Below are 57671 nucleotides of genomic sequence, written 5' to 3' on the forward strand. Positions count from 1 at the left end.
CTGACGAATACTAATCGATCGAGGACTTAACCCAATTAAGTATCGAAATAAGTGAACGATATGAATTTCTTGATATGAACACATTATCTAGTTTTGAAGGAACAAGAAAGTTGAAAAACTTCTTGATTTTTCCTACAAGTTATATTATAATAGTAATTGTCTGGTAATGATGGCGAAGAGGTCACACCCGTTCCCATACCGAACACGGAAGTTAAGCTCTTCAGCGCCGATGGTAGTTGGGGGATCTCCCCCTGTGAGAGTAGGACGTTGCCAGGCAAATTTATGGGAAACCAGTGCTTATTTATATAAGTGCTGGTTTTTTTGTGTTTTCTTTTAGGGAAGTTGGGGCGGAACGAGGATAGAATCCTTGTGAAAGAGGAGGTTTTGTCATTGGAGTGGCGGAACGATGCCAAAACAATGGAACAAGAGGAGCTTTTGTCGTCGTAAAGGCGGAACGATGCCAAAACAATGGAACAAGAGGAGATTTTGTCATCGTAGAGGTGGAACCGTGCCAAAACAATGAGGAAGAAGATAGTTTTGTCATCGTTTACCACCAATATATGTAAGATGAAGACACTTTCAAGCGGCTTCGTTAGTTGAAAGTGTCTTCATCATGGTTATGAAGACAGTTTCAAGACGGAAATTTTACTAAAAGTGTCTTCATTAAGGTTATGAAGACACTTTGGCGGGGAAAATTCCAATGAAAAGGTCTTGATAGACGCTATAAAGACTTTTCTGAAGTGAAGTATTCATCGTAGACGTCTTTAAGGCCGTTATTAAGACCTTCTAGAAGACAAATGCTCACAGATAAAGTCTTTAAAACCTTTCCTCCCCCTAGATTTTCCCACTAATTTCCTCTATACTAAATATCCTAAACATAGAACGTTAATGCAAAAAGGGAGGGAAACCAAACATGCAGCGGATTATGGTCATTGGGGTATCAGCCGGAGCAGGGAAATCCACTTTCGCCACGAGACTTGGGAAAGCTTTAGACGTAAAGGTGTTTCACTTGGATGCTTTCTTTTGGAAACCGGGCTGGGTGCAGACAAGCATGGAGGAGTTTACACAATCGCAGCAGGCAATATTAAAAAACCACAACTCTTGGATTGTGGAAGGAAACTATACGGCTACTTTTGATATAAGAGCTGAAAAGGCGGATACCATCATCTATCTGGAGCTTCCGTTACGGGTTTGCTTGTATCGTGTAATAAAGAGGTGGCTGACTAACCTTGGGAATAGGCGTCCTGATCTTGGCGGGGAGTGTACGGAGAGAATGGAATGGAGTTTCCTAAAATTTATCATTACCACTTACCGTGCAAGGAAGAAGGCGATGAAACAGAGGCTGGATTTTTACCAAGAGGACAAGTTGGTAGTGAGGCTCAAGGGGCAAAGGGCCATTGAATATTTTTTACAAGAGATAGAAAAAGCAAAGAGTAGCTCGGCTTCTTAAAGAAGACCAGTAGCTACTCTTTTTTTTATAGAAGTTAAAACTGTTCAAATCTCTTAAAGTTAAAGGTTGCCAAAAGTATAAGAAGGAGAGAAAGGCTGAGTGTAGCTACAATAACGAGCAGGCCGTTCTCTAGAAGCTCTCCTTGCATGAGAATGGCAGTTGCGTGTTCTCTTAGCTTTGCCGGGCTCCATTCCATAAATTTTGTGAAGAGTCCGGTGGATACAGTCAAGAGTGCAAGGAAGGATACGCTCACTCCGGCAATGCCTCCTGAGGTGCGGAGCAGAGTTCCTGCAAAGATGGTGACAGAGATAATCAGCACGATCCATAAGCTGTAGACACCAAGGCTTGCCAGCATGATGTGCCAATCTACTTTGTTGAATAGTAGATTGGTATAGTACCAGGTGAGCACGTAGCTTAGTAGCAGGGATGTTAGGGCAATGACGAGTTGTGCTGTCCATTTGCTTAGGATGTACTGAAAGGGCTGGACAGGACGGGCCATGACGAGTGTTAGGGTGCCGTTTTGACGTTCGATGGAAATGGCACTCATTGAAGCTAGCACAAATAGTAGCGTGGCAAGGGTGCCGTATTGGCCTAGTGTGCCGGCAAGTACTTCTTCTCCGGAGGGAGTCGGGATTTCGATGACGGCTCCTTCTGGCAGGTTACCGGCGGATTCAATGATTTGTGGCATATAGTAGCTGGTGAGTGGCTGGGATATGCCGATAATCATGATGACGATCGGTAGCCAGATCCATTTACCATTGCGCATGCTTTCTAGCATTTCTTTTATAAAGAGGGTTGTGAAGTTTTTCATGTGTTCATCACCTTCATATATGCGTCTTCAAGGGAATCTTGCACCTTTTCATAGTGTGATAGAGTGAGTTTGTTTTCTAGCAAATTGGTTAATAAGGTTGTGCTGCGGAAGTTTGTTGCGTTTACATGGATGGTGGCAGTTTGAGTGTCATGATAGTCGATGGACTCTATACTTGGAATGCCGTCTAATTGGCCAGTGAGAGATTCTTCTGTTTTTATTTTTACAGCAGAGGTTGTATGCTCGGATCGTAACGAATCCAGGCTGCCGTCCCACTTGATTTGGCCGTCTTTTAGCATGATCACGGTGTCGCAAACTTGTTCTGCATCATGTAGGACATGGGTGGAAAACAGGATGGTCATTCGGCTTTTTAGTACAGTGAGTATTTTTAAGACGTCGCGTCTGCCGTCTGGGTCCAGTGCAGATACGGGTTCGTCGAGAATCAGTAGCTCTGGGTCGTGCAATAAGGCTTGCGCAAGGCCCAGGCGCTGTTTCATTCCACCGGAGAAGCCGCCTATGCGTTTATTTTTCACGTCTGTTAAGCTGACAAACTCCAGTGTTTCCTCAATCTTGGTTTTGAGCTGAGCCTTTGGAAGGTGGGAGAGTTTGCCTGCGAATTGTAAATATTCCTTTGGTGTCATCCAGGAAAAAAAGGAAGGATGCTGCGGTAGGAAGCCAATTTGGTGACGATAGTCCTTTTCGTTGTTTTCGGAAAAGCTTATGTTTCCGGAAGTTGGTGTCAGAAGTCCCGCAAGCATCTGCAGGGTGGTTGTTTTCCCGGCGCCGTTTGGACCGAGGAGTGCGACACAACTTCCTTTTTCTATATGAAAAGAAATGCCTTTGACGGCTTGGTGCTGTTTAAATGTTTTGGTTAAGTTATTGATTTCAAGTAACATTCCGGTCGCTCCCTAGTTATTTTTTCGGCCGATTACGAAATAAAGAATCGGGCCGATGGTGGTGATGAAAAGAATGATGAGTGCCCAAGCCCATTTAGGTCCGTTTGTTTGTTCTTGGCGGATAAGGCTGATTAGGGCCGTGATGACTAAGATAAGTTGCAAAACGATTAGTGGTGTGGCAAGTGACCAGTTGATGTTTTCCATTACAATCCTCTCCTCTTTTGTCTCTTATGATGTGGGTAGAATACGAATATCAGGTAGAACAGGGTCGGCAGTGGGAATTGAATCAGACCCCAAATCCCCCAGAACCAGGCATAACTGCCTTTTTTCTTAGCGTCAATGAACAGGATGATACTTTGCGTCAACAGAACAGGAATGAGCCATGGCAGAATCGTGTACAGTTGGTCTAGTTTTTCTGGCGTCATGACAGGATTCGCCCTTCCTGTTTGGCTTTGCTTTTTTGCAAGATGTAAAAAATAATCGGTGCTAGGACGAGTGCGGACACTTGGATGACGAGATATAGTATTGGTGCTTGAAACATCGTTGCTGTAAAGGCTGTTAAAAGGATAAGCGCCGTCATGATGAAAATACTGAGTTCCTTTTGAAAAGCTTTGCGCTTTGCCGATTTTGCCAGATGAAGCTGTTCCTGCATTTGCTGGGCGGTTGGGATAGGAGGTGACCCGAGTTCGTCTAGTTGCTGCCAGTCTTTGTGAAGTTGTGTTAGAAGTTCCTGTTCTTGGTTATCTTGTTTACTCTTCATCATGGTCCCACTCCTTTCTTAGCGTTTTGATCCCGTTGTGGACTCTTGATTTTACTGTTCCTGTTCTGATGCCTAGCATGGCGCCAATTTCCTCATAGGTGTAGCCGTAATAATGCCTTAGTAAAATAGGTGTTCTTGTGTCTGGTGGCAGCTGGTTGAAGTCTGAGAACGTGTCGCTCCATTCCATGCCGTTTGATTTTGAGCGGAAGTTGAGCTGTCTTGATAGGACATGCAGGAGCCGGTTGGCTTTTTTCTTCTCGCGCTCTTTTTTTCGGATGGAATCGATGTAGAGCCTAGAGGCAATCGAGATCATCCAAGTGGAGAATTTCCCGTCTCCTTTAAACGAGGCAAGGTTTGTGTAGCATCTCATCATGGTTTCCTGTGCGAGGTCGCTGCTCGTTTCTTCGTTCAATGTAAGTTTGAGTAAGTATTTGTATAGAAAAGAATAGTGCTTCTGAAATAGCTGGGTGAAGGCATCGTCGTCGCCTGTGATTGCCTCTTGTATCAGATAAATGTCTTCTTCCTGCTCCAAATCGATGCCTCCTTTCTTTTCTGTTTTCATGTGTTTTCGTTCGTTCAACCATAAGACGCTGCGAATTTACAAACCGTTCATTTTAATTTTAAATTTTTTTTGTTTTTTTTGTCGGCGTAATTCACTTATTAAACTCACCTAAAAACCATATAAAAAACCCCTTCGTAGGTGAAGGGGCAGAGAATGAAAGTGGTTAACTTATATAGTATTCGACGTCGAAGTGGAAATTCCTAGAGGGGTCTGACCCCTTTTCGGTTTTTTATTTTCCCTTACCCCTTCTCCTTGTTCGCGCCGCCTCTGACGTAGATTTGGCGTTTGGTGTCGCTTATGATGTGGCGGTGGAGTTGGATGAGGAGGAGGCCGTTTTCGTAGGTGGCGTCTACTTTGTCGTCGCGGACAGGGAATGGAAGTTCGAAGGTGCGTTGGAATTCGCCTTGTGCAATTCCCTCTTCGACTAATTCGTAACCTTGGATGTTGAGGTTGATTTGTCCTTTTACTTCAAGCTGTTGCGGGCGCACAAATAGTTGTACTTGTTCTGGGTTCACAAGACCTGGCAGGCACATAACACATAGCAGTTCATTCTCTTTTTTATAAAGATTGGTCTGGGTCTGCATATTTTCAAAGTATGGCTCAAAACCGTTCCAAAACTCATCTCCGAAGAACTGATCCCACTGCTTGCGCCAGTCTCCCATGTTTTTGAATTGATTGAAGGGCATCATCGTCCATCACGCTTCCTTTCAAGGGGTGCATTCTCTTTGCCAATAGATTATGCAGAGATGGGCGTGGAAGTGCCTAGGAAAGTTCCTAACTCATAAGGTCCTAAGCCAATATATAATCTGTTTGTCGATTTTCTCTTAAACACAGATGAGGAAAATCATGGTATATTTTGAAATGGAGGTGTTTAAACATGTCAAAAAACTATACATGGATTTTAAACGAAAACACAAAGGAAATTACATCGTATTAGCAAGTGACGACTAGCGTTTAAAACCGTGTTGTTGCTTGCTGGAAAGTAGGTAACAATGAATAAATTGGAAACAAAGCATGTGTATTACACAATGAATATTATCATTTCGCTTGCGAGCTCCATCATGTTTACGACGTATGCGATCTATTATATTGAAGAATTAGGATTGAATCCTTTGCAACTAATATTAATTGGAACGGCCATTGAGCTGACTGTTATTGTTTTTGAAAGTATCACGGGGGTCGTTGCGGATACGTATAGTAGGAGACTGTCCATCATCATTGCAACCTATATCTTAGGAGTTGCCTTTATTTTTGAAGGTAGTATTCCTTATCTCAGCAACAGTACATTGGCAGTCGGAGTGCTGTCCGCTTTCGTCTTATTGCTATTTGCTGAGTTCATCCGCGGAATCGGAGAAACATTCCTAAGTGGAGCGGATCAGGCATGGCTGACAGATGAAGTGGGGAATGAGGCCGTTGCCAAAATATTCGTCCGTACGAATCAGCTTCGTCTAATTGCGAGCCTTGTTGGAATCATCATCAGTGTGGCGCTTGCAAGCATTGCACTGAATCTTCCTTATCTGGCAGGAGGGGTGCTTTACATTTTGCTTGGCATCTTCTTATGTCTTAATATGAAGGAAAAGAATTTCAAGCGAGTGGAAAATGCCACCGTGAATCCATTGAAAGCAATGGCCGGGACGTTTATTTCTGGTGTGTATTTTATAAAAAATAAGCCGGTGCTTGTCATGCTGTTAGTGGTGACGGTATTTATCGGTGCGACATCTGAGGGTTTTGACCGTCTCTGGGAAGCGCATTTGTTGGAAGCCTTCACGTTTCCGAGCATTGGAACGCTTGATGTGGTTGTTTGGTTTGGTGTCATTCAGTTTGTAGGGACTTTGATTAGCATCGGCGCGATGGAATGGTACCAACGCCGATTTGATGTGAATGAGCCAAAGGTGATCAGATACAGCTTGTTTTATTTTACAATGGGGCAGGTTATCTTCCTGGTTCTTTTCGCGGTAACACCAACCTTCTACTTGGCCATAGTATGCTTCTGGGTGCTTGGCATTATCTGTTCCATCACCGCACCAATGTACCAGGCGTGGCTGAACCAGCAGCTAGAAAGTAAATCCCGTGCCACCGTCCTATCCATCATGGGCCAAGGCAAGGCGGTCGGCCAAGGCCTCGGAGGACCATTCGTCGGCGTCATCGCCACTAGATACTACATTCGAACCGCCCTCGTCCTCGGTGCCATGCTACTGCTGCCTGCAGTTGTTTTATATGGTAAAGTGATGAAGAGGTAAAGAGGGGTCTGACTCTCACTCCGTTAAAGCACTAAAAACCCCGCCTCAAAAAAGGCGGGGTTTTACTATTCCTTATTGTGTTGCTTAGTCTTTCTTTTCCACATTCACCGGTTTGGTCACGTTGGTGAATTTTTCGCTTTTGAATGATTTCATGAGCGATAAGACCATGAGAATCATGATGATGGCGAATGGGAAGGCGGCGATGATGGAAGCAGTTTGAAGTGCTTCGAGGCCACCGGTCCAAAGCAGGATTGCTGCTGCTGCCGATTGAATAAGCCCCCATACAAACTTGATGGAGTTTGGCGGGTGCATACTGCCATTGGTTGTTTGCATGCCAAGTACAAAAGTTGCTGAATCTGCTGAAGTGATGAAGAAGGTGCAGATCAGGAAGATGGCAAGCCCAGACATAATCATGCCAAGCGGATAATTTTGCAAGACAGAGAACAATGCCACTTCCATTCCAGACTCCTCGATAACGCTATAAACAGGAATTCCTTCAAAATACTCCAGGAATATTGCTGAACCACCGAATACGGAGAACCATAATCCTCCGAAAATGGTTGGAACTAATAATACTCCCAGTAAGAATTCACGGATTGTCCGCCCTTTAGAAATGCGGGCGATGAATGTGCCCACAAATGGTGCCCAGGCAATCCACCATGCCCAGTAGAAAATCGTCCAATCTTGTACCCAAGAATTATCCGCATCAAACGGGAACAGGCGGAAGCTCATGGATGGCAGGTTTTGAACATAGCTACCAATCGTTGTGGTAAACAGATCCATAATGAAATTAGTTGGCCCTGCAAACAGCAAGAACAACATTAAAGAAATTGCGAGCACGACATTCAGGTTACTCAAGTATTTAATTCCTTTGTTCAACCCAGTCTGTGCAGAAAGCATAAACAATACTGTCACTACTGCGATGACAATCAGTTGTGTCGTGATATTGTTTGTGATAGCCGGGGTGACACTAGAAAGTCCACCGCTAATTTGGATCGCTCCAAGCCCAAGGGAAGTTGCAACACCAAAGATGGTCGCAAAAACCGCGATAAAGTTGATGAATGTACCAAGATGGCCATCAACCCGGTCCCCTAGGATTGGTCGTAAGATGGAGCTGATAACTCCTGGTGAACCTTTTCTAAACTGGAAATACGCTAAGGCAAGCGCGATGACAGAATAGATGGCCCAAGGATGCAGTCCCCAATGGAAAAATGAATAGCGCATTGCTACCCTGGCCGCTTCAGACGTTTGCCCTTCTCCGGTCGGTGGGGCGAAAAAATGATACATCGGCTCTGAAGCACCCCAAAATACTAATCCGATACCCATCCCGGCACTAAATAACATCGCAAACCAGGTGATGTAATTGTATTCCGGTTCGTCCGTATCTTTACCAAGTTTAATACGGCCGAATTTAGTGAATATAAGAATAATGCTAAATAACAAAAATCCTGTTGCAGTTAAAAGATAAAACCAGCCGAACTTATCAACAATAAAACCTTGCACAGCTTCTGTGACAGGCTTTAGAGCGGCATTTCCCAACATGCTTGCGGGAATCACGCCCCAAATAATGAATAAGACAGCAACTATAATAGAAACAATAAATACAGGGGTTGCTTTCTTCATAATGTTTTCACTCCTTTAATGATTTCTCATCACTTCTTTCATAGGTTAAGTATTTGTTACAAAAACGGCAGCTATACTATCCTAACACTTCTGGGACTTTAGTCCAATTAATTTACCTAAAGTGTTTACAGGTTATAGCAGGTTCCATTAGAATTAGTTACTAGATTTGTCATCTAGGAGGCATGTATTTTGCTTGAAAATAGTTTTGTTATGGTAGCAATCATCATCATTATCAATATTGTTTACGTCTCATTTTTCACGATAAGAATGATTTTGACCTTAAAGGGTCAACGTTATTTGGCCGCGGGGATCAGTATGGTCGAAGTGGTCATCTATGTGGTGGGTCTTGGCCTAGTGTTAGACAACCTCAATGAAATCCAAAACTTAGCTGCATATGCTCTAGGTTATGGGATTGGTGTTATTGTCGGAATGAAAATAGAAGAAAAACTGGCACTTGGATACACCACCGTTAATGTTATTACGAAGGAGTATGACAAGGATCTGCCAAAACTTTTGCGTGAAAAAGGGTACGGGGTGACCAACTGGCAGGCTAATGGTCTTGAAGGCGACCGAATGGCCATGCAAATTTTAACACCTAGAAAATATGAAGTAAGCTTGTATCATGCCATTAAAGAGCATGACCCCAAGGCATTCATCATTGCCTACGAACCAAAAACCATCCATGGCGGGTTCTGGGTCAAAGCCGTAAAGGAAAGGAAAATTAAAGAATGGGTAAAACGCCGCGAAAACGAAAATTCGAAGTGATGGAAAACGAAAGCATCAGTGACTGCCTCGACCGGATGGCAAAGGAAGGCTACATGCCTTCTCGCCGGATGGAAGAGCCGATATTTCAGGAGACAGTAAAAAACGGACACAAAGAAGTATATCCAATTGGAAGAAAAACAGTATTTGAAGGCAAATTAATAGAAAAATAACACCAAAATACGAACATTAATCGACAAATAAACTACATTGTTCTGATTTTCGTTGACATTGACCCGAATTGACGGTAAGATAAACGTAGATGAAAACGAATTAAAAAACGAATAATGAAACCTCATATAATTTTGGGAATATGGCCCATAAGTCTCTACCTGACCGCCGTAAATTGGTCGGACTATGAGGGGAAGTTAACACTATCTATGTTTTTCATGGCGACTAAGTTTGTTTACCCATGCTAATGAAAGCCCAGATGGACTGCTTTCCCTCTAACCCAGGGACCAGTCCAATCTGGGCTTTTCTGTTTTTAAAAAACCACCCTGTTGACTGGAGTGCAAGGTGTGAGACTCCAGCGGGGGAGTAACGGTAGGTTGAGACCCCGCAACGAAGTGAGGAGGCTCAAGCACCGTCCCGCGGAAAGCGAACACCTGGAACGAAAGGAAACAGGGAGTTAAACGCGATACCACTTAAAATTTTTAAAAGGGAGGCAACAAAATGAACGCTTTAGTTGGAGTGATCATGGGAAGTACTTCCGATTGGGAAACAATGAAACACGCATGTGACATGCTTGACGAACTCCATATACCATACGAAAAGAAAGTCGTATCCGCACACCGCACACCAGACCTCATGTTCACCTACGCAGAACAAGCAAGAGAACGAGGCCTAAAAGTCATCATCGCCGGAGCAGGAGGAGCAGCACACCTACCTGGAATGGTAGCAGCCAAAACCACGCTACCAGTAATCGGTGTGCCGGTTCAATCCAAAGCACTCAACGGCCTAGATTCCCTGCTCTCCATCGTCCAGATGCCAGGCGGTGTGCCAGTCGCGACCGTTGCCATCGGAAAAGCCGGAGCAACAAACGCAGGGCTCCTTGCAGCACAAATGATCGGCGCTTATGACAGCAACACGGCAGAACGCCTGCAAACACGAAGAGAAGCGACAGAACAACAAGTGATAGAAAGTAGTGATCAGCTTGTTTAATTTTAAAAAGATCACCCCACCAGCAACCATCGGCATCATCGGCGGCGGACAACTTGGCCGAATGATGGCCCAATCAGCAAAAGCAATGGGATTCAAAATCGCCGTGCTTGACCCAACACCAGATTCACCATGCGGACAGGTCGCAGACATCGAAATCACCGCGGCATTTAACGACATGGAAGCCATCAAAAAACTTGCTTCATTATCCGATGTCGTCACCTATGAGTTTGAAAACATTGATTACGAAGCGCTCACTTGGCTTGAGGAGAACGCCTACTTGCCACAGGGAAGTGAAGTGTTAAAAGTAACCCAGCATCGCGCTACCGAAAAAATGGCGATTGAAGCAGCTGGGCTTCAGGTTGCACCTTTTATGGAAGTAACGACAGAGGCAGAGCTCAACGAAGCCATCCAAAAGATCGGCTATCCAAGTGTCCTGAAAACGAGTCGATTCGGTTATGACGGCAAAGGCCAGGTAGTTTTAAAGGATGATACAGCGCTCGAACAGGCTACAAAACTCCTTGAACACGGCGAATGTGTCCTAGAAAAATGGATTCCTTTCGTAAAAGAAATATCCGTTGTTGTGGCACGAAGCACAACAGGTGAAATCAAGGCTTTCCCAGTCGGAGAAAACGAACATCGGGAAAATATTTTATATAAAACAATCGCACCTGCAAGGGTCGATCAGATTCTCGAGATGAACGCGATTCAAAGTGCGATGACGTTGGCAAGGCATTTCAATCTTATCGGAACACTGGCGGTCGAGATGTTTGTCCTTGAAGATGGGACCTTTTATATAAATGAACTGGCGCCAAGGCCGCATAACTCTGGACACTATACGATGGATGCTTGCGAGACATCACAGTTTGAGCAGCACATTAGAGCGGTGGCAGGGATGCCTCTTGGAAAAACGACCTTATGGAAGCCTGCGGTAATGGTTAATCTATTAGGGGAACATGTGGATGCGGCAATTGAGCACATTCCTCATTATGAAAATGCCAAGCTTCATTTATACGGCAAGCACGAGAAAAAAGAGAAACGAAAAATGGGACATATCAACATTTTAGCTGATACAATAGAACAGGCTTTGGAGCAAGAGGCTTCCTGGCAGATATGGAACACAGTTGAACGGAGGATTTTAACATGATTGAACGTTATACAAGACCCGAGATGGGCGCGATTTGGACAGAGGAGAACCGTTTTCAGGCTTGGCTTGAAGTGGAAATTCTAGCTTGTGAAGCATGGGCGGAGCTTGGGGACATCCCGAAAGAAGACGTAAAGGTACTTCGTGAAAAAGCATCCTTCGATATCGAGCGCATCAAAGAAATTGAAGCGGAAACTCGCCATGACGTGGTTGCTTTTACAAGAGCGGTATCTGAAACACTTGGCGACGAGAAAAAGTGGGTACATTACGGATTAACTTCTACAGATGTAGTCGACACGGCTTTATCTTACCAATTGAAGCAGGCTAACGAGATCCTACTTGCTGACATCGAACGCTTTGTCACTATTTTAAAAGAAAAAGCGCAAGACCATAAATACACAGTGATGATGGGCCGTACGCACGGGGTTCACGCAGAGCCGACAACATTCGGTTTGAAGCTTGCTCTATGGTACGAGGAAATGAAACGTAACCTTGAGCGTTTCAAACAAGCGGCAGAAGGCATCGAGTTCGGAAAAATTTCCGGTGCGGTTGGAACTTACGCCAACATCAACCCGTTTGTAGAAGAGTATGTATGCGAAAAGTTAGGCTTGCAACGTGCGCCAATCTCTACACAAACTTTACAACGTGACCGTCATGCTCACTACTTAAGCACACTGGCGTTGATCGCAACTTCCATCGAAAAATTTGCAGTGGAAGTACGCGGACTGCAAAAGAGTGAAACACGCGAAGTAGAAGAGTTCTTTGCAAAAGGACAAAAAGGATCTTCGGCTATGCCGCATAAGCGTAATCCGATCGGTTCCGAGAATATGACAGGTCTAGCGCGCGTGATCCGCGGATATATGATGACTGCTTATGAGAATGTGCCACTTTGGCATGAGCGCGATATCTCGCATTCTTCTGCAGAGCGCATCATTTTACCAGACAGCACGATCGCATTGAATTATATGCTAAACCGTTTTGGTAACATCATCAAAAACTTGACGGTGTTCCCGGAAAACATGAAGCGCAACATGGACCGCACATTGGGTCTTATCTACTCCCAGCGCGTGTTGCTTGCGTTGATCGACACTGGCATGTCCCGTGAGGAAGCATACGACACGGTTCAGCCAAAAGCGATGGAAGCATGGGAGAAGCAAGTACACTTCCGTGAGTTAGTGGAAGGCGAAGAGAAAATTACGTCCCGTCTAACACCGGCACAAATTGAGGACTGCTTCGACTACAATTACCACCTGCAACATGTTGATACGATTTTTGATCGTTTAGGGCTTTAGGAATTGGTGAAACACCACTGTTGCTTTCCGCAAAAGGCTTCGCTTTCCGCGGGGCGACCTTGAGCCTCCTCGGCAAGCCTGCGGGGTCTCAACATTGTCGCTACTCCCCCGCTGGAGTCTACGCCTTTTGCTCCAAGCAACAGCTAGGTTGTCTCTTGATTTCAACAAATCTAATTGCATAAAATGTTTTCCCCTGTTCATTGAAGTGGAAGGCACGAGACTCCTGCGGAAGGAAGCGGTAGGTTGAGACCCCGCAACGAAGTGAGGAGGCTCAAGCACCGCCCCGCGGAAAGCGAGTGCCTGCAACGGAAATGAACAGGGAGTAAACGCAAAAAACCATCTCTTTTTTACAGGAGGCAAACCCATGACCTTGCAAAAGCAAGCACTACTATATGAAGGTAAAGCAAAACTGGTCTACTCAACAACCGACGAAAATGTCGTCTGGATTCAATATAAAAACTCCGCCACTGCCTTTAATGGCGAAAAAAAAGCCGACATCACAGGCAAAGGCCGACTGAATAACGAGATTACTAGCTTACTATTTTCCATGCTCACACAAGCCGGAATCGAAAACCACTTCATCGAACGCAAGTCTGAAACAGAACAACTCGTGAAAAAAGTTGACATCATTCCACTGGAAGTCGTGGTCCGAAACATCACTGCCGGCAGCATGGCAAAGCGCCTTGGGATCGAAGAAGGCATCAAGCTCGAGCAACCAATCGTCGAGTTCTACTATAAAGATGACTCACTTGGTGATCCGCTCATCACAGAAGATCATGTCCAACTATTGAAGCTTGCAACACCTGCTGAAGTGGATATTTTGAAGCATGTAGCGCGCAAGGTGAACGTTGTATTATCGGAATTTTTCGAAAAGAAGAACCTGAGATTAGTAGATTTCAAACTTGAATTCGGTAAAACAGAGGATGGCAGAATCATTTTAGCCGATGAGGTGTCACCGGACACTTGCCGCCTGTGGGATAAGGATACGAATGAGAAGTTAGATAAGGATGTCTTCCGCAGAAACCTTGGAAGCCTGACAGATGCATACGAAAAAATACTGGCACGTATTGGAGGAGAGCAACATGTATAAAGTGAAGGTATTCGTAACGTTAAGAGAGAGCGTACTAGATCCACAAGGAACAGCGGTGAAAAATTCGCTTCATAGTCTTTCATACATTGAGGTCGAGGAAGTTCGTATCGGAAAATTTTTAGAGTTGACGATTGCAAAATCTGACCGTGACCTAGACGTGTTAGTCAAGGAAATGTGCGAGCGCTTATTGGCAAATACCGTGATTGAAGACTTCCGTTATGAGGTGGAGGAGGTTGTTGGATCGTGAAATTTGCAGTCATCGTGTTTCCGGGCTCCAACTGTGATGTAGACATGTACCATGCAATCAAAGACGAGCTTGGGGAAGAAGTCGATTATGTGTGGCATGATGCAACAAACTTAGAGGAGTATGACGGAATTTTACTTCCAGGAGGATTTTCGTATGGGGATTACCTAAGATCTGGTGCGATTGCACGTTTTTCCAATGTCATGCTTGAGGTGCAAAAGGCTGCTGAAGCGGGTAAGCCGATTTTGGGTGTATGCAACGGGTTTCAAATTTTGCTGGAGTCAGGTCTTCTTCCAGGGGCAATGAGAAGAAACAAGAACTTAAAGTTCATGTGCCGTCCGGTGGAGTTAAAAGTGGTGAACAATGAGACAATGTTCACGTCGGGGTATGAAAAAGATGAGATCATCACCATCCCCATTGCGCATGGGGAAGGAAATTACTATTGTGATGAGAAAACCTTAGGGGAATTAGTAAGCAATGGGCAAATTGCTTTTTCCTATAATGGTGACAATCCAAATGGTAGTCTACATGATATTGCCGGGATTGTAAATGAAAAAGGAAATGTATTAGGTATGATGCCACACCCGGAAAGAGCGGTTTCTGAGCTGTTAGGCAGTGCAGATGGCCTTAAACTCTTTCAATCTATCGTTCGTAATTGGAGGGAATCACATGTCGTTACTTCTTGAGCCAAATCCAGAGATGATCAAAGCGGAAGGCATTTACCGTGAAATGGGACTAAGCGATGAAGAGTTCCAAATGGTAGAAAAAATTCTTGGGCGTTTGCCAAATTACACAGAAACCGGGCTATTTTCGGTGATGTGGTCTGAGCATTGCAGCTACAAGAATTCCAAGCCGGTATTGCGCAAGTTCCCGATTGATGGGCCGAAAGTATTGCAAGGTCCTGGGGAAGGTGCGGGAATTGTGGACATTGGCGACAATCAAGCAGTCGTGTTCAAAATCGAAAGTCATAATCACCCGTCTGCGATTGAGCCATATCAAGGCGCAGCAACAGGCATTGGCGGAATCATCCGTGATGTCTTTTCGATGGGGGCACGTCCGATTGCGTTATTGAATTCTCTGCGCTTTGGGGAACTAACATCTCCGCGCGTGAAATATTTGTTTGAAGAAGTGGTGGCAGGAATCGCTGGCTACGGAAACTGTGTGGGCATCCCGACAGTTGGCGGCGAGATCCAATTCGACCCGGCGTACGATGGCAACCCGCTTGTGAACGCGATGTGTGTGGGTTTGATCAATCATGAAGATATTAAAAAAGGGCAGGCAAAAGGTGTTGGCAATACCGTCATGTACGTTGGGGCAAAAACGGGACGCGACGGGATTCACGGGGCAACTTTTGCATCAGAAGAATTATCTGAAGCGTCCGAAGAGAAACGTCCGGCCGTACAAGTCGGCGATCCTTTTATGGAAAAATTATTGTTGGAAGCTTGCTTGGAAATCGTGAAATGGGATGGACTAGTCGGCATTCAGGATATGGGGGCAGCTGGTTTGACGAGTTCGTCTGCGGAAATGGCTTCTAAAGCAGGTTCCGGAATTGAGATGAACTTGGATCTTGTGCCACAGCGTGAAACAGGCATGACTGGGTATGAAATGATGCTTTCTGAATCTCAAGAGCGCATGCTAATCGTCGTGGAAGTGGGCCGTGAGCACGAGGCGCATGAGATTGTTTCAAAATATGGCTTAGAAGCTGTTTCGATTGGAAAAGTGACGGATGACAAAAAGCTGCGCCTTGTTCACAAAGGGGAAGTGATTGCTGATGTCCCGGTCGATGCATTGGCTGAAGAAGCACCTGTTTACCACAAGCCTTCAACTGAGCCTGCTTATTATCGTGAATTCCAGGAGATGGAAGTAGCGGTACCGGAAGTTGCGGACTATGAAGAGACATTGGTAGCTTTATTGAAGCAGCCGACCATCGCGAGCAAAGAGTGGGTTTATGATCAGTATGACTACCAAGTACGTACGAATACGGTAGTAGTTCCAGGTTCTGACGCAGCGGTTGTGAGGATTCGTGGTACCGAAAAAGCGTTGGCAATGACAACGGACTGTAACTCCCGTTATTTATATTTGGATCCAGAAGTTGGCGGCATGATTGCGGTGGCGGAAGCGGCGCGTAATATCGTGTGTTCCGGTGCAAAGCCGTTGGCGATCACAGACTGCCTGAATTTTGGTAATCCGGAAAAGCCGGAGATCTTTTGGCAGATTGAAAAAGCAACAGATGGTATGAGTGAAGCGTGCCGCAAGCTAGAATCGCCAGTTATCGGTGGTAACGTGTCTTTATACAACGAAACAAACGGTGTGGCTGTTTACCCTACACCTGTAGTCGGCATGGTCGGATTGATTGACGACTTGAAGCATGTGACAACTCAGGAGTTCAAAAATGAAGGCGACCTGATTTATGTAATCGGTGAAACGGCTTCTGAGTTTGGCGGAAGTGAGCTGCAGAAGCTTACGTACGGCGAGATTTTCGGGAAGGCACCTGCGATTGATTTAGACGTGGAAGCTAGACGTCAAGATGAGCTGTTGGCGGCAATCCGCGCTGGACTTGTGGCATCTGCCCATGATGTATCTGAAGGTGGAGTAGGAGTTGCGTTGGCGGAGAGTGCGATGGGCGCTCGCGGTTTGGGAGCTTCTGTTACGCTTACAGGCAACATGACGTCTGCACTGTTCAGTGAAACGCAATCTCGATTTGTTGTCTCTGTTCGTCCTGAAAATCAAGAGGCATTTGAGGCAGTGGTTGCGGATGCTAGTTTAGTAGGAACGGTGACAAGAACAGGAAATCTTCATATTGAATCGGCATCTCGTGAAGTGGCAGTTCACGTCTCTGTGGACGACCTTCGCGATGCTTGGAAAGGAGCCATTCCATGCTTGCTGAACTAAAGGGCTTGAATGAGGAATGTGGGGTGTTCGGGATCTGGGGACATCCCGAAGCGTCCCAGATTACCTATTACGGACTGCACAGCTTGCAGCACCGTGGCCAGGAAGGCGCTGGGATCGTTTCAACAGATGGAGAGAAGCTTGTCGCGGTAAAAGGGGAAGGCCTTGTGAACGAAGTGTTCGGTAATGGTAGATTGCAAGAACTTGGCGCTGGAAAAGCCGCGATTGGCCATGTCCGTTATGCAACGGCAGGGGGCGGCGGTTATGAGAATGTGCAGCCTTTATTGTTTCACTCTCAATCTGGCAGTCTTGCACTTGCACACAATGGAAATCTCGTGAATGCTAACGCGCTAAAGCATCAGCTGGAAACGATGGGGAGTATTTTACAAACGACCTCTGACACGGAAGTGTTGGCGCATTTGATTAAAAGAAGCGGCTACACATTGTTGAAGGATCGTGTGAAAAATGCGTTGTCGATGTTAAAGGGTGCGTATGCCTTTTTAATCATGACAGAGACAGAAATGATGGTAGCACTTGACCCGAACGGCTTGCGTCCACTTTCGTTGGGCAAGTTGAATGATGCCTATGTGGTGGCATCTGAAACTTGTGCGTTTGATGTCGTCGGAGCGGAGTTTATCCGTGACATTGAGCCTGGGGAGCTGCTGATCATTGATAATGGGGGCTTGCATTCCGAGCGATTTACGTTGCATACCCAACGTGCGATGTGCAGCATGGAGTACATTTATTTTTCCAGACCTGACAGCAATATCGACGGCATCAATGTGCATACAGCTAGAAAAAGTCTTGGCAAGCAGCTGGCAATGGAATCGGCAGTGGAGGCGGATGTGGTAACAGGTGTACCAGATTCCAGTATTTCTGCGGCGATTGGTTACGCGGAACTTTCGGGAATTCCTTATGAGCTTGGCTTGATTAAAAATAGATATGTGGGCCGCACGTTCATCCAGCCTTCGCAAGCATTGCGTGAGCAAGGTGTGAAGATGAAGCTTTCACCTGTCCGCGGAGTCGTGGAAGGCAAGCGAGTTGTAATGGTCGATGATTCGATCGTACGCGGGACGACAAGCAGAAGAATTGTGAAGATGCTTCGCGATGCGGGTGCGACAGAGGTGCATGTGCGCATCAGTTCACCGCCAATTAAGAATCCTTGTTTTTATGGAATTGACACGTCCACGCACGAGGAGTTAATTGCTTCTTCTCATTCTGTTGAAGAGATGCGGGAGATCATTGGCGCGGATTCGTTGGCGTTTTTAAGTCCTGGTGGCTTGGTCGAAGCGATCGACCGTCCGTTTGACGGGGAGACGCGCGGCCAGTGCATGGCGTGCTTTACCGGCAAGTATCCGACGGAGATTTTCCCCGACACGGTGCTGCCGCATGAGAAGTGCTAGTAGTAAAATTACCAATTTTCGAAAAAAAGCTTACAAAAAGCGGCGGGATTCTTAAGATTCGTCGCTTTTCCATTGGAAGGGAGATACAACACATATGGCAAATGCATACAAGCAAGCAGGTGTAGATATAGAAGCGGGCTATGAAGCGGTAACGCGTATGAAAAAGCATGTGGCTAGAACGATGAGGCCAGAGGTGATGGGTGGACTAGGCGGATTTGGTGGCCTGTTTGACTTGTCGGCGGTAAATGTGAAAAATCCGGTGCTCGTTTCCGGTACAGATGGAGTCGGGACGAAACTGATGCTTGCTTTCCAGCTCGACAAACATGACACCATTGGGGTGGATGCAGTTGCGATGTGTGTGAACGATGTGGTCGTGCAAGGCGCAGAGCCGCTTTATTTTCTGGACTATATTGCCTGCGGAAAAGCGGTGCCAGAACGAATCGAGGCCATCGTAAAAGGAATCGCAGACGGTTGCGAGCAAGCGGGATGCGCATTAGTTGGCGGCGAAACGGCGGAAATGCCTGGAATGTATGACGACACGGAATATGATTTGGCTGGATTTACGGTTGGCGTGGTAGAGAAGGAGCGACTAATTAACGGTTCTAAAATAGAGCCTGATAACTTGCTGATCGGACTGAGTTCAAGTGGCATCCACAGCAATGGGTACTCGTTAGTCCGTAAAATTGTGTTTGAAAAAGGACAGCTGGATCTTCATAAAAAGTACGATGGTTTGGGCGGAACTCTCGGTGAAGAGCTGCTCACTCCTACGAAAATCTATGTGAAGCCAATTCTTGAAGTTCTGAAAAAATACGACATCAACGGAATGGCTCATATTACGGGCGGCGGATTTATTGAGAATATCCCGCGCATGCTTCCACAAGGGCTGCAAGCAGAAGTGGATTATGGAACATGGCCGATTCCGCCGATTTTTGATCTTTTACAAGAGGTTGGCGAGCTTGATCGGAAGGAAATGTTTAATATTTTCAACATGGGAATTGGCATGGTGCTTGCGATTAACGAAGAAATTTTACCGGAAGTGGTCCGTATCCTTGAAGCAAACGGGGAGAAGGCATACTTGATTGGCCGTGTAAAAGAGGGCGAGGGCATCACGTTTGGCGGAGGAGAAATCCGATGACAACGAGAATCGCCATTTTCGCATCAGGAAGCGGCTCCAATTTTCAGGCGATCACGGATGCGTGCCGAAACGGCTTGCTCGATGCTACACCAGCCTTGCTTGTGTGTGACAAGCCTGGAGCTTATGTCGTGGAACGTGCGACAGCAGCGGACATTCCCTATTTTGCATTTGCACCGAAAAGCTATCAAACTAAAGAAGAATTTGAAGGTCACATCCTTCGCGAGTTGGCGCGGTATGAAGTGGATTTTATTGTCCTGGCAGGGTATATGCGTCTGATCGGCCCGACACTTCTTAACGCTTATAAAGGGCGGATCGTCAACATCCATCCTTCGATTTTACCGGCGTTCCCAGGCCTTGATGCAGTTGGTCAAGCGCTCGAATATGGTGTTAAACTAACAGGAGTGACCATTCATTTTGTCGATGAAGGCATGGACACCGGTCCTATCATTGCGCAACAGGCAATTGAAATTGGAATTGATGACACACGTGAAAGTTTAGAAAAAAAAATACATGAGGTAGAACATTCCTTTTACCCAAAAACCTTACAACAACTTTTTTCAGTCAAAGGAGAGGCAGCGATACGATGAGAGCATTAGTGAGTGTTTCCAATAAAGAGGGCATCGTCCCATTTGTACAACAATTAGTAGACCTAGGGGTGGAGGTTATCTCTACTGGCGGGACCAAAAAAGCTTTGCAGGAAAATGGTGTGAAAGTAATCGGCATCTCGGAAGTGACAGGTTTCCCTGAAATTCTTGATGGCCGCGTGAAAACATTGCACCCGATGATCCATGGTGGATTATTGGCAATGCGTGACAACGAAAGTCACCAAGCGCAGCTTGAGGAGCACGGAATTACCCCGATCGACTTGGTTGTGGTCAACCTTTACCCGTTTAAAGAGACAATCTCTAAAGCGGATTCCACGTTTGAAGATGCGATTGAAAACATCGATATCGGCGGCCCGACCATGCTTCGTGCTGCGGCAAAAAATCATAAGGATGTTGCGGTATTAGTGGATCCTTCCGATTACGAAGGCGTGATTGCTGAGCTAAAAGAAAGCGGAAAAGTGGAGGTGGCAACACGACGTCGCCTTGCAGCAAAAGTATTCCGCCATACAGCAGCCTATGACGCGATGATTTCCAACTACTTGACTGAAGCCGTGGAAGAGAAACATCCGGAGTCATTGACTGTGACGTTCGAGAAAAAACAAGACTTGCGTTACGGGGAGAATCCGCACCAAAAAGCGGCATTCTACCAAGCGCCACTAGCGTCTGAATTCTCGATCGCATCAGCCGAACAGATTCACGGAAAAGAATTATCCTATAACAATATCAATGATGCAGATGCAGCATTGCAGATCGTAAAAGAATTCAAAGACCCTGCAGTGGTTGCAGTCAAACATATGAACCCTTGCGGTGTGGGAACTGGTGCTACAACGGTGGAAGCGTACCGCCGTGCATATGAAGCGGACCCTGTATCAATATTTGGCGGCATCATCGCTTTCAACACAGAAGTGGATAAGGAAACGGCAGAACTTTTACATGAGTTGTTTTTAGAAATTGTTATTGCGCCGTCCTTCAGTGAGGATGCATTGGCTGTATTGAAGCAAAAAAAGAATATCAGACTGTTATTGGTTGATATGAATGGTGCAGGTGTGATGCAGTCCCGTATGGTATCCGTTCGCGGTGGTCTGTTGGTGCAAGATGAAGATCAGTTCGGCTTGAAAGACGCGACGGTTACTATTCCAACAAAGCGGGAGCCTACAGAACAAGAGTGGGCAGACCTGAAGCTTGCATGGAAAGTTGTGAAGCATGTGAAGTCTAACGCCATCGTTCTTGCAAAAGAAGGGCAGACTGTCGGAGTCGGTGCAGGGCAGATGAACCGCGTTGGAGCAGCGAAAATTGCCATCGAGCAGGCTGGCGAAAAAGCGGTCGGCTCCGCACTGGGATCTGACGCATTCTTCCCAATGAACGACACAGTCGAAGCAGCCGCAAAAGCCGGCGTAACAGCCATCATCCAACCAGGCGGCTCCATCAAAGACGAAGACTCCATCAAAAAAGCCGACGAATACGGCATCACCATGGTATTTACCGGAATGAGACATTTTAAGCATTAAGATAAATTGTCATTAGGAATTTGAGACTCGCCAGTGATTACCCAGCTTTCCCCTGTTGACTGAAGTGCAAGGTGTGAGACTCCGGCGGTAGGTAGCGGTAGACTTGAGACCCCACAGCGCAGCGAGGAGGCTCAAGCACCGCCCTCTGGATAAGCGAACACCTGGAACGGAAGGAAACAGGGAGTTAACGAAAATATAGATCCCTCAACACGTCAGGAGGAAAAACCATGAAAGTACTCGTAATCGGAAAAGGTGGCCGCGAACACGCCATCGCATGGAAATTCGCACAAAGCCCATCCGTAACAGAAGTCTTCATCGCACCAGGAAACGCCGGCATGGAAACAGTCGGAAAGCTTGTACCCATCCAAGAATCCGACACAAACTCCTTAATTCATTTTGCAAAAGAAAACGTAATAGACCTTACCATGGTAGGCCCGGAAGTACCTCTGCTAAACGGAATTGTCGACGCGTTCCAAGCCGCGGGACTTCAAGTATTCGGCCCAACCAAGGCGGCAGCTCTCATAGAAGGAAGCAAAGGTTTTGCCAAAGATCTCATGAAAAAATACGGGATCCCGACAGCTGGCTATGAAACGTTCACAGATTACGAGGAAGCTAGAACATATATTGAAGGCAAAGGTGCACCAATTGTACTGAAGGCTGACGGATTGGCGGCTGGCAAAGGCGTAGTGGTAGCCATGACAGATGAAGAAGCGCTTGAAGCAGTGCATGAAATGATGGCAGAATCCAAATTTGGAGAAGCATCCTCTAAGCTTGTAATCGAAGAGTTCCTTGAAGGAGAAGAATTCTCTTTTATGGCATTTGTGAACGGTGAGAAAGTGTATCCGATGGTCATTGCGCAAGATCATAAACGTGCGTTTGACGGGGACAAGGGACCTAACACAGGTGGCATGGGGGCGTACTCGCCGGTGCCGCAAATCCCAAGCTCTGTTGTAGAAGAGGCGTTGGAAACGGTGTTGCTTCCAACAGCTAAAGCAATGGTGGACGAAGGACGTCCATTCGTTGGTATTTTATATGCAGGGTTGATTTTGACAAAGAAAGGTCCAAAGGTAATTGAGTTCAATGCGCGCTTTGGAGATCCAGAAACACAAGTGGTGTTGCCAAGACTGGAATCAGATTTGGCGGAAGTGCTGACAGGGGTATTGCGCGGAGATGACGAGTTGGAGCTTAAGTGGTCAGATCAATCTGTGGTTGGTGTAGTAATGGCATCCAAAGGCTATCCAGAAGCATATGAAAATGGTGCGGTTATTGAAGGCGCTGACCAAGTTGGTGAAGGTTTGGTGTTTCATGCCGGGACAGAAGCGAAGGCTGGAAAACTTGTAACAAATGGCGGCCGCGTGCTGTTGGTCGCAGCGCAAAGCGACAGCTTAGAGGAAGCGCAGAAAAAAGTGTACGAAGAGTTGCGCAAAGTAAAATGCGATAATCTATTCTATCGCAAAGACATCGCACACAAAGCTATTGCGTCCGGCGTTTCTTCTTAACAAACACATACAAAATAGCCACAATACCACCAATAATCGTCGCTAACACAAACGACATATCCGTTAAATACTCAAGCATTTTTCATACCTCCTTATATTGTTCGACGTGAGTGACGAAAACCCTTTGGGGGTCTGACCCCCAAAGGTGTTTTTTTTCTTTTTAACCCTTTTTCATCCTTAAGAAGGATTATAAGAATCGGCTCCGCCGTCGCCGTTTGCTTTGGCTTCGAAGTCGTCGAAGTCGAAGTTGTAGTGGTTGTTTTCGCTGTTGTGGTCGTTGCGGTATTCTTGGAAGCGTTCGAAGCCTGCGGTCATCGGGCAGTAGCGCAGGATACCTTCCGCGATTTTCATTCCGGCAAGCAGGGCAACAAGTTTGTAGGAGTCGCGGTGTGGACGTCGAACCATTTTGCTTGTAATCCACGCTAATGTAGCAAATCCTGCTGAGATGCGAATCATCGCATTGATGATGCTGATATTTGGTCTTACTTTCATCTTAATCCCTCCAAATTTATTAATGTTTTCTTCAGTTAAAGCGTTAAATTGAATAAATTTTCACATAATTATCAATAACGATAATGCATGTAAGACTCTGTTGTGGTAACATGGTAAAAAGAGGTTATATCAAAATAATATTCACTAGAAAAATCATACAAATGTGACAAAGATACAATCTCACAAAGAGTGGGTGATAAATCATGCATGAACAAGCATATAGATGGAAAAACAAAAAAATTAGAGAACAGGTTTCCGTGATTGATGGAAAACAGGCACCGACCTTAGTCTTAACAAATGCAACATACTTAAATGTCCAATTAAAAGCGTGGATGACCGCCAACATTTGGATCCATGAAGATCGAATTGTCTATGTAGGGGACGAGCTGCCGGCGAACACAGTGAACACGGAAATGGTAGATTGTACATCGAAATTCCTGGTACCAGGATATATCGAGCCGCATGTTCATCCGTTTCAACTTTATAATCCCCTGTCCTTTGCGCAATATGCATCTAAATTAGGAACAACCACCTTCGTCAATGACAATTTGATGCTTACTTTGCAGATGACAAAAAAGAAAGCGTTTTCTTTTATAGAAGAGATGAACAAGTCTGCTGCGACGATGTATTGGTGGTGCCGATTTGATGCGCAGACGGAGATTAAAAATGAGGATGATATTTTCTCGACGCCTAATATGAAAAGTTGGCTGAATCATCCCCTTGTTATGCAGGGCGGAGAATTGACATGCTGGCCGAAATTAATGGCGGGGGACGACTTGATCTTGCATTGGGTGCAAGAAGCGAATGCACGCAAAAAGCCAGTGGAAGGGCATTTTCCGGGTGCTTCTGAAAAGACGCTGACTAAAATGCAGTTGCTTGGCATTCACAGTGACCATGAGGCGATGAATGGAGCGGATGTTCTCAAACGAATCTCACAAGGCTATCACGTTTCCTTGCGCTATTCATCCATCAGGCCGGATCTTCCGTTAATTTTAGAAGAGCTTGAAGCTTCAGATGCACATTATTATGACCAGACTTTTTTCAATACAGACGGCTCTACACCGAGCTTTTATGAAAGCGGTGTCATAGACCGAACCATTGCGATTGCTTTAGACAAAGGGGTGCCGGCAATAGAAGCATACCGAATGGCTTCTTATAATGCAGCCAGACATTTTTCGATGGATAAATTGCATGGAAGCATTGATCCTGGCCGGATAGCAAACATCAACTTCTTGAAGGCAAAAGAAGAGCCGACCCCGGTTTCCGTGCTGTCAAAAGGGATGTGGGTGACAAGGGACAACGAGCCGGTCAAAGAAGCTTTTCCTGCCCAGAATTGGTCTTCGCTTGGCTTAGAGCCAATGAAACTTAATTGGGATTTAAGCATGGATGACCTGCAATTTTCGATGGCACTTGGGATGGAAATGGTTAACGAAGTGATTATCAAGCCATATACTATCTCAGTGGATGTTTCAGGTGACAGCCTGTCCACATCCCATGATCAGTCGTATCTCATGCTGATCGACCGGAAAGGGAAATGGCGTGTGAACACGATTCTTAAAGGGTTCGGCACACATGTTCAAGGATTTGCGAGCTCCTATTCCAATACAGGGGATATCGTGCTGATCGGAAAAGACAAGAGCGCCATGATGAAAGCTTTTCAACATATGAAAGACTTAGGCGGAGGAATGGTGCTGGTGGAAGATGGAGAAGTCATTTGCGACATCCCATTACCGCTTGCAGGGGGACTGTCTGATTGTAGCATGGAGGAGTTGATGAAGCAGGAAACAGAGCTGCGAAATCAGCTGTTTGAAAGAGGCTACACCTTTAACGATCCGATCTATACATTGTTATTTTTATCATCCACACATCTTCCTTATATTAGAATAACACCTAGAGGAATATACGATGTGATGAATAAAACGGTACTCTTTCCGTCAATAATGCGTTAAAATATAAAAGTATGTAAAATTACTAAAGGTTGTGTTTATGTTAGGATGAGTAGTAATAAGATGTTGTTGTTGGCAAGCCTTATGCTTATGTTGGCAGGCTGTCAATCCAATAACGAAAAAAACGTTGATTTTAGTCAAGAGCAGAGTGAAGAGACCACGGAAGTAGCGATAGAAGAGGAAGAGCAGGTGGCGACAGAGGTTTCCGAACCGATGGAGCAAGCACCGTTCACTGGAGAAATGGTGGAGGAGAAAGTAGATGCCCGTCCGGTTGCGGTGATGGTGAATAATGATATTAAAGCAAGGCCACAGTCTGGTTTGCATAAAGCAGATGTAGTGTATGAAGTGCTGGCAGAAGGAGATATTACAAGGCTCCTTGCCATTTTTCACAGTGAAATGCCAGAAACTGTCGGCCCTGTCCGAAGTTCAAGAGCCTATTTTGTAGACTTGGCAAAAGCCTATGACGCTTTGTATGTGTTTCATGGCTGGAGTCCTGGTGCCAAAGAGAAAATTCAAGCTGGAGAAGTAGATGGAATAAACGGCCTGACTTATGATGGAACGCTTTTCAAACGGGCGAGTTTCCGAAAGGCGCCGCATAATTCCTACATCAGCTCAGAAAATATCCAAAAAGGCGCAGAACAGCTAAACTATGAAACACAAGCGGAAGTCCAACCTTTCACCTTTTTGAAAAAAGGACAGATCAATCCTTATGAAGGTACCGCTTTAGAACAAGTGAAAATCGAATACTCATCCAGACAGGCAACACATGTTGAATATAGATACGACGCTGAACGAAAAGCCTATGTCCGCTATAGCGGCGGCGTGAAGCACACGGACCTTGAAACAGAGGAAGAGATTGTGGCTCATAATGTTTTCTTAGTAGAAACGTCTCATCTTGTGGTCGATAAACAAGGAAGAAGAGAAATCGATATAACCTCAGGCGGCAACGGTGTGCTCATCCAACATGGAGAGCGTTTCGATGTCGAATGGAAATCGGTGGACGGCAAGATCCTTCCCTACAAAAATGGCGAACAGGTCCCACTTGTCCCGGGTAAAACGTGGATTCAAATTATCCCAGATTTAGAAAAAGTCATTTACTAGTCTTAATTAGCAAAGGAGATATCAATCATGCAAATCAATAAACTACGTGGAAAAGAATTGGATCAACTTTTTGAATCTATTCTTTCTTTAAAAGATATGGAAGAGTGCTATCGATTTTTCGATGACCTCTGTACCATCAATGAAATCCAATCTTTGGCACAGCGCCTAGAGGTGGCAAGAATGCTGAGAGATGGTTTCACGTATCATAAAATCGAGACGGAAACTGGTGCAAGCACTGCGACGATCTCCCGTGTGAAGCGTTGCTTGAACTACGGTAACGACGCATATGAGATGGCGCTTGAGCGTATTGCAGAAGAAAAGAAAACAGAAGAAGTGTAAAGTGAAAAGGTGGCCCGCTGGAAGTGCAGTGGGCCACCTTTTTTCGTGAAAGATTATAGTGCATCACCGATAAAACGTCTCCTGGTTTGATTTTACTTGGTCGACTGTTTTAGTTGATGCTGAAGGGTCAGCCGTTCTCCTTCTTCTTTTTCCGAAGTAATCCACAAGAGCACCGAACGCCAAGAGAATAGCGAAGCCAATAACAAACCATACCCACATAGGCATGTTGGACACCTCCTTATCACATCATATTTTGAAACGATTGCGATATGCATCCATCTATCAAAAGACAACTATTTTCCTAAGCATTACTAAAGATGTTAGTTATCTAATTACCCGAAATACAAAAGGAATAACAGGCTGCATGCAAAATATAACTTTTGGTCTATCGGAAAAAGGTCGTAACTTCCAGTCGACATTCTCCGTTTCTGTTTTTCGTATTAGCTGGGATTTTGCTATAATAGGGGAATGGAAAATTAGAATGGGGGACGTTTGCAGTGTTAATGGAAATACGTGAGTGGAAGCACGTTTTTAAATTGGATCCTAATAAAGAGATATCGGACGAAGATTTAGAGCTTGTGTGCGAATCGGGTACAGATGCTATTCTAGTCGGAGGGACGGACGGGGTCACATTGGACAATGTGCTGAGCTTGATGAGCAGGGTGCGCAGATATTCCTTGCCATGTGCATTGGAGGTTTCCACCATCGAATCGGTCACACCGGGATTTGATTTTTATTTTATCCCAAGTGTCTTGAACAGCAGAAAGACAGAATGGGTCACAGACCTTCACATAGAAGCGCTAAAAGAGTACGGAGATATCATGAACTGGGAGGAGATTGTGGCAGAAGGGTACTGCATCCTTAATGCTGACTGCAAGGCTGCCAAGTTGACAGAAGCAAAAACAGACCTCGACAAAGAAGATGTCATCGCTTATGCAAGATTGGCGGAGAAAATGTTTAATCTGCCTATCTTTTACTTAGAATATAGTGGAACGTACGGGGACGTGGAAATAGTCCAGGCGGCCAAACAAACCTTAGAAAAAACGCAACTGTTCTACGGAGGCGGCATCTCCACAGCAGAGCGCGCCAAAGAAATGGCAGCCCACGCCGATACCGTCGTAGTAGGAAACGCAGTATATGAAAATCTAAAAGAAGCACTCAAAACAGTAGACGCTGTGAAAAATTAGTTTCCAGATATTTTAGCTGTTGATTGGAGCCCAGGGCGAAGACTCCTAAGGGAGATAGCGGTAGGTTGAGACCCCGCAGGCCGTAGCCGAGGAGGCTCAAGCACCGCCCCTAGGAAAGCGAAGCCCAGTGCGGAAATCAACAGCGGTTGTACACAAAGATTCTAAAATTAATAGTATTTAACAAGCCAATTTAGTATGATAGAAAATAAGAACATATGTTTGTTGGGACGGTGAAAAAATATGCAATATTTAAGTCAAAGGCTTCTTGAGGGACTGAACCCTATGCAAAAAGAAGCAGTGAAAAAAACGGACGGACCCTTACTCATCATGGCCGGAGCGGGAAGTGGAAAAACGAAGGTGCTTACGCATCGAATCGCCTACCTGATGGCCGAAAAACAAGTCGCGCCATGGAATATCCTTGCGATCACTTTTACAAATAAAGCGGCCCGTGAAATGAAAGAGCGTGTGGAAAAACTACTCGGACCTGCTGCAGAAGACATCTGGATCTCCACATTCCACTCCATGTGTGTGCGAATCCTGCGCCGCGACATTGACCGCATCGGAATGAACCGCAATTTTACCATTCTTGATACGACCGATCAGCTGTCAGTCATCAAGAATATTTTAAAAGACCGCAATATCGATCCGAAAAAGTTCGAACCAAGAACGATTCTAGGTACCATTAGCTCTGCCAAAAATGAACTGATGAATCCAGAGCAATACGCAAAACAACCGCTTGGTCCTTATGAACAGCAGGTAGCGGAGATCTACACAGACTACCAAAAGAGGCTGAAAAAGAACCAGGCACTTGATTTTGATGATCTGATCATGACGACCATTCACCTTTTTAAGCGTGTTCCAGAAGTGCTCGAGTACTATCAACGAAAGTTTCAATACATCCACGTGGATGAGTATCAGGATACGAATAGAGCGCAGTACACATTGGTTAACCTTTTGGCGGACCGCCTGAAGAACCTTTGTGTAGTAGGGGATTCTGATCAGTCCATCTATCGCTGGCGCGGGGCGGATATCGCCAATATTCTATCTTTTGAGAAAGACTATCCGAACGCGGAAGTCGTGTTGCTTGAGCAAAATTACCGTTCTACAAAACGTATTCTAGAAGCGGCAAACAGAGTGATAGATAATAACATAGGCCGTAAAAAGAAGAACCTTTGGACGGAAAACGATGAAGGGCAAAAAATCATTCATTACCAAGCGGACTCCGAGAAATCGGAAGCACAGTTTGTGGTTGGGAAAATGCGTGAACTCATGAGGCAAAATCCATCACGCACGCTTGGTGACTTTGCGATTTTATATCGTACAAACGCCCAGTCCCGTGTGATGGAGGAAATGCTCCTCATGTCCAACATCAATTACACAATCGTCGGTGGGACCAAGTTCTACGACAGAAAAGAAATCAAGGACATCCTGGCATATCTTCGTTTGATTGCCAATCCGGACGATGACATCAGCCTGCAGCGTATCGTTAACGTACCAAAACGCGGTATCGGAGCAACAACCGTTGATAAGATTGCCAATTACGCTACTCAGCATGATATCTCTATCTACACGGCACTTGCTGAGGTGGACCTGATCGGCGTCAGCGGCCGTGCTACGTCACAATTGAAAGAATTCCGTTCGCTAATTGAAGGGTATGTGCAGATGCAAGAGTACATCTCTGTGACGGAACTAGTGGAAGAGGTTCTTGAAAAGTCAGGCTATCGTGAAATGCTGAAAGCCGACAAAACGATTGAATCCCAAAGCAGACTGGAAAACATCGATGAGTTCTTGTCTGTTACGAAGAATTTTGAAGAAAAATATGATGACAAGAGCTTGGTTGCATTCCTTACAGACCTGGCGCTTGTTGCAGATATTGATAAATTGGACGAGGAAGATCCAGCTCAGCAGGAAGGCGTTATTTTAATGACTCTCCATGCTGCCAAAGGACTTGAGTTCCCGGTTGTATTCTTGATCGGAATGGAGGAAGGGGTATTCCCTCACAGCCGTTCGCTGTTTGAAGAAGCAGAAATGGAAGAGGAACGCCGCCTTGCGTATGTTGGAATCACACGTGCCGAAGAGCAGCTGTTCATCACGAACGCCCAGATGCGTACGTTATTTGGTCGTACAAACATCAATCCTCCTTCCCGTTTTATCAAAGAAATACCAGAAGAACTACTAGAAAGCGAAGAGAATAAAGAAGCTGCATCCCGCCCAACACCATTTGGTGGCCGCGGGTCAAGTTTTGGAGGCGGTTCTGCGTCCACATTTGGAGGTAGTTCATCTACTGGAAGAGCAAGGGCGGCAAGTCCTGCTTCCCAAACGGCACGCCGTACCACAGCCCCATCCCGAGGCCTTACTGCAACGGGTGGAGAAAGCTTGGACTGGATGGTAGGAGACAAAGCGGAACATAAAAAATGGGGAGTCGGTACCGTTGTCAGCGTAAAAGGTGACGGAGACGGCAAAGAGCTGGACATTGCCTTCCCAAGCCCAACAGGCATCAAACGCCTTTTGGCCAAATTTGCCCCTGTGACGAAGGTTCAATAATAGATGACAACCGCCAAATAAGAAAGGACGACATTGCATGGAAAGAGAACAAGCTGAAAAACGGGTTCGCGAGCTGCATGATGTGCTGAACCAATATAATTATGAATATCATGTGCTGGACAAACCGTCCGTTTCAGATGCCGAATACGACTCTCTTTTACAAGAGCTATTAACGCTTGAAAAGGAGCATCCAGAACTGCAAACAGAGGACTCTCCCACTCAGCGTGTGGGAGGGAATATTCTTGAGATGTTCAACAAGGTTGAGCACCGTACGCCGATGCTCAGCCTTGGCAATGCCTTCAACGAAGACGACTTGCGTGATTTTGACCGCCGAGTGAAACAGGCTGTAGGCGACGATGTGACATATGTGTGCGAGCTGAAAATTGACGGCCTTGCCGTTTCGTTGCGCTATGAGGACGGGTTGTTCGTCCTTGGTGCCACTCGTGGGGATGGAACAACAGGTGAAGACATCACTATGAACCTTAAAACAATCAAATCTATTCCATTGCGTTTAAAAGAACCGGTAACGATGGAGGTTCGTGGGGAAGCGTACATGCCGAAGAACTCTTTTGAAAAGCTAAACGCGGCAAAAATGGAGCGCGAAGAAGAGCCGTTTGCCAACCCTCGTAATGCGGCGGCAGGTTCCCTTCGTCAGCTTGATCCAAAGATTGCTGCATCCCGTAACTTGTCCGTGTACGTATACAGTCTTGCGGATGCAGGAGAAGCAGGTGTGGATTCGCACAGTGAGGCGTTAGATTACCTGGATAAGCTCGGCTTTAAAACAAATACAGAAAGAAAAGTGTGCACATCCATCGAAGAAGTTTTGGAATATGTCACAGCTTGGCACACAAAACGCCCGGATCTGTCGTATGATATAGACGGTATCGTTATTAAAGTGGATAACACTGAGCATCAAGAACAGCTTGGTTTTACGGCAAAAAGTCCAAGATGGGCCATTGCTTACAAATTCCCGGCAGAAGAAGTGACCACTAAGCTTCTTGATATCGAGCTGAATATCGGCCGAACAGGAGTGGTGACGCCAACGGCTATCCTTGAACCTGTGCGTGTGGCAGGCACAACGGTCCAACGCGCGTCCTTACATAATGAAGACCTCATCCGTGAAAAGGACATCAAGCTTGGAGATACTGTTATCGTTAAAAAAGCCGGAGATATCATTCCTGAAGTGGTGAATGTACTTGTAGATCAGCGAACTGGTGAAGAGCGTGATTTTACCATGCCGACACACTGCCCGGAATGTGAGAGCGAGCTTGTCCGCATTGAAGGGGAAGTGGCCTTGCGCTGCATCAACCCGAAATGTCCGGCACAAATTCGGGAGGGATTGATTCACTTTGTATCCCGTAACGCTATGAACATTGATGGTCTTGGCGAAAAGGTAATTGCCCAACTTTTCCGTGAGAATCTGATTGAAGACGTGGCAGACCTTTATAAATTAACAAAAGAACAGCTTCTGGAGCTGGAGCGGATGGGCGAGAAGTCTGCGGATAACTTGATTTCTGCTATTGAAAAAACGAAGGACAACTCGTTGGAGCGCCTTCTGTTTGGCCTTGGGATTCGTCTTGTAGGAGCAAAAGCAGCGAAGACATTAGCGCAAGAGTTTGATCATATGGACCAACTTGCAAGATTGACGAAAGAAGAGCTGACGGCGATTCACGAGATCGGCGACAAGATGGCAGACTCCATCGTGACCTATTTTGAACAGCCGGAAGTGGAAGAACTACTTGCAGAGCTGAAAGAACTTGGTGTCAACATGGCCTATAAAGGACCAAAACCTGTAAGCGCGGAAGACGTTGATTCTTATTTTGCAGGAAAAACAATCGTCCTAACAGGGAAGCTGGAAGAGATGTCACGAAATGACGCGAAGGCGGCCATTGAGCAGCTTGGCGGAAAAGTGACGGGAAGCGTCAGCAAGAACACGCACCTAGTTATTGCTGGAGAAGAGGCCGGCTCAAAGCTTACAAAGGCCCAGGAGCTTGGAATAGAAGTTTGGAATGAAGCACAAATGCTTAAGGAAATACAATCATAAGAGGTGTTGGAAGTGAAAAGGTTTTTGTCGTTGCTCCTTGTTGTTTCTCTTTTTGCCACCGGATGTGTGCCAGGCTTCGAGAAGCAGGAAGAAGTGGTACAAGATCCAGCGCAGCAGGAAAACACGGAACAAGCTATTGTTCCTAGATATAAAATATCAGATGACTATTATCAAACAATCCTTCCTTACAAGCCAGGGGAAACCCGCGGCCAAATCGCCCCGCGCCTAAACAGCCGGGTCGATGTGGAGGAATTGGAAACCGGACTGATGAGAATGGCCCAGGATGTATTCCCTTCTGACAGCTATTTGTATCAGGAAGGGCAGTATATAAAGCGTGACACGATAAGAAGCTGGTTGGGAAGGGTAGATCCGGAAGATGAGGAAAAGCCTGGGTTAAATCCTCCGTTGATTCGCGGAGTAGATACGGAAGATACGAATGAGAAAAGTCCCATCTATCTTGCACATATTCAAGAACAAAACTATCTTGTCCGCAAGGGTGAAGATCAGGTGGAACTTGGCGGTGTTTCCATTGGAATCGCCTTGAACTCTGTTCATTATTATAATTTGACGGACGAAGAAGGCGGCTATCCGAGGGAATATGTGATTCCAGATGACGAACTGGAAGCTGAAGGGAAAAAAATAGCGGAAGAAGTTATCAGAAGAGTCCGTGGCATGGAAGGGCTAGAGAATGTTCCGATTATCATTGGATTGTATAAACAAAGTCCAGCCAATGCCGTTGTCCCTGGAAGTTTTATCGCAAAAGCGAATGTGGCAACAGGCAACAACACTGTTAGTAAATGGGAAGAAGTAAACGAAGAATATCACCTTTTCCCAAATAGTGATACCACGGAACTATATCGTGATGACGCCGTTCGCTTTGAGAATTTCAAGCTGGATATTGACGATTATTTTCCAAACCATACAGGTGTAATCGGAAAAGGTTATTACCGTGATGGTGAACTTCAACAGCTTTCGATTGAAGTGAATATGGAGTTTAACGGAAAAGCCGAGTTAATCGGTTTCACCCAGTATGTAACGGGACTGGTGGTGGAACACTTCCCGAACTATATCAATCTACAAGTATCCATTTCTTCCATCAGCGGAGAGGAAGCGTTGATTGTAAGGGATGCCGGATCTGAAAAACCATTTGTTCATATCTATTAATTTTGCCAGAACCTACTATTCTTTATGGGATAGTGGGTTTTTATTTTACCCTCCATTATTTTCTTCCTATTAGAATATAAACAATATTTGAAAGACTAGTAATGATAAGGTAGAATGAGAATTGTATGCAAGCGCTTTAGAATGCAAAGGAGGGCGAATGTAATGGTATTACCTTACAAACATGAACCATTTACTGATTTCACTAATGAGGAAAACAAGCAAGCTTATCTTGAAGGCTTGAAACTAGTGGACTCTTATTTAGGACAAGATTACGACTTAATTATTGGTGGAGAGCGCGTTACGACAGAAGATAAAATCGTATCCGTGAACCCTGCAAATAAAGAAGAGGTTGTTGGTCGTGTGTCAAAGGCGGATCGTGACTTGGCTGAAAAAGCAATGCAAGTTGCAGACGAAACGTTTAAAACGTGGCGTAAAGTGAAGCCAGAAGTAAGAGCAGACATCTTGTTCCGTGCGGCAGCAATCATTCGCCGTCGTAAGCACGAATTCTCTGCACTTTTAACAAAAGAAGCAGGGAAGCCTTGGAATGAAGCGGATGCGGATACAGCGGAAGCAATTGATTTCCTTGAGTACTATGCGCGTCAGATGCTGAAATTGAAAGACGGTATGCCTTTAGAGAGCCGCGTTGGCGAATATAACCGTTATAACTATATTCCACTAGGTGTAGGTGTGATCATCTCTCCTTGGAACTTCCCATTTGCAATCATGGCTGGTACTGCAGTAGCGGCGATTGTAACAGGTAACACAGTACTATTGAAGCCTGCATCTACCACTCCGGTTGTTGCAGCTAAGTTTGTAGAAGTAATGGAAGAGGCTGGACTTCCTGCTGGCGTACTTAACTTTGTACCAGGTAGCGGCGCTGAAGTAGGGGACTACCTTGTAGATCACCCACGCACTCGTTTCATCTCATTCACAGGATCTCGTGACGTAGGTTTACGAATCTATGAGCGTGCTTCTAAAGTGAACCCTGGCCAAATCTGGTTGAAGCGTGTAATCGCTGAAATGGGTGGGAAAGATACGATTGTGGTAGACAGCGAGGGCGACCTTGAGTTAGCAGCACAATCCATCGTAAAATCTGCATTCGGTTTCTCCGGTCAAAAATGTTCTGCGTGCTCCCGTGCGGTAATCGTGGAAGATGTGTATGACCAAGTATTGAACCGTGCAGTTGAACTGACAAAAGAATTGACAGTTGGCGACCCAACAGAAAACCACTACATGGGACCTGTTATCGACCAAGCTGCATTTGATAAAGTAATGAAATATGTAGGAATCGGAAAAGAAGAAGGACGCATCCTTGCAGGTGGAGAAGGAGACAACTCCAAAGGATTCTTCGTTCAGCCGACAATCGTTGCGGACGTGGACCCAGAAGCTCGCCTGATGAAAGAAGAGATCTTCGGACCGGTTGTAGCATTCGCAAAAGCAAAAGACTACAATCATGCGCTTGAGATTGCAAACAACACAGAATACGGCTTGACTGGAGCGGTCATCACAAATAACCGCGAAAAGATCGAGCAGGCTCGTGAAGACTTCCACGTGGGTAACCTTTACTTCAACCGTGGATGCACAGGTGCAATCGTTGGATACCAACCATTCGGCGGATTCAACATGTCTGGAACGGACTCCAAAGCGGGCGGTCCTGACTACCTATTGCTTCACTTACAAGCAAAAACAACATCTGAAACTTTGTAATAATGATATAAGAAGGAAGCTGATACCTGTTTGGGTGTCAGCTTCTTTTTTTGGTGGGGGGCGGATGGGCGGTCCATAGAAAACACTATGGCACGAACTCGCCTTGTTTTAGAACGAATTCGCATCACTTTGGCACGAACTCAACCCATTTTGGCATCAACTCGCATTGTTTGGGTACAAATTCGGTCTAGATCTTCTAATACTTTACTGATATTTAGCAAAAGCAGCGGAATTACCAAACTTTATTGCTACTTTTTTACATATTTTCCACATGAACATTTCATACTAACATATGTGTTCAAATCTAGAATGAAAAGGAGATATAAAATGAAGAAATTCCTTAGTATTTTAGCTGTGTTGCTGTTTGTATTAGGCGGAATGAGCAACTTGGCTGCGGCGAATGGAAACAACAAGCAAGATGCACAAGTTCGTATCCTGCATGCATCCCCTGACGCGCCGGCTGTGGACGTCTATGTGGATGGAAACGTGGCGGTAGAAGGTGCAAAGTTTAAAGATGCTACTGATTACTTAATGCTTCCGGCAGGCCCTCACAAAGTGGAGATCTATCCTGCAGGGAAAAAAGATCAACCTGTTATTGCGCAGCAACTTGAAGTAGAAGGTGGCAAAGCATACACGGTAGCGGCTGTTAATAAGCTTGCGAACCTTGAAATGATTGCGGTGGAAGACACTAGAAAAGCACCTAAAGGAAAAGCGTTCACACGCGTTGGTCATCTTTCTCCAGATGCTCCACAGGTGGATGTAGGAGTAATTAAAGGGGACACTGTATTCAGTGAACTTTCTTTTAAAGACATTTCCGTTTATCAAGAACTTGAGCCTGGAACATACGACTTGGAAATCAGAACACCTGAAGGAAAACAGGTTCTAGACCTTTCTGGAACAAAGCTTGAAAAAGATACAGTGTACAGTGTTTTTGCAGTAAATACAGCTGACAAATTAGAAGTGATTGTGTTGGTGGATAGCGAGAAGTAAAAAAAGAGAACCCGTCCAAATGAACGGGTTCTCTTTTGTATAAATTAATCTACTTTATTTGTTTCTGTTTCCATTGTTTCTTCCATTTCCGTAAAGCCTTCACGTACTTTTTTACGTGGGAAGTTTGTAATATAACTTACAACAATTACTGCAATCGTACTTAGGATGAATCCTGGAATAATTTCATATAAGAAATCAGTCAGCGGTTCGCCGTTAATGGTGAATGGACCATAGATCCAAATTAATACCGTGATGGTACCAACTAGCATACCTGCAAGTGCACCCCAACGGTTCATGCGTTTCCAGTAAAGACTTAAGATAACCACCGGACCAAATGCAGCACCAAATCCTGCCCATGCGTTACCAACCAGGTTAAGGATCGTGTCGTTTGGTGTCAGAGATAATGAAATTGCTACAAGAGCAACGATAAGAACGGAGATACGTCCAATCAATACAAGTTCTTTATCTGACGCTTCACGACGTAAGAATGTTTTATAAAAGTCTTCTGTCAGCGCACTGGATGTAACAAGTAGCTGAGAAGAAATGGTACTCATGATAGCAGCCAAGATTGCTGCAAGTAAAAATCCACTAATAAGTGGGTTGAACAAGAATTGAGAGAAAACAATAAAGATTGTTTCTGAATCAGCTAATTCCATTCCTGTACGGTTTACGTATGCGATCCCAACTAATCCAGTTGCCATCGCACCGATGATAGAAACGATCATCCAGCTCATTCCGATACGACGAGCAGCTTTGAAATCACGGATCGACTTAATTGCCATAAATCGAACGATGATATGAGGCTGTCCAAAGTAACCAAGTCCCCACGCGAGTAAGGAGATAATTCCAAGAACGGTTGTACCTTTAAAGAAATCAAGGTATGTTGGGTCGATAGCACGTACTTCATCAAGTGTTACACCAACACCGCCTAAATCGGTAAAAGCAACAATTGGCACTAGTACTAAAGCAAGTAGCATGATGACACCTTGTACAAAGTCAGTTAAACTAACTGCCAAGAATCCTCCGAACAATGTATAAGCGACAACTACACCAGCCGTTACGAATAAGCCAGTTTTGTAGTCTAATCCAAATGCACTATCAAATAGTGTACCACCGGAAACTAAACCAGAGGATGTATAAAGTGTGAAGAAAATGATGATAACTATCGCGGATACGAAGCGTAAAATACGAGTGCCATCATAAAAACGGTTTTCAAAGAAATCTGGGATTGTTATGGAGTCATTCGCAGTTTCTGTATAAACCCTTAAACGAGGTGCAACGACCAGATAGTTTACATATGCTCCTATTGTAAGTCCAATAGCGATCCACATGCTAGATACACCGGATGCATACATGGCACCGGGTAGACCCATTAGCATCCAGCCACTCATATCAGATGCCCCGGCAGATAGTGCAGTTACTCCAGGTCCTAATTTACGTCCGCCAAGCATATAGCCTGAAATATCGTCTGTAGATGTTTTATAGGCATATAAACCTATTCCCAGCATGGCGATAAAATAAAGTGCTAGGGAAATAAATACTCCTGTTTCCACAATATCAACTCCTGAATTATCTTTAATTTTGTTTGTACATCAGCAATTTCGGCGCCCCAAATTGCTCTCATAACGGTTACGAGTATTTAAGCTAACAAAGTATTTCCCTTAATTCAAGCGATTGAAACCTTTTTCAATAGGAAGAAAAACACGCTACCCCTTGATACAATGGGCATACTTCCCACTTGACAATTAATTAAAGTAAAACTATTCAGAATTATCAAACACGTAATATTGCTGTAATATTTGCAACCATATTCACCATCACTCTTCCCATAATGCCCACTTATTTTTCCACAAAAAAATCGAAACATACCACACCCAAAACAAAAACGAGTATAGAGGGAGAGAGAGGGTCGCTTTAGTGCTCTAACGCATTGAGGGTCAGACCCCTCTTTACCCAACTAAAGAAATTTCCGCCAATATCCCGTGAGAATTGCTTGTGGGGGTTAAAGTTTAGTATGATAGGGGTATTGTGCAAGTTCGATTTTTTGTGGAGGTGAAAGAGGATGTCACGTATTTCGGAGGATCAGGTGAAGCATGTGGCGCATTTGGCCCGTCTCGCGATCAGCGAGGATGAGGCAGTTATGTTCACAAGTCAATTAGATGCAATTATTTCATTCGCGGAGAAGTTGAATGAATTAGATACAGAAAATGTTCAACCAACTTCTCATGTTCTACATATGAAGAATGTCATGAGGGAAGATGTGGCGAAAGAAGGCCTTCCGGTGGATGAGGTATTGAAAAATGCCCCAGATCATAAAAACGGCCAGATTCGCGTACCAAGCATTATTGAATAGGAAAGAGTAAGGAGGGAACCCCATGTCATTGTTTGATAAAAAGCTATCAGAATTACATAGCCTTTTACATAAAAAAGAAATCAGCGTATCTGACCTTGTTGATACATCTTACAAACGTATCAACGAAGTCGACGATAAAGTACAAGCATTCCTGACACTTGATGAAGAGAATGCCCGCAAATATGCAAAAGTCCTTGACCAAGCGTTAGGACTGGAAAAAGATCATGGCCTATTATTCGGCCTTCCAATCGGAGTCAAAGATAACATCGTCACTAAAGGCATCCGCACAACAGCTGCGAGTAAAATCCTTGGTGACTTTAACCCAATCTACAATGCAACAGTGGTAGAAAAGCTGAACCAAGCAGAATCTGTGACAATCGGTAAAATAAACATGGACGAGTTTGCCATGGGATCTTCCAATGAAAACTCTGCCTTCGCGGCAACGAAAAACCCTTGGGACCTAGAGCGTGTTCCTGGTGGATCAAGCGGTGGATCTGCAGCAGCAGTAGCAGCAGGGGAAGTATTTTTCTCCCTCGGCTCTGATACAGGTGGATCGATCCGTCAGCCTGCAGCTTTTTGTGGAGTTGTCGGCCTAAAACCTACTTATGGACGCGTTTCCCGTTACGGTTTAATTGCATTTGCATCATCCCTTGATCAAATCGGCCCAATTACGCGTACGGTAGAAGACAATGCGTATCTTTTACAAGCGATCTCTGGACTGGACCCAATGGATTCCACATCCGCCAACGCAGACGTGCCGGACTTCCTTTCCAGCCTGACAGGTGATATTAAAGGACTGAAGATCGGTGTGCCAAAAGAGTATCTGGCAGAAGGCGTAAGCGAAGAGGTTCGCCAGTCTGTTAAAGATGCACTGAAAGTATTAGAAGGACTCGGCGCAACATGGGAAGAAGTTTCCCTGCCGCACTCCCAATATGCTTTGGCAACTTACTATCTATTGTCATCATCAGAAGCATCCGCAAACCTTGCTCGTTTTGACGGTGTCCGCTATGGTTACCGCACGGACAATGCAAAGAACCTGATTGACATGTACAAGCAGACGCGCAGTGAAGGTTTCGGACCTGAAGTGAAGCGCCGTATCATGCTTGGTACATACGCACTGAGCGCAGGACACTATGATGCTTATTATGTAAAAGCACAAAAGGTTCGTACGCTGATCAAGCAGGATTTTGAGGACGTTTTTGAAAAATATGATGTTATCATCGGACCAACTACGCCTACTCCGGCATTTAAAGTGGGTGAAAATACAAAGGATCCACTCACGATGTATGCAAATGATATCCTCACTATCCCAGTGAACCTTGCTGGCGTACCGGGAATTTCCGTACCAGCAGGCTTTGTGGACGGACTGCCAGTAGGCTTGCAGATCATCGGGAATCATTTTGACGAGAGCACCATTTACCGCGTTGCACATGCGTTTGAGCAGGCAACCGACCATCATAAAAAGAAGCCACAGCTGTAAGGGGTGAAAAATAGACATGAATTTTGAAACGATTATTGGCCTTGAAGTACACGTAGAATTGAAAACAAAATCTAAAATTTTCTCGGCAAGTCCAAACGAATTCGGTGCGGAACCGAACTCCAACACGAGTGTCGTGGAACTTGGCTATCCGGGAACCTTGCCTGTCCTGAACAAACAGGCGGTGGAATACGCGATGAAGGCCGCAATGGCCCTGAACTGTGAAGTCGCAACCGACACGAAATTTGACCGTAAGAATTACTTTTACCCGGACAATCCGAAGGCTTACCAGATCTCTCAACATGACAAACCGATCGGGGAAAACGGCTGGATTGATATTGAAGTGAACGGGGAGAAGAAGCGCATTGGTATCACGCGCCTTCACTTGGAAGAAGATGCAGGAAAACTGATGCACACAGGCGACGGCTATTCCCTTGTCGACTATAACCGCCAAGGAACACCGCTTGTGGAAATCGTATCAGAACCAGATATCCGCACTCCCGAAGAGGCATATGCCTACCTGGAAAAGTTGAAATCCATCATCCAATACACAGGAGTTTCTGATTGTAAAATGGAAGAAGGATCGTTGCGCTGTGATGCGAACATTTCCTTGCGTCCAGTCGGACAAGAGGAATTTGGGACAAAAAGCGGAACTGAAAAACCTGAACTCCTTCAACTTTGTCCAAAAAGGGGCTGGAGCATGAGGTCGTTCGCCAAGAGAAGGTTCTTTTGTCTGGTGGAGTGATTGAACAAGAAACACGCCGTTATGATGAAGCGACGAAAAAGACGATTCTAATGCGTGTAAAAGAAGGTTCCGACGATTACCGTTACTTCCCTGAACCGGATCTTGTTGCGCTTCACATTGATGATGACTGGAAAAAGCGCGTTCGCGCAGACATTCCGACTCTTCCAGATGAGCGCAAAAAGCGTTATGTAGAAGAGCTTGGCCTTCCTGCATATGACGCTCAAGTACTGACCATCACAAAAGAAATGTCCGATTTCTTTGACGGGACCGTTGAAGCCGGTGCTGACGCGAAGCTTGCTTCCAACTGGCTGATGGGCGAAGTATCAGCTTACTTGAACGCTGAAAATAAAGAACTTGATGATACAGCTTTGACTCCAGAGGGTCTTGCAGGCATGATCAAGCTTCTTGAAAAAGGCACGATTTCATCGAAAATTGCCAAGAAAGTTTTCAAAGAGCTTATCGAAAATGGCGGCGATGCAGAGAAAATTGTCAAAGAAAAAGGCCTTGTCCAAATTTCAGACGAAGGCACCCTTCGTAAAATGGTCGGCGAAACATTGGATGCAAATCCGAAATCCGTCCAGGACTACAAAGAAGGTACAGAACGTGCCATCGGCTTCCTTGTCGGCCAAATCATGAAAGCTTCCAAAGGGCAGGCCAACCCGCAGATGGTGAACAAGATTTTGATTGAGGAAATTAAGAAGCGATAAATAATATAAGTAGAACCCCAACACAGGATGTCGGGGTTCTGTTTTTTTATGGGTGGTTTGTGTCGGTTAGTGTCGAAAAGCGGTTATTCACACTGACTTCGCGGATAAAAAGAAAAGTTCGCGGATAAAATGAAAACATCGCGGTTAAACAAAAAATATCGCGGATATATATACAATCTCGCGGATAACGCGAACTCTCCCATCCTTTCCAAACCTAAAACTCCCTAACATCCCCCATATACTCCTCAAACGTAAGCCCCTTCGCATAAATCTCCCCAGCAATATCCACACCAACATACCTAAAGTGCCACGGCTCAAACGCATAACCCGTAATATTCGTTTTTCCCTTCGGATAGCGCAAAATAAAGCCATAATTATGGGCATTTTCAGCAAGCCACTTGCCCTCAGCGGTCCCCTCAAATGCCTCCACTAACTCAAGCCCCACACTCTTCGCGGTAATGTCCATCGCAAGTCCAGTCTGGTGCTCGCTTGTCCCAGGCAGCGCCACATAGAGAACCGCCTGCTCATAGCCGAATGTAGCTACCTCATTTTTGAAAATAGCCTCCTGTGTTTCATACGAACGGAAGCCGGACCGTGCATAAAGCTCGATGCCTTCGCCTTTTGCAACGTTAAACATAACCTCAAGTGATTCCGCTGCTTCTGCACGCAGTTTTGAGCGGTCGCTGTTTTCGTCACCAAAAGAAAACGGCACATTTGGCTTGATCAAGTCAGCTGGGCGGTACCCTTCCGGAAGCGACCAGAACTTATTGACCATGACATTCATTGCGCCGGGATTGGCTACCACTGGGATCGCTTCAGGCTCTGTAGGTTCTTCCGGCGTTTCCTCGTCTGCCGGCTCCTCAGAATCCTCCTCAGTCTCTGGCTCATCTTCTGGCTCTTCCGGTGCGACATCCACTTCTTTTTCCTTTTTAAAAAAATCCTCCCAAACTTCATCCTCCACCACCGTCACGACCGGCACAGTGGATTTGCCTGAATGAGGGTTTCCAACCAACACTTCCTTTTCGTCTAATAAATTTTCTAAACCCGTACAACCAGCCAGCAAACTCAGGCTCACGCCGCAAATAATTCCTTTTTTTAGCATAAGTAATAGTTTTCCCCTTTTATATGGTTTATGATGGAATAGGTAAAAGTTTGTAAAATCCTACTATTATTTTACACCTATCATCTTCTGAGAAAAAGGTAGAAAAATAGAAATGTTTTTGAAACCTTTAGGAGAATTGACCCGTATATAATAGCGGAAGGAAGTTTGGAAGGAAGATCAAGGTTCCAAAGGTGATTGCCTTCAATACAACAGGAAAGGAAACGATGGCTTATGACGATGTTTGGATTGGACATGATGACACTCTACTTTTGGTGCCTCATCATCTTTGGCGGCTTGACGCTGATCTATGTTTTATTGTCTGATGTGGTGGACGGGATATTCGACGTGTTACCTATTGATCCGGCTCTTATCTTTTCATTTTTTACCGTGTTTGGAGCAACAGGCTATCTAGTTGAAAAATATTCGCCACTATCAGGGTTGCTTGTGTTGGCCATTGCCACCGTCCTTGCACTTCTACTAGTCATTTTGCTTCACATCTTTGTTTTTGTACCAATCAGGTCCGCAGATTCTTCGCTAGGTTACACAGACGATGACTTAAAAGGTAAGCTTGCACGAGTTATCATCTCGGTTCCGAAAGACGGGTTTGGGGAAGTGGTACTGAGCATCGGGGGAAGCACCGTTTCACGTTCTGCACAGAGCTTTGAAAATGAAGAAATCCCTTATGATACGGAAGTCCTGATCATCGATGTCCAAACCGGAGTGGTCTCTGTCACTCCGTACGAAAAGGTATTAGAAAACTATAATAAATAGGGGGAAGAGAAAATGGGTGAAATCGCAATTATCATTGGTGCCGTCGTTGCACTGATTTTCGTCCTGATCGTCGTTTTCGTAGCGCGCTACAAAACAGTTGGTCCAGATGAAGCGTTAATTATCACAGGTAGTTACCTTGGTGGCAAAAATGTCCACACAGACGAAGCAGGAAACAGAATTAAGATTGTAAGAGGTGGCGGTGCATTCATCGTGCCGGTATTCCAACAATCGGAACCATTAAGCTTGCTATCTATTAAACTAGACGTTAAAACACCGGAAGTTTACACAGAACAAGGTGTGCCGGTTATGGCGGATGGAACGGCGATCATTAAGATTGGCAACTCTATCGGCGATATCGCAACAGCTGCCGAGCAATTTTTAGGGAAAAGAAAAGAGGACTTAGAAAACGAAGCACGTGAAGTATTAGAAGGTCACCTTCGTTCTATCTTAGGTTCCATGACAGTAGAAGAAATCTACAAAAATCGTGAAAAATTCTCTCAAGAAGTACAACGTGTTGCATCTCAGGATTTAGCGAAAATGGGATTGATCATCGTATCCTTCACCATTCGTGATATCCGCGACAGCAACGGATACTTAGAATCTCTTGGTAAACCACGTATTGCGCAAGTAAAGCGTGACGCAGACATTGCAACGGCGGAAGCGGACAAAGAAACACGTATCAAGCGCGCCGAAGCAGCTAAAGACGCACAACGCGCAGAACTTGAGCGTGCGACGGAAATCGCAGAAGCGGAAAAAACCAACCAAATGAAGGTTGCCGAGTACCGCCGCGAGCAAGACATCGCGAAAGCCCGTGCTGACCAAGCGTACCATCTAGAGGAAGCACGTGCGAAACAAGAAGTAACGGAGCAGCAAATGCAGATCCAAATCATCGAGCGTCAAAAGCAAATTGAGCTTGAGGAAAAAGAGATCCTGCGTCGTGAGCGTCAATACGACTCCGAAGTGAAGAAAAAAGCCGATGCAGACCGTTACTCTGTGGAGCAGGCGGCAGCAGCTGATAAAGCGAAACAAATGGCAGAAGCAGATGCTAACAAATACCGCATTGAAGCAATGGCCAAAGCAGAAGCAGAAAAAGTCCGTATCGACGGTCTTGCAATTGCTGATGCACAAAGAGCACAAGGGGAATCCGAAGCAGAAGTTATCCGCCTGAAAGGTCTTGCAGAAGCAGAAGCGAAAGAAAAGATCGCAGAAGCATTCGAGCAGTTCGGTCAAGCGGCAATCCTAGACATGATTATCAAAATGCTTCCTGAATACGCGAAGCAAGTTGCAGCTCCACTTGGCAACATTGATAAGATCACGGTTGTGGACACTGGCGGAAGCGGTGAAAACAGCGGCGCCAATAAAGTGACCGGTTACGCAACAAACCTGATGTCCACGCTTCAAGAGTCCTTAAAAGCGTCATCAGGAATTGATGTAAAAGAACTGATCGAAAACTTCTCCGGTAAAGCAAACGTGCGTCACAGCATCGACAGCTTAACGAGCGAAATCGCTACGAGCAAAAAAAGCGAAGAGAAGAAGACAGAAGAATAATTAAGAGTTTGGTGCCCCCATCTGCAGTTGCTACTTACGAGAAGTAGTGGTGCAGGTGGGGGCTTTGTTTTCGGAAGGACGCCGCCCGCATTTCTCAAAATTTTCATTTTAATTGCATATCCACACTCAAATAGGCTAATATGTTATCAGTAGTGGGTTACAGGTTCACTACTTAGTGGTATTGGTAAATATAACTATCTTAACAGACAACATATAGAGCATGACAACACATAGATATAAAAGAGGGCTTAGTTAAATATACGTTTAGGATGATGGGAAATGAAACGAGCTAGGGTAATATACAATCCAACATCTGGTCGCGAGCTGTTCAAAAAGCATCTGCCAGAAGTGTTGGTTCGATTAGAAAAAGCCGGCTATGAAGCATCCTGCCATGCCACAACCGGACATGGAGATGCGACAGAAGCGGCTAGGCTGGCAGTTGAACGCAGGTATGAGCTTGTGGTGGCAGCTGGTGGAGATGGAACAATCAACGAAGTAGTCAACGGGTTGGCAGAACAGGACTACCGTCCACAACTTGGCATTATTCCAGTTGGAACGACCAACGACTTCGCCAGAGCACTTGACCTGCCACGTGATGATATTTTAGCTTGTGTCGATGTCATAGCAGAAGGCGTTCCGATGCCAGTGGATATCGGAAAAGCCAATGAACAGTACTTCATGAACATTGCCGGTGGCGGAAAAATGACCGAGCTATCATATGAAGTACCAATCAAAATGAAGACCATGCTTGGCCAACTTGCCTACTACCTTAAAGGAATTGAAATGCTTCCATCTATTCGCCCCACAAACGTAACGATCGAATACGACGGAAAAATCTTTGAAGGCGAAATCATGTTGTTCTTAGTTTCATTATCGAATTCAGTAGGCGGTTTCGAAAAGCTTGCGCCAGACTCCTGCATGAACGACGGCATGTTTGATATGATTATCCTTAAAAAAGCAAACATCGCAGACTTCATCCGTATTGCTTCCATGGCATTGCGCGGAGATCATGTGAAAGATGATTTAGTCATCTATACGAAGGCGAACAGGGTAAAAGTAAACACACAAGAGAAGATGCAACTAAATCTAGACGGGGAGTACGGTGGACTGCTTCCAGGCGAATTCGTCAACCTTTACCGTCATCTAGATGTCCTTGTAACCGAAAAGCGTAAAAAAGTAGAAATGGCTAAATGCGAATAGTAATAAGCAGCGGAGGAGAAAGCCGCTGCTTATTTTTTTGAAAATTATGCGGGATCACTTCTCCATAGGAATCTCGCATCATTTTTATTTTATTGCAACATACGCAAGGAAAAACATGTTAATGTTGAATAAAATGGAAATGCTAGGAGGGGTTAGTAGTGGTTAGGAAAAAAAGAATGAAGTCTAAGGGGATTTTTAGGAAGGGTAGCTTGAAAAGTCTAGTCGTTTTGTGTGGACTCACCATCTTGTTAGCCGGTTGTAATATGTTCGCACAAACAGATCCGGACCCTGAATTCACCATTTCCTCCACTTCTGTCGGCATGGGTGGAAATGAGTTGGAAACCGTGCAATATGTGCGCTACTCCATGATTCTTACATATAATGACAGCCTGAAAATAGCGGAAGATACGGTGGAGCCCTTGCTTGCAGGCTGGTTAGAGGAGCGTATGCTTGACCATGAAATTGAATTGGCAGAGGAAATAGGGAAAGGTCAATTTAAGTTAGAAGGGAAAGTGACGTTTGATCCAAACGGCTTATCAAAGGTGGATATGGTGAAACTTGAAGAACAAGAAGAAACCGTCCAAGGTGTTCTTTTTGAAACGGCGGCGGGGGATTACTATCAAGCGGCAATCATTGATTCGGAAACCAAGCTTACAAAGATTGGGGAATGAAGTAGCTTACTAGGACCAACTTCCTAAAAATAAAAAAATCTAAAAAAACAGTCAATAACATTGTTGACAATTCATATAAGTATGGTAGGATTAATTTTATCAAAAACAACAAATGAATCGACGCTTATCTAGAGCGGCTGAGGGACTGGCCCGTTGAAGCCCGGCAACCTGCGAACAGCAAGGTGCCAATTCCAGCAAAATGGATACCCATTTTGGAAGATAAGGTGCAGTATACATACGATGCGCCTTTTCCATAATGGGAGAGGCGTTTTTTATTTGGTGAAATGGAGGCGAGCCAACTGGCAAAGTCAGAATGGGAAGATGTTGTGACCCACTTGGAAAGAATGCTGCAGTCAATCAAATTTGGATCTATCACCCTAGTCGTACAGGATGGAAAAGTCATTCAAATAGAAAGAAACGAGAAGGTTCGCCTTCAAAAAAAATAAATACTCGCTGACCAGACAAACTGGAGGCGGTCACTTTACATGATGCTTGGCTTGGAACAACCAGCCAGCACCGGTAAAGGGGCTGCCTCTTTTCGTTGGAAAAGAAAGGAGCCGTTACACCATGACGCAGAAAATAACGTACGAAAACTGGGAGGAGATCTCGTCCACCTTTGTGGTTGATGATGACTCAAAAGGGGCCAAAGCTGTTTTGGAATGGGCGTTTGGAACTTATGAATCCAATGAAATCATTTATGCCTCAAGCTTTGGGGCCGAGGCAGTGGTGCTGATCGACCTAATTCAAGAGGTAAAGCCTGATGCACAAATTGTTTTTTTAGATACCGACTTGCATTTTCCAGAAACCTACAAGGTCATTGAACAGATAGAAAGTAGATACCCAACTTTACAGATTGAAAAGAGGAAACCTGCGCTCACCTTGGATGAGCAAGCTGCAGCGCATGGCACGGCTCTTTGGAAAAGAAATCCCGGACAGTGCTGTCAAATCCGCAAGGTCGAGCCATTAAGAGAAGCAGTCTTGCCGAGAATGGCCTGGATCTCCGGCCTGAGAAGGGAGCAGTCACCAACGCGTGCAGGCACGAATTTCCTCAACCAAGATGACAAATTTCAAAACATCAAGATTTGTCCGCTCATCCACTGGACATGGGAAGATGTTTGGAATCATATTCGAAGCCGGGGACTTCCGTATAACGAGCTCCACGATCATGGCTATCCAAGCATCGGCTGTTTTCCCTGTACCCAGGCAGTCGGTGTGGAAGGTGATTCCCGTGCTGGCCGCTGGGCGGGTAGCGGGAAGACGGAGTGCGGCCTGCATACAAATTAAGGCTGGTTGTGAAGTGGAGGAGGAAAAAACATGTTAGTTATCATAGCTGTCATCGTTGGTCTATTTTTCGCCATGAATATCGGGGCGAGCGGTGCGGCAGCATCCATGGGAATTGCCTATGGTGCAGGAGTTGTTAAAAGGAATGTGGCCTTGGTACTATGCGGGATTGCGGTGTTCTTTGGGGCGTGGCTCGGCGGTGCCGAAGTCGTTAAGACGATGGGAAGCGGCATTGTCCCGCAAAGTACCTTTACGGTGGCCATTGCCCTGATCGTGATTGCATCTGCGGCCCTGTCTTTATTTTTAGCCAATGTATTTGGCATCCCGCTTTCCACCAGTGAAGTAATAGTCGGTGCAGTGGTCGGTGCCGGAATTGTCTATCAATCCGTGTTTGTCGGAAAGCTTGCCTGGATTGTTTCATTCTGGCTGCTGACCCCGGTTATCGCATTTTTGCTAGCAATTGGTGCTACGTGGGTGCTGAAAAATAGCCTGATCGATCGATGGGTGAAATCTTCTCGCGCTGTTCCGATCTTGTCGGTGTTGGTCGTGGTGATGGGAGTGTTCGAAGCATTTTCCGCTGGTATGAACAATGTCGCAAATGCGGTGGGACCGCTTGTTGGAGCCGGCATCATGAGCACCGGCCAGGGAATTCTCTGGGGAGGTTTGTTTGTGGCTTTAGGCGCACTGCTGCTCGGCCATCGCGTCATGGAAACAAACGGCAAGAAGATTACAAAGCTTCGGCTGGAGGAAGGATGCGTCATTTCCGGGACAGGTGCCGGGATCGTCACCGTCGCTTCGGTGTTTGGGATTCCGGTGCCACTGACTCAGATCACGACGTCATCAATTATCGGGATTGGCTTTGTAAAGCAAGGGCGATCTGTTTTGAAAAAGGACATTGTCGTGCAGCTTCTGGTTGTGTGGGTGGTGTCGCCGGTGTTATCGATGGTACTCTCCTACACGCTGATACAGCTGTTGATTGAGCAGAATGTGTACCCGGTAATTGCGATGATCGGGGTGCTGGTATCAGTGTTCGGGGTGAAGTTTTTGATGCAGCGAACGGGGGCTGGTTCTGGGGCGGCGGTGGTATCGGCGGGGAGTGAGGAGTAATCTTGGGGATTTTAGGATTGGCGAGCGGGCGCGATGGGGTGATTTGGGTGGCGCCGAGAGCAAATGTCCGAAGTTTTGCCGAAAGTGACCAAAGATTTCCGAATGTTGACCGAAGTTTCCGCGGAAGTGACCGAAGATTTCGTTAATTTGTCCAAACCAATTTTCTAAATGACCGAACCCCCAGTCAAAAGTGACCAAAGCCTTGAAATAGTTGACCGAATGGCATCTAAAATAGCGGTGAGTTTGTCCGAACATGTCCTAAAGTTGACCGAACGATTTCAAATCACTAAAAAACCATAGATTTCTTTCTAAAAAACCACAAAAAAGCGAGGTAAAACAAACAATGACTTTACCAAAACCACATGGTGGCACTCTTGTGCAGGCCTACCAACCAAACTATGACACAACAAATCTTACAAAAGAAATCGAAATAGACGCGATCGCATTAAGTGACTTGGAACTTATCGGAGTCGGGCTCTTCAGTCCACTCACAGGATTCCTCTCAAAATCCGACTACGAATCTGTCGTTGAAAGCCTGAGACTGGCAAACGGCACCATCTGGTCGGTACCGGTCACACTGCCGGTCACCAAAGAAGTGGCAAACACCTTACAACAAGGAGAAACCTACAAGCTGACCTACCAACATACCACATACGGAGTCATCACCATCAGCGAATGGTATGAACCAGACCTACAAAAAGAAGCCCGCGAAGTCTACAAAACGGAAGAGCTTGCACACCCCGGGGTCAAACGCTTATTCGAAAGGGGCGACATTTACGTCGCGGGGGAAGTAATCCTGACGCAAAAACCAAACAAAGGTGTAGCCCAAGATGTATGGCTTGAACCCAAGCAAACTCGCAAACTTTTCGAGCAAAAAGGCTGGAAAACTATCGTCGGCTTCCAAACGAGAAATCCTGTCCACCGCGCTCACGAATATATTCAAAAAGCTGCACTTGAAACGGTGGATGGACTATTCCTCAATCCACTAGTCGGGGAGACAAAATCAGATGATATTCCGGCTGATGTCAGGTTGAGAAGCTACCGCGTACTCCTAGAAAACTACTATCCAACAGACCGTGTTGAGCTTGCAGTCTACCCGGCTGCGATGCGCTATGCCGGACCGAGGGAAGCCATTTTCCATGCCATCGCGAGAAAAAATTTCGGCTGCACCCATTTCATTGTCGGTCGTGATCATGCAGGGGTCGGCGACTACTACGGCACCTATGATGCACAGCACATTTTCCATCAGTTCACAGAAGAGGAACTTGGCATCAAGCCATTATTTTTCGAGCATAGCTTTTATTGCAATAAATGCGAAGGCATGGCCTCTGATAAAACGTGCCCGCATCCACCAACAGACAGAGTGATATTGTCAGGAACGAAGGTGAGGGAACTGCTGCGAGCAGGGGAGTTACCACCGTCCACCTTCAGTCGAAAAGAGGTTATCGAAGTCTTGATTGACGGGCTAAAACAACAGAAAACAGCTGCCGTATAAAGGGGGAAATGAAAAATGAGTGTAAAAGCAACCAACATCACCTGGCACGAACAGGCCATCACTAAAGAGGAGCGCCGTGCACAGAACGGGCATGGCAGCTGCGTTCTATGGTTCACGGGACTGTCGGGTTCTGGTAAATCGACCATCGCAAACGCCATGTCCACGGAATTATACCGCCAAAGTATTAATGAGTATGTGTTAGATGGTGACAATGTCCGTCATGGACTCAATAAGGATTTAGGATTTTCAGAAGGGGATCGAAATGAAAACATTCGGCGCATAGGAGAAGTGGCAAAGTTGTTTGTCGACAGTGGAAAGATTGTAACCACTGCGTTCATCTCGCCGTTCCAAAGCGACAGGGATCAGGTCAGGGCCCTGTTCGAGGATGGTGAGTTCATTGAAGTATTCGTGGACTGCCCGTTAGAGGAATGTGAAAGGAGAGATCCAAAACAACTGTACGCGAAGGCGAGACGCGGGGAAATCAAGGACTTTACCGGTATTGATTCTCCTTATGAAAAGCCGTCTCAAGCGGAAATCACGATCGCATCCGGCACACAGACGGTCGAAGAAGCTGTCGGCAAGATACTCCAATACTTACGAGATCAAAAGATTATATAAAAAGGGGGCTACACTCATGGCATATGTTAAACACTGGGCCGACAATGAAAAAATCAACAAGACAGAGAAAGCAAAACTGGAGAAGGATGGCCTGCGGATTCTCGATGATATTCCGCATTACGCAAAGAATGGATTCGATTCCATTTCTAAGGAACAATGGGATTTGTTCAAGTGGGCGGGGCTTTATCTACAACGACCAAAAGAGGATGGCTACTTCATGATGCGGGTCAATGTTCCATCCGGCATCCTCACGAAGCCTCAGGTCGAAACACTGGCAGGCATCGCGCGCGACTACGGCCGTGGCGTGTTTGACATCACCACACGGCAGGCGATTCAATTTCACTGGTTGGAAATCGAGCAGATCCCGGACATTTTTAACCGTCTCGAAGCAGTAGGACTATCGAGTGCCGGTGCGTGTGGGGACATCACCCGTACCATAGTCGGCAACCCGATTGCGGGTCTTGATCCTGACGAACTTTTTGACACAACGGCGATTGTAAAAGAGGTCTATGATTTCTTTCAAAAGAATGAGGACTTCTCCAACCTGCCGCGAAAATACAAGATGTCCATCAGTGCCAATACGAAAAATGCGTCCAACGCCGAAATCAACTGTGTTTCTTTTACACCGGCGACAAAAACGATAGATGGTGTTACAAAAAGTGGCTTCCACCTGAAAGTCGGCGGCGGTCTTTCATCCAGGCCGTTTCTGGCAGAGACCATCGATGTCTTTGTGGAACCGGAAAGAACGCTTGAAGTCGCCATTGCGGTAACCACCATCTTCCGAGATTTTGGTTACCGTGAAAAGCGCCACCTTGCACGCCTCAAATTTTTAATTGCCGATTGGGGACCGGAAAAGTTCAAGGAGAAGCTGCTGGAGTACACAGGTCCACTACCTTCCAAAGGCGACGAGCCAAAAGAGGAGTGGAACGCTGGTTACTTTTATGGCATCCATGACCAAAAGCAAGAGGGCTTGAAGTTCCTCGGCTTCAATGTACCAGTAGGACGCTTAGATTCAGAAGAAGTTTTTGAGCTTGCGAGAATTTCAGGGAAGTACGGTAACGGCGAAATCAGAACCTGTAACTCTCAGAATCTCATCATTCCGAACATCCCGGAGGAAAACGTGGAGACGCTGTTAAAAGAGCCGATTTTCGAACGCATTTCCATCAACCCTAACTCCTTTCTCGGGCATGCGGTTTCGTGCACCGGTATCGAGTATTGCAACCTGGCCTTAGTAGAAACGAAGGAGCGCATGCGAATTATTGCAGAGGAACTTGATCAGCGCATCAGCTTGGACGTTCCAATCCGCACGCATATGGTCGGCTGCCCCAATTCCTGCGGTCAGCGTCAGATTGCCGACATCGGCCTGCAGGGGATGAAAATGCGAAACGAGCAAAAAGAGATGGTCGAAGCCTATGAGATTTATGTTGGTGGAACATTAAATAAAGGCGGAAAATTCAACGAAAAGCTGAAGGGTAAAGTGGCGGCAGAGGAATTGACGGATGTCCTTGAGGAGCTATTAATCTACTTCCGCGACCAGAAAACAAAAGGAGAAACCTTCTTCGATTTTGTTGGACGGGTGGGAGTTTCCACCTTGCAAGGCGTACTAGATACTATTTTAGGAAAAGAAACCGATGGCGTATCTGTATAGATTTGACGTAACGATAGAGGCCAAGGAAATTGTATCCGTCATCTTTGCAGAGAACGATGAAGCAGCTTTTGAACACCTGGACGTGGAGCTCGAGAAATTTTATTTGAAAGAGCCCGAAGTGAAGGAAGTTATTTTACGAGAGAAAAAGCGTCTTGGGAAAAAGAGTGGCTATATTTTAGATCCAGAGGAGAAAGGGTGGTAGCGCATGACTGGAAAAGTATATTTGGTGGGAGCGGGTCCCGGGGATCCCGATTTGATTACAGTAAAGGGTTTGCGCCTACTCGAGCAGGCAGATGTCATCCTTTATGACCGCCTGGTGAACCCGGAACTACTAAACTATGCAAAAAATGAGGCGCAGCTTGTCTACTGCGGAAAGCTGCCCCACTACCATACGATGAAGCAGGAAACGATCAATCATTTTCTTGTAAAATATGCGAAAAAAGGCTTACAGGTCGTGCGTTTAAAGGGTGGTGATCCATTTGTGTTCGGTCGTGGAGGCGAGGAGGCAGAAGAATGCTTCAAGCAGGATGTACCTTTTGAAGTCATACCGGGGATTACCGCTGGGATCGGAGCGGCTGCTTACGCTGGCATTCCTGTCACCCACAGGACCTTGAGCAAAAGTTTCGCCTTTGTCACAGGACACCAGGCAGGCGACAAGGAAGCCGAGCATCAATGGGCAAACCTCGCGCATTCCGTGGATACGATCTGTGTGTACATGGGGGTTTCCCAGCTGCCAAATATACTTAAGCGTCTGCAGGAGAATGGGAAGTCTTCTAAAACACCAATTGCCCTTGTGCACTGGGGGACGTTACATGAACAAAAGACAGTCGTCGGCACGCTTGCCAACATCGAGCGAAAAGTGAAGGATGCCAACATTTCCAATCCAAGCATGATTGTGATTGGGGAAGTGGTGAAGCTTCATGAGAAATTGCACTGGTTCGAGGAGGAGGTTGTGCCACATTTGCCGGTGGTGCACGGATAGAAGGGAGCGGGTTTGGTGACTAGGGCTATTCTATATGTAGGGCACGGAACGCGATCAAAAAAAGGTGCGGAGGAAGCGAAAGAATTCTTGGGGCGGGTCATTGCCAGAGTAGATGCAACGATTCAGGAAATTAGTTTTCTGGAACTGACGGAGCCATTTATCCCGGAAGGATTCGAACGCTGTGTGGAAAAAGGGGCAACCGAGATCACCGTCGTCCCCATCTTTCTTTTAACAGCAGGACATATAAAGGAGGACATTCCAGAAGCGCTAGAGCCACTGCGTGTAAAATATCCCGGTATCAGCGTGGAAATCGCCTCTGCTTTTGGCGTGCAGGAGCGGATCGTGGATGGGATAAGTGATTTGGTGAGAGCGGCTGTTGGGAAGGTGGATGCTAGGGATTCTGTGTTGCTTGTGGGCAGGGGGAGTAGTGATCCTGCCATTCATGAGGCTTTTGCGGAAATAAAAAAAGGCGTTGGTGTTAGGCTTGGTGTGTCACAAGTGCATGTCTGTTATTTGGCGGCCACCACGCCATTATTCGCTGAAGGTATTAAGGATATTAGTAGTAATGCAGTGGGACGGGTGTTGGTGGTGCCATACTTGCTATTTGCAGGACTGCTGTTGAGTGAAGTCGAGAGAGAGGTCCGGAAAAGGAAGGGTGGGGGACAGGATGTTTTGCTGATTGAACCGTTGAGCCGCCACGAGGTGATTCAAGAAATTGTCGTGGAGCGGGCTACTGTTTCAGGAAAGGAGGAGGCGAGGGTTGCAACCGTTAATCATTGATTTAAAAGGAAAGAAAGTTGTCATCGCGGGCGGTGGGAGGATTGCGGCGCGTAAAGCGAAGGTGTTGGATGCAGAGCAGGTGAATATCACGTTTATCGCACCGGAATTTTCGGAGGAAGTGCGGGAGTTGTCTGTATTAAGGGGTTACCGGCTGGTGGAGCGTGGAGCCGTGGCGGAAGATTTTGCGGAAGCTTTTCTGGCCATTTTGGCGACAAACAATAGAGAGGTGAACGCGACTTTAGTTCGCGGATTGCATGAGTCGCAACTCGTTTGCGTGGTTGATGAGTCGGGTGAGGGGAATGTCACCTTCCCAGCAACCGTGAGGCGCGGAAACTTGCAAATCGCCGTGACCTCCAACGGATCGAGTCCAAAATTGACACGGAAGTTGAAAAGAGAGCTTGAGGAACAGTTTGATTTCAGCTGGATTTCTTATACGGATTTTTTGGCGGAATATCGTGAGGTAGTGAAGCGGCTGCCGTTGTCTTTTGAAGAAAAGGGGGAGCTGCTTTGGGAGATATTGGAGGATAGGTACCGGTTGGATGAAGAAGCTAGGGAGGAGAAACTGGAGGAGTTGTTGCGTTTGAAGGAAAGGTTGATATCATAGTATTTGTTAGGTGAAAAGGCGCGCGTACTTGTCGGATTGTACGGGTGCTTTTTTCTGTGTGGAAGAAGTTTAAGATTCAAAAATTGACGTATACTAGTAAAATAATAGATTGACAAATTTTCAAACAAACCTATATAATCTTCTCAATATCAAACGTCGAAGAGGACCAGTAAAATGATTTCGTCTATCCAAGAGAGGGTGCCGAGTGGTGAGAGGCAGCCATAGATGAGCATTTGAACCTGCCTCAGAGTTCTGCATCAGAAACGGTGCAGCGGTTCAAAACCGTTACCATGAAAGAGAGTGAAGCTTTGCTTTGAATGAGGGTGGTACCGCCAGAAATGGTCCCTTATTTATAGCGGGGCTTTTTTTATTTTAGCTGGCTGAAAGGTGGGTTTGGCACGAACTCGGGGTGTTTTGGCACGAACTCAGGCCAATTCCGCACGAACTCGAGCCATTTCCGCACGAACTCAGGCCATTTCCGCACCAACTTTTCAAAAAAGGAGCAAACCTACATGTCTAATAAAAATTTCGTTGAAAAAATCACCAACATGGACGAAGACTTCGCCCAATGGTACACAGATGTCGTCACCAAAGCAGAACTTGTCGACTACTCCAGCGTCCGCGGCAGCATGATCATACGCCCATACGGCTATGCACTTTGGGAAAACATCAAAGACGCGCTCGATAAACGGATCAAAGAAACTGGCCACGAGAATGTCTATATGCCACTTTTCATTCCAGAGAGCCTTCTCCAAAAAGAAAAGGATCACATCGAAGGCTTCGCCCCAGAAGTAGCTTGGGTCACTCACGGCGGCGATGAAAAGCTACAAGAACGCCTAGTAGTCCGTCCAACTTCTGAAGTACTGTTCGGCGAGCATTATAAAAACATCATCCATTCCTACCGCGACCTGCCAAAGCTCTACAACCAATGGGCAAATGTCGTTCGTTGGGAAAAGACAACCAGACCGTTCTTGAGAACGCTAGAATTCCTTTGGCAAGAAGGACACACATGCCACGAAACAGACGAACAGGCTCACGAAGAAACGGTGAAAATGCTAAATGTCTATGCAGAAATCTGTGAAAACATTTTGGCCATCCCTGTCATCAAAGGCCAGAAAACGGAAAAAGAAAAATTCGCGGGAGCCAAATACACCTACACGATCGAAAGCTTGATGCACGACGGAAAAGCATTGCAATCGGCAACCTCTCACCATTTGGGGGACGGTTTTGCCAAAGCGTTTGGCATCCAATTCTTAAACCGCGAGGGCAAGCAGGAATATGTGCAGCAAACTTCCTGGGGCTTCACGACTCGTATCATTGGAGCCATGATCATGGTCCACGGCGATGACCGCGGCCTTGTCGTTCCTCCAAGGATTGCGCCAACGCAGGTGATGATTGTCCCAATTGCTCAGCACAAAGAGGGAGTCCTTGATTTTGCCTATGATTTAAAAGAAAAGTTGTCCGAATTCATTAGAGTCGGAATTGACGCGAGCGACAAAAAGCCGGGCTGGAAATTCAACGAGTACGAAATGAAGGGAATTCCACTAAGACTAGAAGCGGGTCCTCGTGATATCGAACAGCAACAAGTTGTCCTTGTCCGCCGTGACACTGGGGAAAAACTGATCACACCTATGGAAGGACTCGAAGCAAAAATCCAGGAAATCCTCGAAGACATCCAGAAAAACCTTTTAGAAAAGGCCCGTTCCCACCGTGAAACCAAAACAAGCGTGGCAACGACTTTCCAAGATTTCAAAGAGCAAATCGAAGAAAAAGGCGGCTTCATCAAAGCAATGTGGTGCGGCGATCAAGTATGCGAGGACAAAATTAAAGAGGAAACAAGCGCGACCTCTCGTTGTATGCCTTTTGAGCAGGAAAAGGTAGCCGAAACTTGTGTGTGTTGCGGAAAAGAAGCAAAACATATGGTATATTGGGCTAAAGCATACTAGAACGAGTAAGGGGAGAAAGCCATGCAACTGGAAAAATTCATCGACCGCAGAAAA

General features: G+C 45.8%; 57 protein-coding genes, 1 rRNA gene, 1 pseudogene, 2 riboswitches and 1 other annotated feature (1 of these 62 running past the window's edge). Of the genes and pseudogenes, 46 read left to right on the forward strand and 13 right to left on the reverse strand.

The features are described 5' to 3' along the window. The first annotated feature begins 159 nt into the window (after positions 1 to 159). From rrf to M313_RS0101645, 3 genes are all read left to right on the forward strand, one after another. Positions 160 to 276 (forward strand): 5S ribosomal RNA (rrf, locus tag M313_RS0101635). A 119-nt stretch (positions 277 to 395) separates the two neighbouring features. Then, positions 396 to 566 (forward strand): hypothetical protein, encoded by a 171-nt coding sequence (locus tag M313_RS25675; RefSeq protein ID WP_010191779.1) that lies wholly within the window; start codon positions 396 to 398, stop codon positions 564 to 566. 347 nt (positions 567 to 913) lie between these two features. Continuing rightward, positions 914 to 1450, forward strand: a complete 537-nt coding sequence (locus M313_RS0101645; RefSeq protein WP_010191781.1) for a P-loop NTPase family protein — start codon at positions 914 to 916, stop codon at positions 1448 to 1450. Between the two features lie 34 nt (positions 1451 to 1484). Here M313_RS0101645 and M313_RS0101650 read toward each other — a convergent pair whose 3' ends face one another. From M313_RS0101650 to M313_RS0101680, 7 genes are all read right to left on the reverse strand, one after another. Further along, a complete protein-coding gene (locus M313_RS0101650; RefSeq protein WP_010191783.1) occupies positions 1485 to 2261 on the reverse strand; it encodes an ABC transporter permease in 777 nt (258 codons plus the stop codon). Beyond that, complete coding sequence (locus tag M313_RS0101655; RefSeq protein WP_010191785.1) at positions 2258 to 3154, reverse strand: ABC transporter ATP-binding protein; 897 nt, start codon at positions 3152 to 3154, stop codon at positions 2258 to 2260. The genes M313_RS0101650 and M313_RS0101655 overlap by 4 nt, the downstream gene beginning before the upstream one ends. A gap of 12 nt (positions 3155 to 3166) precedes the next feature. Continuing rightward, positions 3167 to 3358: a PLD nuclease N-terminal domain-containing protein gene (locus tag M313_RS0101660; RefSeq protein WP_010191786.1), complete on the reverse strand. Its 192-nt coding sequence runs from the start codon at positions 3356 to 3358 to the stop codon at positions 3167 to 3169. Further along, positions 3358 to 3579 (reverse strand): hypothetical protein, encoded by a 222-nt coding sequence (locus M313_RS0101665; protein WP_010191788.1) that lies wholly within the window; start codon positions 3577 to 3579, stop codon positions 3358 to 3360. The genes M313_RS0101660 and M313_RS0101665 overlap by 1 nt, the downstream gene beginning before the upstream one ends. Continuing rightward, positions 3576 to 3917: a YxlC family protein gene (locus tag M313_RS0101670; RefSeq protein WP_148980118.1), complete on the reverse strand. Its 342-nt coding sequence runs from the start codon at positions 3915 to 3917 to the stop codon at positions 3576 to 3578. Before M313_RS0101670 ends, M313_RS0101665 begins: the two co-directional genes overlap by 4 nt. Beyond that, positions 3904 to 4446, reverse strand: a complete 543-nt coding sequence (gene sigY, locus M313_RS0101675; protein WP_010191791.1) for an RNA polymerase sigma factor SigY — start codon at positions 4444 to 4446, stop codon at positions 3904 to 3906. The genes M313_RS0101670 and sigY overlap by 14 nt, the downstream gene beginning before the upstream one ends. Before the next feature lie 269 nt (positions 4447 to 4715). Further along, positions 4716 to 5165 carry an Hsp20/alpha crystallin family protein gene (locus M313_RS0101680; RefSeq protein ID WP_010191793.1) on the reverse strand — a complete coding sequence of 150 codons (450 nt, stop codon included), beginning with the start codon at positions 5163 to 5165 and terminating at the stop codon, positions 4716 to 4718. A gap of 303 nt (positions 5166 to 5468) precedes the next feature. Between M313_RS0101680 and M313_RS0101690 the strand changes: the two genes are divergently transcribed. Then, entirely contained in the window at positions 5469 to 6716 is a 1248-nt protein-coding gene (locus tag M313_RS0101690; protein WP_010191796.1) for an MFS transporter, read from the forward strand. Between the two features lie 84 nt (positions 6717 to 6800). Here M313_RS0101690 and M313_RS0101695 read toward each other — a convergent pair whose 3' ends face one another. Beyond that, positions 6801 to 8339, reverse strand: a complete 1539-nt coding sequence (locus M313_RS0101695) for a glycine betaine uptake BCCT transporter (protein ID WP_010191798.1) — start codon at positions 8337 to 8339, stop codon at positions 6801 to 6803. Between the two features lie 210 nt (positions 8340 to 8549). Between M313_RS0101695 and M313_RS0101700 the strand changes: the two genes are divergently transcribed. From M313_RS0101700 to purD, 14 genes are all read left to right on the forward strand, one after another. Then, entirely contained in the window at positions 8550 to 9104 is a 555-nt protein-coding gene (locus tag M313_RS0101700; protein WP_162014419.1) for a DUF2179 domain-containing protein, read from the forward strand. After that, the gene (locus M313_RS0101705) at positions 9068 to 9274 is read left to right on the forward strand and encodes an NETI motif-containing protein (protein WP_010191802.1); all 207 of its coding nucleotides are present in this window, start codon (positions 9068 to 9070) and stop codon (positions 9272 to 9274) included. The genes M313_RS0101700 and M313_RS0101705 overlap by 37 nt, the downstream gene beginning before the upstream one ends. A gap of 102 nt (positions 9275 to 9376) precedes the next feature. After that, positions 9377 to 9479, forward strand: a riboswitch (purine riboswitch). A 294-nt stretch (positions 9480 to 9773) separates the two neighbouring features. After that, on the forward strand, positions 9774 to 10262 hold the full coding sequence (gene purE / locus M313_RS0101710; RefSeq protein WP_010191804.1) for a 5-(carboxyamino)imidazole ribonucleotide mutase: 489 nt from the start codon (positions 9774 to 9776) through the stop codon (positions 10260 to 10262). Next, positions 10246 to 11406: a 5-(carboxyamino)imidazole ribonucleotide synthase gene (gene purK, locus M313_RS0101715; protein WP_010191807.1), complete on the forward strand. Its 1161-nt coding sequence runs from the start codon at positions 10246 to 10248 to the stop codon at positions 11404 to 11406. Before purE ends, purK begins: the two co-directional genes overlap by 17 nt. Next, positions 11403 to 12695 carry an adenylosuccinate lyase gene (gene purB, locus M313_RS0101720; protein WP_010191810.1) on the forward strand — a complete coding sequence of 431 codons (1293 nt, stop codon included), beginning with the start codon at positions 11403 to 11405 and terminating at the stop codon, positions 12693 to 12695. The genes purK and purB overlap by 4 nt, the downstream gene beginning before the upstream one ends. Before the next feature lie 364 nt (positions 12696 to 13059). Beyond that, positions 13060 to 13785, forward strand: coding sequence for a phosphoribosylaminoimidazolesuccinocarboxamide synthase (gene purC, locus M313_RS0101725; RefSeq protein ID WP_010191812.1), 726 nt, complete (start codon positions 13060 to 13062; stop codon positions 13783 to 13785). After that, positions 13778 to 14032: a phosphoribosylformylglycinamidine synthase subunit PurS gene (gene purS / locus M313_RS0101730; protein ID WP_010191813.1), complete on the forward strand. Its 255-nt coding sequence runs from the start codon at positions 13778 to 13780 to the stop codon at positions 14030 to 14032. Before purC ends, purS begins: the two co-directional genes overlap by 8 nt. Next, entirely contained in the window at positions 14029 to 14715 is a 687-nt protein-coding gene (purQ, locus tag M313_RS0101735) for a phosphoribosylformylglycinamidine synthase subunit PurQ (protein WP_010191815.1), read from the forward strand. Before purS ends, purQ begins: the two co-directional genes overlap by 4 nt. Then, positions 14699 to 16921 carry a phosphoribosylformylglycinamidine synthase subunit PurL gene (purL, locus tag M313_RS0101740; protein ID WP_010191817.1) on the forward strand — a complete coding sequence of 741 codons (2223 nt, stop codon included), beginning with the start codon at positions 14699 to 14701 and terminating at the stop codon, positions 16919 to 16921. Before purQ ends, purL begins: the two co-directional genes overlap by 17 nt. Further along, positions 16906 to 18321, forward strand: a complete 1416-nt coding sequence (gene purF / locus M313_RS0101745; protein ID WP_029326287.1) for an amidophosphoribosyltransferase — start codon at positions 16906 to 16908, stop codon at positions 18319 to 18321. The genes purL and purF overlap by 16 nt, the downstream gene beginning before the upstream one ends. 94 nt (positions 18322 to 18415) lie before the next feature. Next, positions 18416 to 19456 carry a phosphoribosylformylglycinamidine cyclo-ligase gene (gene purM / locus M313_RS0101750; RefSeq protein ID WP_010191820.1) on the forward strand — a complete coding sequence of 347 codons (1041 nt, stop codon included), beginning with the start codon at positions 18416 to 18418 and terminating at the stop codon, positions 19454 to 19456. Continuing rightward, positions 19453 to 20043: a phosphoribosylglycinamide formyltransferase gene (purN, locus tag M313_RS0101755; RefSeq protein ID WP_010191821.1), complete on the forward strand. Its 591-nt coding sequence runs from the start codon at positions 19453 to 19455 to the stop codon at positions 20041 to 20043. The genes purM and purN overlap by 4 nt, the downstream gene beginning before the upstream one ends. Further along, on the forward strand, positions 20040 to 21569 hold the full coding sequence (purH, locus tag M313_RS0101760) for a bifunctional phosphoribosylaminoimidazolecarboxamide formyltransferase/IMP cyclohydrolase (RefSeq protein WP_010191823.1): 1530 nt from the start codon (positions 20040 to 20042) through the stop codon (positions 21567 to 21569). Before purN ends, purH begins: the two co-directional genes overlap by 4 nt. 227 nt (positions 21570 to 21796) lie before the next feature. Further along, a complete protein-coding gene (gene purD / locus M313_RS0101765; protein WP_010191824.1) occupies positions 21797 to 23068 on the forward strand; it encodes a phosphoribosylamine--glycine ligase in 1272 nt (423 codons plus the stop codon). Here the strand turns inward: purD and M313_RS26735 are convergent. Both M313_RS26735 and M313_RS22390 read right to left on the reverse strand, forming a co-directional pair. After that, a complete protein-coding gene (locus M313_RS26735; protein WP_326929576.1) occupies positions 23043 to 23147 on the reverse strand; it encodes an EYxxD motif small membrane protein in 105 nt (34 codons plus the stop codon). The genes purD and M313_RS26735 overlap by 26 nt on opposite strands. 98 nt (positions 23148 to 23245) lie before the next feature. Next, positions 23246 to 23560 carry a YgaP family membrane protein gene (locus M313_RS22390; RefSeq protein WP_010191826.1) on the reverse strand — a complete coding sequence of 105 codons (315 nt, stop codon included), beginning with the start codon at positions 23558 to 23560 and terminating at the stop codon, positions 23246 to 23248. A 203-nt stretch (positions 23561 to 23763) separates the two neighbouring features. On the opposite strand from M313_RS22390, the gene M313_RS0101775 reads away from it, so the two are divergent. From M313_RS0101775 to M313_RS0101785, 3 genes are read left to right on the forward strand one after another with little or no spacing between them, the layout of a single operon-like run. Further along, entirely contained in the window at positions 23764 to 25509 is a 1746-nt protein-coding gene (locus tag M313_RS0101775; protein ID WP_010191828.1) for an adenine deaminase C-terminal domain-containing protein, read from the forward strand. 45 nt (positions 25510 to 25554) lie between these two features. Beyond that, a complete protein-coding gene (locus M313_RS0101780; RefSeq protein WP_034774061.1) occupies positions 25555 to 26607 on the forward strand; it encodes a DUF3048 domain-containing protein in 1053 nt (350 codons plus the stop codon). Between the two features lie 27 nt (positions 26608 to 26634). Then, on the forward strand, positions 26635 to 26946 hold the full coding sequence (locus M313_RS0101785) for a YerC/YecD family TrpR-related protein (protein WP_010191832.1): 312 nt from the start codon (positions 26635 to 26637) through the stop codon (positions 26944 to 26946). Between the two features lie 63 nt (positions 26947 to 27009). Here the strand turns inward: M313_RS0101785 and M313_RS25680 are convergent, their stop codons facing one another. Continuing rightward, complete coding sequence (locus M313_RS25680) at positions 27010 to 27171, reverse strand: hypothetical protein (protein ID WP_010191834.1); 162 nt, start codon at positions 27169 to 27171, stop codon at positions 27010 to 27012. 278 nt (positions 27172 to 27449) lie between these two features. On the opposite strand from M313_RS25680, the gene pcrB reads away from it, so the two are divergent. From pcrB to M313_RS0101825, 6 genes are all read left to right on the forward strand, one after another. Further along, the gene (gene pcrB / locus M313_RS0101795; RefSeq protein ID WP_034774074.1) at positions 27450 to 28133 is read left to right on the forward strand and encodes a heptaprenylglyceryl phosphate synthase; all 684 of its coding nucleotides are present in this window, start codon (positions 27450 to 27452) and stop codon (positions 28131 to 28133) included. A gap of 240 nt (positions 28134 to 28373) precedes the next feature. Next, on the forward strand, positions 28374 to 30677 hold the full coding sequence (gene pcrA, locus M313_RS0101800; RefSeq protein ID WP_010191839.1) for a DNA helicase PcrA: 2304 nt from the start codon (positions 28374 to 28376) through the stop codon (positions 30675 to 30677). A gap of 37 nt (positions 30678 to 30714) precedes the next feature. After that, positions 30715 to 32721 carry an NAD-dependent DNA ligase LigA gene (gene ligA / locus M313_RS22395; RefSeq protein WP_010191842.1) on the forward strand — a complete coding sequence of 669 codons (2007 nt, stop codon included), beginning with the start codon at positions 30715 to 30717 and terminating at the stop codon, positions 32719 to 32721. A 12-nt stretch (positions 32722 to 32733) separates the two neighbouring features. Then, a complete protein-coding gene (locus tag M313_RS0101815; protein WP_010191843.1) occupies positions 32734 to 33885 on the forward strand; it encodes a CamS family sex pheromone protein in 1152 nt (383 codons plus the stop codon). Between the two features lie 162 nt (positions 33886 to 34047). Next, entirely contained in the window at positions 34048 to 35592 is a 1545-nt protein-coding gene (gene pruA / locus M313_RS0101820) for an L-glutamate gamma-semialdehyde dehydrogenase (protein WP_010191845.1), read from the forward strand. A gap of 327 nt (positions 35593 to 35919) precedes the next feature. Next, a complete protein-coding gene (locus M313_RS0101825; protein WP_010191846.1) occupies positions 35920 to 36582 on the forward strand; it encodes a DUF4397 domain-containing protein in 663 nt (220 codons plus the stop codon). A gap of 44 nt (positions 36583 to 36626) precedes the next feature. Here the strand turns inward: M313_RS0101825 and putP are convergent, their stop codons facing one another. Then, positions 36627 to 38135, reverse strand: coding sequence for a sodium/proline symporter PutP (gene putP / locus M313_RS0101830; RefSeq protein ID WP_010191848.1), 1509 nt, complete (start codon positions 38133 to 38135; stop codon positions 36627 to 36629). Between the two features lie 509 nt (positions 38136 to 38644). On the opposite strand from putP, the gene gatC reads away from it, so the two are divergent. The 3 genes and pseudogenes from gatC to gatB all read left to right on the forward strand — a co-directional run bounded on the left by gatC (position 38645) and on the right by gatB (position 41864). Next, a complete protein-coding gene (gene gatC, locus M313_RS0101835; RefSeq protein ID WP_010191850.1) occupies positions 38645 to 38935 on the forward strand; it encodes an Asp-tRNA(Asn)/Glu-tRNA(Gln) amidotransferase subunit GatC in 291 nt (96 codons plus the stop codon). A 22-nt stretch (positions 38936 to 38957) separates the two neighbouring features. Next, a complete protein-coding gene (gatA, locus tag M313_RS0101840; RefSeq protein WP_010191851.1) occupies positions 38958 to 40415 on the forward strand; it encodes an Asp-tRNA(Asn)/Glu-tRNA(Gln) amidotransferase subunit GatA in 1458 nt (485 codons plus the stop codon). Positions 40416 to 40431: 16 nt separating this feature from the next. Next, positions 40432 to 41864 (forward strand): annotated as a pseudogene (gene gatB, locus M313_RS22400) (Asp-tRNA(Asn)/Glu-tRNA(Gln) amidotransferase subunit GatB). Positions 41865 to 42078: 214 nt separating this feature from the next. Here gatB and M313_RS0101850 read toward each other — a convergent pair. After that, the gene (locus M313_RS0101850) at positions 42079 to 42966 is read right to left on the reverse strand and encodes a M15 family metallopeptidase (protein ID WP_010191853.1); all 888 of its coding nucleotides are present in this window, start codon (positions 42964 to 42966) and stop codon (positions 42079 to 42081) included. Positions 42967 to 43197: 231 nt separating this feature from the next. On the opposite strand from M313_RS0101850, the gene M313_RS0101855 reads away from it, so the two are divergent. The 16 genes from M313_RS0101855 to M313_RS0101935 all read left to right on the forward strand — a co-directional run. After that, complete coding sequence (locus tag M313_RS0101855) at positions 43198 to 43737, forward strand: NfeD family membrane protein (RefSeq protein WP_010191858.1); 540 nt, start codon at positions 43198 to 43200, stop codon at positions 43735 to 43737. Between the two features lie 12 nt (positions 43738 to 43749). Further along, a complete protein-coding gene (floT, locus tag M313_RS0101860; protein ID WP_010191861.1) occupies positions 43750 to 45285 on the forward strand; it encodes a flotillin lipid rafts scaffold protein FloT in 1536 nt (511 codons plus the stop codon). A gap of 279 nt (positions 45286 to 45564) precedes the next feature. Next, positions 45565 to 46485: a diacylglycerol kinase gene (locus tag M313_RS0101865; protein ID WP_010191862.1), complete on the forward strand. Its 921-nt coding sequence runs from the start codon at positions 45565 to 45567 to the stop codon at positions 46483 to 46485. Positions 46486 to 46643: 158 nt separating this feature from the next. After that, positions 46644 to 47156, forward strand: a complete 513-nt coding sequence (locus M313_RS0101870; protein ID WP_010191864.1) for a hypothetical protein — start codon at positions 46644 to 46646, stop codon at positions 47154 to 47156. Positions 47157 to 47277: 121 nt separating this feature from the next. Beyond that, positions 47278 to 47382: riboswitch (SAM riboswitch) on the forward strand. Positions 47383 to 47440: 58 nt separating this feature from the next. Beyond that, positions 47441 to 47602 carry a YezD family protein gene (locus M313_RS24900; RefSeq protein ID WP_010191865.1) on the forward strand — a complete coding sequence of 54 codons (162 nt, stop codon included), beginning with the start codon at positions 47441 to 47443 and terminating at the stop codon, positions 47600 to 47602. A 121-nt stretch (positions 47603 to 47723) separates the two neighbouring features. Beyond that, positions 47724 to 48440: a phosphoadenylyl-sulfate reductase gene (locus M313_RS0101880; protein WP_029326283.1), complete on the forward strand. Its 717-nt coding sequence runs from the start codon at positions 47724 to 47726 to the stop codon at positions 48438 to 48440. Between the two features lie 30 nt (positions 48441 to 48470). Next, on the forward strand, positions 48471 to 49544 hold the full coding sequence (gene cysP, locus M313_RS0101885) for a sulfate permease (RefSeq protein WP_010191868.1): 1074 nt from the start codon (positions 48471 to 48473) through the stop codon (positions 49542 to 49544). A gap of 343 nt (positions 49545 to 49887) precedes the next feature. Further along, positions 49888 to 51039: a sulfate adenylyltransferase gene (gene sat / locus M313_RS0101895; RefSeq protein WP_010191870.1), complete on the forward strand. Its 1152-nt coding sequence runs from the start codon at positions 49888 to 49890 to the stop codon at positions 51037 to 51039. Positions 51040 to 51054: 15 nt separating this feature from the next. Then, on the forward strand, positions 51055 to 51657 hold the full coding sequence (cysC, locus tag M313_RS0101900; protein ID WP_010191871.1) for an adenylyl-sulfate kinase: 603 nt from the start codon (positions 51055 to 51057) through the stop codon (positions 51655 to 51657). 16 nt (positions 51658 to 51673) lie between these two features. Next, positions 51674 to 53305: a nitrite/sulfite reductase gene (locus tag M313_RS0101905; protein ID WP_010191872.1), complete on the forward strand. Its 1632-nt coding sequence runs from the start codon at positions 51674 to 51676 to the stop codon at positions 53303 to 53305. After that, complete coding sequence (locus M313_RS0101910; protein WP_010191873.1) at positions 53289 to 53507, forward strand: DUF3906 family protein; 219 nt, start codon at positions 53289 to 53291, stop codon at positions 53505 to 53507. The genes M313_RS0101905 and M313_RS0101910 overlap by 17 nt, the downstream gene beginning before the upstream one ends. 3 nt (positions 53508 to 53510) lie before the next feature. Next, positions 53511 to 54287 carry a uroporphyrinogen-III C-methyltransferase gene (gene cobA / locus M313_RS0101915; protein ID WP_010191874.1) on the forward strand — a complete coding sequence of 259 codons (777 nt, stop codon included), beginning with the start codon at positions 53511 to 53513 and terminating at the stop codon, positions 54285 to 54287. Between the two features lie 15 nt (positions 54288 to 54302). Next, positions 54303 to 55067 carry a sirohydrochlorin chelatase gene (locus tag M313_RS0101920; protein WP_157182394.1) on the forward strand — a complete coding sequence of 255 codons (765 nt, stop codon included), beginning with the start codon at positions 54303 to 54305 and terminating at the stop codon, positions 55065 to 55067. Continuing rightward, the gene (locus M313_RS0101925; protein WP_010191879.1) at positions 55048 to 55671 is read left to right on the forward strand and encodes a precorrin-2 dehydrogenase/sirohydrochlorin ferrochelatase family protein; all 624 of its coding nucleotides are present in this window, start codon (positions 55048 to 55050) and stop codon (positions 55669 to 55671) included. The genes M313_RS0101920 and M313_RS0101925 overlap by 20 nt, the downstream gene beginning before the upstream one ends. Positions 55672 to 55818: 147 nt before the next feature. Further along, positions 55819 to 56021: a binding site (T-box leader), on the forward strand. A gap of 162 nt (positions 56022 to 56183) precedes the next feature. Beyond that, complete coding sequence (gene proS / locus M313_RS0101930; protein ID WP_010191881.1) at positions 56184 to 57617, forward strand: proline--tRNA ligase; 1434 nt, start codon at positions 56184 to 56186, stop codon at positions 57615 to 57617. A gap of 21 nt (positions 57618 to 57638) precedes the next feature. After that, positions 57639 to 57671, forward strand: the beginning of a protein-coding gene (locus tag M313_RS0101935; RefSeq protein ID WP_010191883.1) for a MalY/PatB family protein. The gene runs 1131 nt beyond the window's last position; 33 of the gene's 1164 nt are visible here — the first part of the coding sequence; the start codon lies at positions 57639 to 57641; the stop codon falls past the right edge of the window.

The organism is Bacillus sp. m3-13 (assembly GCF_000175075.1).
Classification (GTDB): domain Bacteria; phylum Bacillota; class Bacilli; order Bacillales; family Bacillaceae_I; genus Sutcliffiella_A; species Sutcliffiella_A horikoshii_C.

What these genes read in the sequence shown, in the direction of transcription:
- M313_RS0101665 (WP_010191788.1), bottom strand. Translation starts at nt 3,579, where the DNA reads ATGACGCCAGAAAAACTAGACCAACTGTACACGATTCTGCCATGGCTC.
- purM (WP_010191820.1), top strand. Translation starts at nt 18,416, where the DNA reads ATGGCAAATGCATACAAGCAAGCAGGTGTAGATATAGAAGCGGGCTAT.
- purS (WP_010191813.1), top strand. Translation starts at nt 13,778, where the DNA reads ATGTATAAAGTGAAGGTATTCGTAACGTTAAGAGAGAGCGTACTAGAT.
- cysP (WP_010191868.1), top strand. Translation starts at nt 48,471, where the DNA reads ATGTTAGTTATCATAGCTGTCATCGTTGGTCTATTTTTCGCCATGAAT.
- M313_RS0101695 (WP_010191798.1), bottom strand. Translation starts at nt 8,339, where the DNA reads ATGAAGAAAGCAACCCCTGTATTTATTGTTTCTATTATAGTTGCTGTC.
- purE (WP_010191804.1), top strand. Translation starts at nt 9,774, where the DNA reads ATGAACGCTTTAGTTGGAGTGATCATGGGAAGTACTTCCGATTGGGAA.
- M313_RS0101910 (WP_010191873.1), top strand. Translation starts at nt 53,289, where the DNA reads ATGGCGTATCTGTATAGATTTGACGTAACGATAGAGGCCAAGGAAATT.
- M313_RS0101655 (WP_010191785.1), bottom strand. Translation starts at nt 3,154, where the DNA reads ATGTTACTTGAAATCAATAACTTAACCAAAACATTTAAACAGCACCAA.
- M313_RS0101680 (WP_010191793.1), bottom strand. Translation starts at nt 5,165, where the DNA reads ATGATGCCCTTCAATCAATTCAAAAACATGGGAGACTGGCGCAAGCAG.
- floT (WP_010191861.1), top strand. Translation starts at nt 43,750, where the DNA reads ATGGGTGAAATCGCAATTATCATTGGTGCCGTCGTTGCACTGATTTTC.
- M313_RS0101775 (WP_010191828.1), top strand. Translation starts at nt 23,764, where the DNA reads ATGCATGAACAAGCATATAGATGGAAAAACAAAAAAATTAGAGAACAG.
- gatC (WP_010191850.1), top strand. Translation starts at nt 38,645, where the DNA reads ATGTCACGTATTTCGGAGGATCAGGTGAAGCATGTGGCGCATTTGGCC.
- purB (WP_010191810.1), top strand. Translation starts at nt 11,403, where the DNA reads ATGATTGAACGTTATACAAGACCCGAGATGGGCGCGATTTGGACAGAG.
- M313_RS0101785 (WP_010191832.1), top strand. Translation starts at nt 26,635, where the DNA reads ATGCAAATCAATAAACTACGTGGAAAAGAATTGGATCAACTTTTTGAA.
- cysC (WP_010191871.1), top strand. Translation starts at nt 51,055, where the DNA reads ATGAGTGTAAAAGCAACCAACATCACCTGGCACGAACAGGCCATCACT.
- M313_RS22390 (WP_010191826.1), bottom strand. Translation starts at nt 23,560, where the DNA reads ATGAAAGTAAGACCAAATATCAGCATCATCAATGCGATGATTCGCATC.
- purL (WP_010191817.1), top strand. Translation starts at nt 14,699, where the DNA reads ATGTCGTTACTTCTTGAGCCAAATCCAGAGATGATCAAAGCGGAAGGC.
- M313_RS0101880 (WP_029326283.1), top strand. Translation starts at nt 47,724, where the DNA reads ATGACGCAGAAAATAACGTACGAAAACTGGGAGGAGATCTCGTCCACC.
- purN (WP_010191821.1), top strand. Translation starts at nt 19,453, where the DNA reads ATGACAACGAGAATCGCCATTTTCGCATCAGGAAGCGGCTCCAATTTT.
- M313_RS0101855 (WP_010191858.1), top strand. Translation starts at nt 43,198, where the DNA reads ATGACGATGTTTGGATTGGACATGATGACACTCTACTTTTGGTGCCTC.
- pruA (WP_010191845.1), top strand. Translation starts at nt 34,048, where the DNA reads ATGGTATTACCTTACAAACATGAACCATTTACTGATTTCACTAATGAG.
- M313_RS0101700 (WP_162014419.1), top strand. Translation starts at nt 8,550, where the DNA reads ATGGTAGCAATCATCATCATTATCAATATTGTTTACGTCTCATTTTTC.
- M313_RS0101865 (WP_010191862.1), top strand. Translation starts at nt 45,565, where the DNA reads ATGAAACGAGCTAGGGTAATATACAATCCAACATCTGGTCGCGAGCTG.
- cobA (WP_010191874.1), top strand. Translation starts at nt 53,511, where the DNA reads ATGACTGGAAAAGTATATTTGGTGGGAGCGGGTCCCGGGGATCCCGAT.
- sat (WP_010191870.1), top strand. Translation starts at nt 49,888, where the DNA reads ATGACTTTACCAAAACCACATGGTGGCACTCTTGTGCAGGCCTACCAA.
- M313_RS25680 (WP_010191834.1), bottom strand. Translation starts at nt 27,171, where the DNA reads ATGCCTATGTGGGTATGGTTTGTTATTGGCTTCGCTATTCTCTTGGCG.
- gatA (WP_010191851.1), top strand. Translation starts at nt 38,958, where the DNA reads ATGTCATTGTTTGATAAAAAGCTATCAGAATTACATAGCCTTTTACAT.
- M313_RS0101780 (WP_034774061.1), top strand. Translation starts at nt 25,555, where the DNA reads ATGAGTAGTAATAAGATGTTGTTGTTGGCAAGCCTTATGCTTATGTTG.
- M313_RS0101850 (WP_010191853.1), bottom strand. Translation starts at nt 42,966, where the DNA reads ATGCTAAAAAAAGGAATTATTTGCGGCGTGAGCCTGAGTTTGCTGGCT.
- M313_RS26735 (WP_326929576.1), bottom strand. Translation starts at nt 23,147, where the DNA reads ATGCTTGAGTATTTAACGGATATGTCGTTTGTGTTAGCGACGATTATT.
- ligA (WP_010191842.1), top strand. Translation starts at nt 30,715, where the DNA reads ATGGAAAGAGAACAAGCTGAAAAACGGGTTCGCGAGCTGCATGATGTG.
- purH (WP_010191823.1), top strand. Translation starts at nt 20,040, where the DNA reads ATGAGAGCATTAGTGAGTGTTTCCAATAAAGAGGGCATCGTCCCATTT.
- pcrB (WP_034774074.1), top strand. Translation starts at nt 27,450, where the DNA reads ATGGAAATACGTGAGTGGAAGCACGTTTTTAAATTGGATCCTAATAAA.
- proS (WP_010191881.1), top strand. Translation starts at nt 56,184, where the DNA reads ATGTCTAATAAAAATTTCGTTGAAAAAATCACCAACATGGACGAAGAC.
- purC (WP_010191812.1), top strand. Translation starts at nt 13,060, where the DNA reads ATGACCTTGCAAAAGCAAGCACTACTATATGAAGGTAAAGCAAAACTG.
- purD (WP_010191824.1), top strand. Translation starts at nt 21,797, where the DNA reads ATGAAAGTACTCGTAATCGGAAAAGGTGGCCGCGAACACGCCATCGCA.
- M313_RS0101825 (WP_010191846.1), top strand. Translation starts at nt 35,920, where the DNA reads ATGAAGAAATTCCTTAGTATTTTAGCTGTGTTGCTGTTTGTATTAGGC.
- M313_RS0101660 (WP_010191786.1), bottom strand. Translation starts at nt 3,358, where the DNA reads ATGGAAAACATCAACTGGTCACTTGCCACACCACTAATCGTTTTGCAA.
- M313_RS0101905 (WP_010191872.1), top strand. Translation starts at nt 51,674, where the DNA reads ATGGCATATGTTAAACACTGGGCCGACAATGAAAAAATCAACAAGACA.
- M313_RS24900 (WP_010191865.1), top strand. Translation starts at nt 47,441, where the DNA reads ATGGAGGCGAGCCAACTGGCAAAGTCAGAATGGGAAGATGTTGTGACC.
- purF (WP_029326287.1), top strand. Translation starts at nt 16,906, where the DNA reads ATGCTTGCTGAACTAAAGGGCTTGAATGAGGAATGTGGGGTGTTCGGG.
- pcrA (WP_010191839.1), top strand. Translation starts at nt 28,374, where the DNA reads ATGCAATATTTAAGTCAAAGGCTTCTTGAGGGACTGAACCCTATGCAA.
- M313_RS0101645 (WP_010191781.1), top strand. Translation starts at nt 914, where the DNA reads ATGCAGCGGATTATGGTCATTGGGGTATCAGCCGGAGCAGGGAAATCC.
- M313_RS0101705 (WP_010191802.1), top strand. Translation starts at nt 9,068, where the DNA reads ATGGGTAAAACGCCGCGAAAACGAAAATTCGAAGTGATGGAAAACGAA.
- M313_RS0101670 (WP_148980118.1), bottom strand. Translation starts at nt 3,917, where the DNA reads ATGATGAAGAGTAAACAAGATAACCAAGAACAGGAACTTCTAACACAA.
- M313_RS0101650 (WP_010191783.1), bottom strand. Translation starts at nt 2,261, where the DNA reads ATGAAAAACTTCACAACCCTCTTTATAAAAGAAATGCTAGAAAGCATG.
- M313_RS0101690 (WP_010191796.1), top strand. Translation starts at nt 5,469, where the DNA reads ATGAATAAATTGGAAACAAAGCATGTGTATTACACAATGAATATTATC.